Origin of the sequence: Streptomyces sp. NPDC006544, from assembly GCF_040611715.1 — a bacterium.
In the GTDB taxonomy this organism is placed as follows: Bacteria; Actinomycetota; Actinomycetes; order Streptomycetales; family Streptomycetaceae; genus Streptomyces.
Map to the genome: position 1 here is coordinate 1 of NZ_JBEXOV010000061.1, position 46,145 is coordinate 46,145.

Here is a 46,145-nt window from a genome sequence, read left to right on the forward strand (position 1 = left end):
GCGGTCTCGATGGTGCGGATGTCGCGGACCAGCCGGGTCAGGCCGCCGGGCTCGACGGACGCGGCCTGGTCGGAGCCCCACATCGCCCGGTCGAGCGCAGCCGCCGAAAGGGACCCCGCCGGGCCGCCCGCGGGATCCTCGCCGGCCCCGCCCCTCCCCGACGACTCCGCCGCCGGACTGGTCGCCGCGCTCGCGTTCCCGGAGCGGGTGGCGAAGGCCAAGGGCCAGGGCGCCTTCCTCATGGCCTCGGGGACCGCCGCCGAGCTCTCCGACGGGTCGGCGCTGCGCAGCGCTCCCTGGCTGGCCGTCGCCGTCGCCGACAGGCCCCCGCACTCCGCGTCCGCCCGCGTCCGGCTCGCGGCCCTCGTCGACGAGGACACCGCCAGGGCGGCCGCCGGCCACCTGTTCCGCTCGGGCGAGGAGGTCCACTGGGAGGACGGGGACCTCGTCGCCCGGAGCGTCACCCGCCTCGGTGCCGTCGAGCTCGCCGCTCGACCCCTGCGCGACCCCGACCGGGCCCTCGTCCGGGCCGCCCTCCTCGACGGGCTGCGCGCCGAGGGGCTGGGCCTGTTGCGCTGGACCCCGGACTCACGCGCGCTCCGGGCCCGGCTCGGATTCCTGCACCGCACGCTCGGCGGCGCCTGGCCCGACGTGGCCGACGACGCCGTGCTGCTGGCGCGCGCCGACGACTGGCTGGAGCCCGAGCTGTCGCGGGCCCGGCGCCGCGGCGACCTCGCGCGGATCGACGCCGGGCAGGCGCTGAACCGGCTGCTGCCCTGGTCCACCGGCGAAGCCGGCCGGCTCGACGAGCTGGCTCCGGAGCGGATCGAGGTGCCCAGCGGATCGCGGATCCGCGTGGACTACGCCGCCGAGCACGGGCAGCCCGTACTCGCCGTCAAGCTCCAGGAAGTGTTCGGGCTGGCCGAGACCCCCCGGGTCGCGGGGGTTCCCGTACTCGTCCACCTGCTGTCGCCGGCCGGCCGGCCCGCCGCCGTCACCGCCGACCTGGCGTCGTTCTGGCGGGGCGGCTACCGCGCCGTCCGCGCCGAGCTGCGCGGCCGCTACCCCAGGCACCCCTGGCCGGAGGATCCGGCGACCGCCGAGCCCACCCGGCACACCAACGCCCGGCTCAGGCGGTGACGGGGGCCGGCGGACCGTCCTCGGGGCGTCGCCGGCCGCGCGCCTCCAGCCACAGGGCGACCCCGAGGAGCGCGAGCCCGCCGGCCGCGAGGCCGACCGGCGCGTAGGTGTGCAGCGCGAGCACCTTGGTCCGGTTCGACTTGACCAGCTCGACGGTGTGGTCGCTGTAGTCCTCGCGCATCTTCACGTGCCCCGCGAAGACGGTGAGCTTGCCGTCGGGTCCGCCGGACGCGATGCCGCCGCGCATCTCCTGCTGGATCTCCTGCTCGGCGTTGACGGGCGCCCCGGTCACCGGGTCGACCCAGAACATCGCCTTGGTGGAGTACCAGAGGCTGGTGCCGGTGGTCTGCTCGAAGGTCGCGGGGTCGATGCCCTCGATCGGCATCTTCTTCGGCAGCGAGACCTTCGTCCAGGGGATGGTCTGCTCGTAGTAGTAGACGTCCATGCCCTTGAACGTGCGCGGGCCGACGTAGTGGATGGGCGAGGAGCTGCGGGTCTGCGCGTCGAAGTACAGGTAGTCGCGCGGCTCGGTGAAGAACGGCCATTTGAACTCGATGCCCTCGCGCCTGACCGCGTCCCCGTCCACGGATTCGCCGGTGGCGTGGACCGGGTCCTGGGAGTGGGCGTCGAAGATGTAGCGCTCGGGTATCTGGGAGACCATCTTCCCGTCCGGACCCATGATGTAGGTCAGCGTGTCCCAGACGACCACGTCCTTGCCGGCGCCGGCCTCGATCTCCTTCGACGCCTCGACGTTGCCCTTCAGCGTCTGGACGATGGTGACCTTGTCGACCTTCTTCGGCTCCATGCCGGAGGTGTAGTCGAGGAGGGTCGCGTCCTTCGCCTCCAGGACCACCTCCTGGTACTGCTCCGGCGGGATCTTCGCCAGCCGGGGGTACGCGTACCAGCGCAGCAGCGGCGCGAGGGCCGCGCAGAACACGGCGAGGGCTAGCAGGACGAGGCTGGCTCTGCGTCGCATGGCCGGGCCCTCCTCTACTTTCCGGGCGCGGCGGGCGCGGTGGTGAGCAGGGGCTTCGGCGAGGTCTTGCCTTCCGGCGTCCCCATCGCCGTGATGGCGAGGACGAGGAGCACCGCGAGGACGAGACCGCTGGCGGCGGCGACGATTGCGCGCATGCGGGACCTCCGGAATCTGATGGGGCGTCAGGGCGGGGGCACCGTAGCAATGCGGGTGACAGATGAGAACCGTTTGCGCCACCGATCGGGCGGACGAGCGCGACCTCGCCGCCCGTACTCGGGCAGGCGGCTCGGCCGTCACGCCGCCGGTTCGGTCACGCCGCCGGGGTCACGGCGGACGGGGACGGCGTGGGCTTCGGGGACGGGGTGGGCTTCGGGGACGGGGAGGCCGCGGTCGACGAGGTGGGCTTCGGGGTCGGCGTGGGCACCGGCTCGGGCTTCGGCGTGGGGGTGGGGGTCGGAGTCGGAGTCGGCTCCGGCGTGGGGGTCGGCTCCGGCGTGGGGGTCGGCGTGGGGGTCGGCGTGGGGGTCGGCGTGGGGGTCGGCTCCGGCGTAGGAGTCGGCGTGGGCGTCGGCTCCGGCGTAGGTGTCGGCGTGGGATCGGGCGTAGGAGTCGGCGTGGGATCGGGCGTAGGAGTCGGCGTGGGATCGGGCTTCGGCGTGGGGGTGGGCGTGGGCGTGGGGGCGGGCCGCGGGTGCGGGGCCGTCGTCGTGGCCGGGGTGTCGGCGGCGCCGCGGCCGTCCGGGACCACGTGCGTTCCCTTCAGGTAGTACGCGTACCACGACCGCACCGTCCGCAGGTACGCGCCGGACTGGTTGTACGACAGCACGGCCCGGTCCAGATCGGCGTCCGCCCGCAGGTCGCGCGTGCCGGCGCACAGGTAGCGCCCGGCGGCGAGCGCGGCGTCGTACACGTTGTGGGGGTCGCGCTTGCCGTCTCCGTTGCCGTCCTGCCCCCACGAGGCCCACGTGGACGGGATGAACTGCATCGGTCCGACCGCCCGGTCGTACCGCGTGTCCCCGTCGTAGGCACCGCGGTCCGTGTCGGAGATGTTCGCGAAGCCGTTGCCGTCGAGCACCGGGCCGAGGATCGGCCGCAGCGTCGTACCGGCGGCGTTGACCTGGCCGCCGCGCGCCTGGCCCGACTCGACCTTGCCGATCGCGGCGAGGAGCTGCCAGCGCAGCCCGCACCCCGGGTCGCTCGCGCCGACCGTCTGCTCCGCGTGCCGGTACGCGGCGAGCACGCTCGCCGGTATCCCCTGCGCGGCCTGCGCCCCGCCCAGGGCGACGGGCTCGTTGCGCGGCGCCTCCTGCCCGGCGGCCTGCTGCGCGGGCTGCGCCGCCACCCCGTCCTCGCCCAGCAGCACGGCCGGCGGCTCGGGGCTCACGAGCGGGGGGAGCGCGGTGAAGTAGGAGGTGTCCCCGGCGGCGCCGTCGGCCGGCGCCCCGGCCGGCGGGGCGCCCCCGCCCGCCGCGGCCGTCCGCTCGCGGTGGTCCGCGACGGGCCCCTGAGAGGCCGTCAGCGCGGCAGCCGCCAGCGCGGCGACCAGGACGGCCGCCCCGCCCTTGCCCGCCGCCCTGGCGAAGCCGGCCGCCATCCGCGCCCGTATCCGTATCCGTATCCGAACCGCCATGAGCCGGAACCCCCTCCCCCTCGACGTCCGCGTGACCCTACGTCAACTCGCTGCGCAGGGCACGTATCGCGAGCCGGAATTCACGACTTCCCCACGAGTTCCGCAGGCCACCCATACTGGGCGCACTGTCCGCAGAACCCCTTACGAGGTGTCATGCCGTTCACTCTCAGCCACGCGGCCGCCGTCCTTCCGGCCATCCGGCGGACCGGGCGCGCCCGGGGCCCGCTCGTCGGATCGGCGCTGGTCCTCGGCTCGTTCGCGCCGGACACCTTCTACTTCGCGGACACGGTCGTCCCGGGCGTCAAGCCGTACGGCGCGTTCACGCACGCTCCGGTGGGGGTGCTGACCGCGGACGCCGTGCTGACCTTGGCCCTCGCGGCGTGCTGGCTGCTGTTGCGCGAACCGCTGATCGCCCTCCTGCCGCGCGCCCGGCGGGGCCCGGTCCACGCGTTCGTGCGGGGCGAGCACTGGCGGGAGCGCCGACTGCCCTCGCTCGCCCTGTGGTTCTACCTCTCGTCGGTGGCCGGCTCCCTCACGCACATCGTGTGGGACAGCTTCACGCACGTGGACCGCTGGGGCATGCGCGCCCTGCCGCGGCTCGGCGACCCCCTCGCCTTCGGCCTGCCGCTCTACTCCTACCTGCAGTACGGGTCCTCGGCCGTCGCCGCCTGCGCGCTGCTCTGGTTCACGGCGACGGCCCTGCGCCGGCTGCCGCCGTCCCCCGCGCCCGCGTCCGTACCCGTACTGCGCCGGGCGGAGGTCTGGGGCGCGGCGCTGCTCGTCGTGGTGTGCGTGGGGGTCTGCGTGACGGTGCGCGTGCTCCGCTTCTACACCTTCTTCGACCGGATCCGTACGCCGCTCGACATCATCCCGACCGTCTGCTTCGGCGCGGGCGGCGGCCTGTGCGTGGCCCTCCTGCTCTACGGGGTCCTCGTACGGCTGCTCCACCGCGGCGGACGCGGTGACGGCGGGCGCCGTGTGGCCGAGGACGGGGAAACGCGGACGCCCGTCCCCACCGCCTAGCGGGAACGGGCGTCCGCGGCTGGCCGGAAGGATCAAGGATCCGCAGGCCGGTACGGACATCAGTGCGCGGCGGACTCCCAGTCGGGGCCGACGCCCACGGACACGTCGAGCGGGGCGCGGAGGTCGACGGCGTCGGCCATCTCGCGGCGCACCAGTTCCTCCACCGCCTTCCGCTCGCCCGGGGCGATCTCCAGCACGATTTCGTCGTGGACCTGGAGCAGCAGCCGCGACTTCAGCCCGGCTCCGGTGATCGCCTTGTCGACGCGCAGCATCGCGACCTTGACGATGTCGGCGGCGGTGCCCTGGATCGGGGCGTTCAGCGCCATCCGCTCGGCGGCCTCCCGGCGCTGGCGGTTGTCGCTGTTGAGGTCGGGCAGGTACCGGCGGCGGCCGAGGATGGTCGCCGTGTACCCGGTGGCGCGGGCCTCCTCGACCACGCGGCCCAGGTAGTCCCGGACGCCTCCGAACCGCTCGAAGAAGGTCTCCATCAGGCCGCGGGCCTCGCCGGGCTCGATGTTCAGCTGCTGGGCCAGGCCGAACGCGGAGAGCCCGTAGGCCAGGCCGTAGGACATGGCCTTGATCTTGCGCCGCATCTCGGCGTCGACCGCGGACCGTTCGACGCCGAACACCTGGGAGGCGACGGTGGTGTGCAGGTCCTCGCCCGTCAGGAACGCCTCGATCAGGCCCTCGTCCTCGGAGAGGTGGGCCATGACGCGCAGCTCGATCTGGCTGTAGTCGGCGGTCATGAGGGACTCGAAGCCCTCGCCGACGACGAAGCCGCGGCGGATCGCGCGGCCCTCGTCGGTGCGCACCGGCACGTTCTGCAGGTTGGGGTCGGTGGAGGACAGGCGCCCGGTCGCGGCGACGGTCTGGCTGAAGCTGGTGTGCACGCGGCCGTCGGCGGCGACCGTCTTGACCAGGCCCTCGACGGTGACGCGCAGCTTGGCCTGCTCCCGGTGACGGAGCATGATCACCGGGAGTTCGTGGTCGGTCTGCGCGGCCAGCCAGGCCAGCGCGTCCGCGTCCGTGGTGTAGCCGGTCTTGGTCTTCTTCGTCTTCGGCAGGTCCAGCTCGCCGAAGAAGACCTCCTGGAGCTGCTTGGGCGAGCCGAGGTTGAACTCGTGGCCGACCGCCGCGTGCGCCTCCTTCACCGCCTGCTGCACGGCCGCGCCGAACTGCTGCTCCATGGCCTCGAGGTGGCTGCGGTCGGCGGCGATCCCGGACCGCTCCATCCGGGCCAGCAGCTCGGAGGTGGGCAGCTCCATGTCGTGGAGCAGTCCGGCCGCGCCCACCTCGAGCAGCTTGACCGCGAAGGCGTCGCCGAGGTCCAGGACGGCGCGGGCCTGCGCCATCAGGGCCTCCGCCTCGGCGGTGTCGTCGGCGCCGAAGGCGAGCTGGCCGTCGGCGGCGGCCGGCGCCAGCTCCCGGTGCAGGTACTCCTGGGACAGCACGTCGAGCGCGAAGGAGCGGCGGCCCGGCTTGACGAGGTAGGCGGCGAGCGCGGTGTCCATGGCGACGCCGGCCAGGGTCCAGCCGTGCTCGGGGAACACCCGCATCAGGGCCTTGGCGTTGTGCACCGCCTTCGGCTTGCCGGCGTCGGCGGCCCAGGCGGCGAAGGCCTGCTCGTCGGCGGCGTCCAGCGCGGTCGGCTCGAACCATGCGGCCGCGCCGTCGGCCGAGGCCAGCGCGATCTCCGAGACGTTGCCGGTGCCGAGCGCCCAGGTGTCGACGGTGCGGACGCCGAGCGGGGCGCCCCCGTGGATCTCCAGCCACGGCGCCAGCTCGCCGGCGCCCAGGACGGAGCCGTCGAGCTCCACGGCGGGCGCCACCGGGGCGGGGGCCTGCGCCTCGGCCGCGCCCGGGTCGACGGCGAGGAGCCGCTCGCGCAGCGAGGTGTTGCGGATCTCCAGCACGTCCAGCACGCCGGTGACGGCGGTCCGGTCGTAGGGGACCCGGGCCAGGTCGGCGGGGGTCCGGGGCAGCGCGACGTCCTTGACCATCTCGGTCAGGACCCGGTTGAGCTTCACGGCCTCCAGGTGGTCCCGGAAGTTCTGCCCGGCCTTGCCCTTGACCTCCTCGGCGCGCTCGACGAGCTCCTTGAACGACCCGAACTGGGTGATCCACTTGGCGGCGGTCTTCTCGCCGACGCCCGGGATCCCGGGGAGGTTGTCGGACGGGTCACCGCGCAGCGCCGCGAAGTCCGGATACTGCTGGGGGGTGAGCCCATACTTCTCCTCGACCTTCTCCGGAGTGAAGCGGGTCAGCTCGGAGACGCCCTTGGTCGGGTAGAGCACGGTGGTGTGCTCGGAGACCAGTTGGAAGGAGTCCCGGTCACCGGTGACGATCAGGACGTCGAAGCCGAGGGCCTCCGCCTGCGTGGCCAGCGTCGCGATCACGTCGTCGGCCTCGAAGCCGTCGACCGCGAACCGCGGCACGCTCATCGCGTCGAGGAGCTCGCCGATCAGCTCGACCTGCCCCTTGAACTCGTCTGGGGTCTTGGAGCGGTTCGCCTTGTACTCGGGGAACTCCGTCGAGCGCCACGTCTTGCGGGACACGTCGAACGCCACCGCGAAGTGCGTGGGCGCCTCGTCGCGCAGCGTGTTCGCCAGCATCGAGGCGAACCCGTAGATGGCGTTGGTCGGCTGTCCCGTCGCGGTCGTGAAGTTCTCCGCGGGCAGCGCGAAGAACGCCCGGTACGCCAGGGAGTGCCCGTCCATGAGCATCAGGCGGGGGCGGTCCGCTGCGGTCGGCTGGTCGGTCTTCTTCGATGCTGAATCTGCCACGCCCCCGATCCTAGGCGGCCCCACCGACAATTCCGGCGTCGGCGATGTCGGAGGTCCGTGACAGGATCGGATGTGTACGCACGTGCGGGGACATGCGCGGGGACACGCACCTCCGTCCGCTCCCCCCGCAGGCGTACGCGCACACGCGCGGCGACGACGCCGCGCCGCTCGACAGCTCGAAGGGGAGCGACATGGCCGCCAAGCCGCCCGCAGGGGATCCCGTACAGGACGCACCGCAGGTCGCGCCCCCCAAGCACGCGGCCGCCGGCCTGCCCGCCATCGGGCACACCCTGAAGATCGCGCAGCAGCAGATGGGGCTGGCCCGCACCGCCCGCACCCTCCTCAAGGTCAACCAGAAGGACGGCTTCGACTGCCCCGGCTGCGCCTGGCCCGAGGGAGACAAGCGGCACACCGCCGAATTCTGCGAGAACGGCGCCAAGGCCGTCGCCGAGGAGGCCACGCTGCGCCGGGTCACCCCCGAGTTCTTCGCCGCGCACCCGCTGGGCGACCTGGCCGGCCGCTCCGGCTACTGGCTGGGACAGCAGGGCCGCATCACCCAGCCCATGCTGCTCGAAGCGGGCGGCGACCGGTACGAGCCGGTCAGCTGGGAGCGGGCCTTCGCGGTCGTCGCGGAGGAACTGCGCGCCCTGGACTCCCCCGACGAGGCCCTCTTCTACACCTCGGGCCGCACCAGCAACGAAGCCGCGTTCCTCTTCCAGCTCTTCGTCCGCGAGTTCGGCACCAACAACCTCCCGGACTGTTCCAACATGTGCCACGAGTCCTCGGGCTCCGCGCTGAACGAGACGATCGGCGTCGGCAAGGGCAGCGTGTCCCTCGAAGACCTCCACCAGGCCGACCTGATCATCGTCGCCGGACAGAACCCGGGCACCAACCACCCCCGGATGCTGTCCGCGCTGGAGAAGGCCAAGTCCGCCGGCGCGAAGATCATCTCGGTGAATCCGCTCCCCGAGGCCGGCATGGAGCGGTTCAAGAACCCCCAGAGCCCCCTCGGCATGCTCAAGGGCGCCGCCCTCAACGACCTCTTCCTCCAGATCCGCATCGGCGGCGACCAGGCCCTCTTCCGCCTCCTCAACAAGCTCGTCCTGGAAACGGACGGCGCGACCGACGAGGCCTTCATCCGCGAGCACACCCACGGGTACGAGGAGTTCGCGGCCGCCGCCAAGGACACCGACTGGGCCGAGACCCTCACCGCGACCGGCCTGACCCGCCCCGACATCGAGCGCGCCCTCGCCATGGTCCTGGCCTCGAAGCGCACCATCGTCTGCTGGGCCATGGGCCTCACCCAGCACAAGCACTCCGTCGCCACCATCCGCGAGGTCGTCAACCTCCTCCTCCTGCGCGGGAACATCGGCCGCCCCGGCGCCGGCGTCTGCCCCGTCCGCGGCCACTCCAACGTGCAGGGCGACCGCACCATGGGGATCTTCGAACGCCCCGCAGCGGCCTTCCTCGACGCCCTCGACAAGGAATTCGGCATCACCTCGCCCCGCGAGCACGGCTTCGACGTCGTCCGCTCCATCCAGGCCCTGCGCGACGGCGAGGCCAAGGTGCTCTTCGCCATGGGCGGCAACTTCGTCGGCGCCACCCCCGACACCGAGGTCACCGAGGCCGCGATCCGCCGCGCCTCCCTGACCGTGCACGTCTCCACCAAACTCAACCGCTCCCACGCGGTCACCGGCCGACGCGCCCTGATCCTGCCCACCCTCGGCCGCACCGACAAGGACGTCCAGGCCGCCGGCAAGCAGTTCGTGACCGTCGAGGACTCCATGGGCATGGTCCACTCCTCGCGCGGCAACCTCGCCCCCGCCTCCCCGCACCTGCTCTCCGAGCCCGCGATCGTGGCCCGCACGGCCCGCGCCGTCCTCGGCGAGGCCTCCCGGACCCCCTGGGAGGAATTCGAACGGGACTACGCCGCCATCCGCGACCGGATCTCCCGCGTCGTCCCCGGCTTCGAGGACTTCAACGCCCGCGTCTCCCGCCCCGGCGGCTTCCAGCTCCCGCACGCCCCGCGCGACGAGCGCCGCTTCCCCACGAAGACCGGCAAGGCCAACTTCACCGCCGCACCCGTGGAGTACCCGCGCGTCCCGGCCGGCCGGCTGCTCCTGCAGACGCTGCGCAGCCACGACCAGTACAACACCACCATCTACGGCCTCGACGACCGCTACCGCGGCATCACCGGCGGCCGCCGCGTCGTCATGGTCAACCCCGAGGACGCGGCCGAGCTCGGACTCGCCGACGGCTCGTACACCGACCTCGTCAGCGAATGGCGCGACGGCGTCGAGCGGCGCGCCCCCGGCTTCCGCGTCGTCCACTACCCCACCGCCCGCGGCTGCGCCGCCGCCTACTACCCCGAGACCAACGTGCTGGTGCCCCTCGACTCCACCGCGGACACCAGCAACACCCCCGCGAGCAAGTCCGTCGTCGTGCGCTTCGAAGCGGCCTGATAGAACGACCCGAGGACAAGATGGTTAACGAACGTTGACGAACGGAGTCGGCCCATGGGCGAGCAGCACGCGGTGAAGTTCCCGCAAGAGGTCCTCGACGAGTACACGGCCCTGGGCATCGACCTGCCCGCGCTGTTCTCGGCGGGGGACCTCGGGAAGCGGATGGACATCCGGATCCTCGAGGCATCCGCCGAGCGCGTCGTCGCCACCATGCCCGTCGAGGGCAACACCCAGCCCTACGGGCTCCTCCACGGCGGGGCCTCCGCCGTGCTCGCCGAGACCATCGGCTCGGTCGGCGCCATGATGCACGGCGGCATCACCAAGATCGCCGTCGGCGTCGACCTGAACTGCACCCACCACCGCGGCGCCCGCTCCGGCCTGGTCACCGGCGTCGCCACCCCCGTCCACCGGGGCCGCTCCACCGCCACCTACGAGGTCGTCGTCACCGACGAGCAGGACCGCCGGGTCTGCACCGCCCGCCTCACCTGCCTGCTGCGCGACGCGGGACCGCAACAGGACGGCAACAACTAGCCGTTGCCCTCCTCGCGGCGCCGGTCTAGCGTGCCCGCATGGGATCCGCACCGGCGCCGCGGCGCGCCTCGGCCGCGGCCGCCACGACGGCGCTGCTGACCGCCGCACTGCTCGGCTGCGGCTCCGGACCGGCTACCGGCTCCGGAGCCGCGAGCGCGGCCGGACAGCCCACGGCCGCCCGGGCCGGAAGCCCTCCCGGCGATCCCTCCGGCTCCTCCGACCGCGCCGCGCGACCGGGCACCGCCCCGGCCCCGGAGCCCACCCCGCCCCAGCGGCTGTGCTCCGACCTGATCACCCACTGGGCCGGCGTGATCCTCGACGCCGGCGACGGCCCCGACGCCGTCCACCTCGACTACCAGTCGATGGGACTGTCCGGCGGCCAGAACGAGATCCTGCTCACCGTCCTCACCGCGGCCCGCGCCGAGGCGCGCGCCGAGGGTCCGGCCGCCGCCCGCGAGCTCACCGCCCGCGAGGCCGGGCGGCTCTGCGCGGAGCGCTACCGCTCCGGCGTCCCGACCGGCGGGCCCTGGCAGTGAGCGGCGCCATCGGCCCGCTCGAGCCCGGAGAGGGCACCGAGGCCCACGACGGCCCGCGCCCCGGCGCCCGTACGCCCCACCTCACCGACGGCCGCGCCGACCGCTTGTCCCGGCGGGCCCGGGAGGTCTACGCGGGCCACCGGCGGGCCGTGCTCGCCGCGGGGGCGCTGCTCTGCGCGTCGGCCGTGGCCGCCACGGGCGCCGCGCTGTACGCGGCCCGGCCCCGGCCCGTCGCGCACCCGCCCCCCGCGCCCTCCCAGGTCTTCTCCCTGACCTACGTCGGCCCGGTGGACCCGGCACCCTCCGGCAGCGCCTTCGTGTTCACCGTGCGTGTGCGCACGGCCGTCGGTCCGGCCGTCACGCTGGAGCGGTTGTCGCAGCCTTCCCGCGGCTTGAAAGTGATCGTCGAGCCACTGCTTCCGGCCACCGTCGCCGCCGGCGAAACGCGCGACCTGCTCGTGCGGATTCAGGTGACTGACTGCGTGCATGTAGCACGGAATTCTGGACTGCCCTTCCTGGAAGTAACCCTGAGTAATAAATTCCAGAAGGAAGAGCACGGCTACATCCCCGGTGACCGATATGCCGGTGATCTCTCCGTCGCCCTGACCAGGGCCTGTCCCGAAGTCCGAGACACGGGCACCCAGACGCCGTCATGACCAAAAGGCCTAAGAGTCCTGGCGCGACAGGACCCATACCGCCCCACACTCCTCACCGGTCTCAGCATGCGGACAAGACGAACCGGCCGGAATTCCCCCGTTCCACCCGCAGAGATCCGCTATGTATTACGCCGTGGCATAACAAGAGAGTCACATCATTGGCCTGAGCCCTCCATAACGTCCCAAGACCCGCTTAGAGTCACGGCCAGTCACCGCGACCGCCGGATTCACTTCAGTTCGGTTCCCCGCGTGAGACACGGTGCGCCCCACGGGGGGCGCAACGCCAGGAAAGGACTGATCGTGCGTCAGCGTTCTCTCATTGCCGTGACCGCCGCGCTCGCTGCGGGCGCCCTCACCCTCACCGCCTGCGGTTCGCGTGACGACAAGGCCGGCGACAACGCCGGCGGCGGCGGCGACATCACGGTCGTCATCGGCGTCGACTCCCCGCTCACCGGCGACCTCTCGGCCCTCGGCCTCGGCATCAAGAACTCCGCCGACCTCGCCGCCAAGCAGGCCAACGAGAAGAAGTACGTCAAGGGCGTCACCTTCAAGGTCCAGGCCCTCGACGACCAGGCCCAGGCCTCCTCCGGCCAGCAGAACGCCACCAAGCTCGTCGCCGACAAGGACGTCCTCGGCGTCGTCGGCCCGCTGAACTCCTCCGTCTCGGAGTCCATGCAGAAGGTCTTCGACGACGCCAAGCTCGTCCAGATCTCCCCCGCCAACACCAGCCCCTCCCTCACCCAGGGCCCCAAGTGGGCCACGGGCGAGAAGGTCCGCACCTACAAGAGCTACTTCCGCACCGCCACCACGGACGCCATCCAGGGCCCGTTCGCGGCGCAGTACCTCTTCAACAAGGCCGGCAAGAAGAAGGTCTTCGTCATCGACGACAAGAAGACCTACGGCGCGGGCCTCGCCGGCACCTTCAAGGGCGAATTCACCAAGCTCGGCGGCCAGGTCGTCGGCGAGGGCCACATCGACCCGGAGAGCAAGGACTTCTCCGCCGTCGTGACCCAGGTCAAGAGCTCCGGCGCCGAGGTCGTCTACTACGGCGGCGAGTACCCCGCAGCCGGCCCCCTCAGCAAGCAGATCAAGGCCTCCGGCACCAACATCCCGCTCGTCGGCGGCGACGGCATCTACGACAAGAAGTACGTCGAGCTCGCCGGTGACGGCGCCACGGGCGACCTCGCCACCTCGGTCGGCGCCCCCGTCGAGAGCCTGCCCTCCGCCAAGGACTTCGTCGCCAACTACACCAAGGCCGGGTACAAGGAAGCCTTCTCCGCCTACGGCGGCTACTCCTACGACTCCGCCTGGGCCGTCATCGAGGCCGTCAAGTCCGTCGTCGACGCCAACAACGGCAAGCTCCCCGCCGACGCCCGCGCCAAGGTCCTCGCCGCCGTCCAGGGCGTGTCCTTCGAGGGTGTGACCGGCAAGGTCTCCTTCGACGAGTTCGGCGACGCCACCAACAAGCAGCTCACCGTCTACAAGGTCGAGGGCAGCGACTGGAAGTCCGTCGAGTCCGGCACCTTCGGCGGCTGACCTCCCCTCCCACCCACCGGTAGCCGGTAGTCCGCTCGAACGGCCGGCCACCGGAGCACCACCCACACCTTGGCCGCGCGGGGCGCGCACAAAAGCGCCCCGCGCGGTGTCACATCCGTCGAAAGACTCGGAGGACCTGCGGTGCACGAACTGCCGCAACAGCTGGTCAACGGCCTGCTACTGGGATCCATGTACGGGCTCGTCGCCATTGGCTACACGATGGTCTACGGCATCGTCCAGCTCATCAACTTCGCGCATGGCGAGATCTTCATGACCGGCGGATTCGGGGCACTCACCGTCTGGCTGATGCTCCCCGGGGGCACCACCATGTGGATCGCCCTCCCGCTCATGCTCATAGGCGCGATCATCGTCGCCACCCTCATAGCAGTCGGCGCCGAACGCTTCGCGTACCGCCCACTGCGCAGCGCACCCCGCCTCGCCCCGCTCATCACCGCCATCGGCCTCTCCCTCGCCCTCCAGCAGGCGGTATGGGCCTGGTACCCCGACGCGAAGTCCTCCGTAGTCTTCCCCGAGATCCCCGGCGGCCCCTTCAACATCGGCAGCATCACCATCCAGACCGGTGACGTCTTCCTCCTCCTCGCCGCACCCATCTCCATGGCCTTCCTCGGCTTCTTCGTCAAGAAGACCCGCACCGGCCGCGGCATGCAGGCCACCTCGCAGGACCCCGACACCGCCAAGCTCATGGGCATCAACACCGACCGCATCATCACGGTCGCGTTCGCCCTCGGCGCCGCCTTCGCCGCCATCGGAGCCGTCGCCTACGGCCTGAAGTACGGCGAAGTCAACTTCAAGATGGGCTTCCTGCTCGGCCTCAAGGCCTTCACCGCGGCAGTCCTCGGCGGCATCGGCAACATCTACGGCGCCATGATCGGCGGCATCGTCCTCGGCCTCGCCGAGACCCTGACCACCGCCTACGTCGCCGACATCCCGGGCTTCCAGCAGCTCGGCGGACAGTCCTGGGGCAACACCTGGGCGTTCGTCCTCCTCATCCTCGTACTCCTCTTCAGGCCACAGGGCCTGCTGGGCGAACGCGTCGCGGACAGGGCGTGAGAACCATGACGACCACCACCACGGACACCACGACCATGAACGCAGCGCCCAAGCCCAAGGGCTTCATCCCCCTCCCCGAGAAGACGGCCCGCGCGCTCGCCGTCGCCGGAGGCGCCCTCACCGTCGCCTCCTGCTTCCTCTCCTGGACCTGGACCGCCAGGTTCCCCGGCGACCTCACCGTCACCGGATACCCCGGCGGCCTCCAGTGGCTCGTCCTCGTCGGCGGCGCCCTCACCGTCCTCTTCGGCCTCTCCTCCTACGGGGTCAAGGGCCTCCAGTGGCTCACCCCCGCCGGAGCCGACGCGGCGATCAAGCTCTCCGCCCTCGCCGCCTTCGTCACCGCCTGGTACACGATCTTCGCGATCATCAACACCCTCGGGGCCATCGCCGACCTCGAACCCGGCGGATACGTCGTCGCCGCCGTCACCCTGCTCGCCCTCATCGGCGCCCTCGCGCTCCCCTTCGAACGCCCGACCCTCGAAGCGGCCGACCCCGACGACAACGGCTGGGAACAGTTCAAGCACGACGCCCGCAACAAGGTCACCACCGCGAAGGCCGCCTTCGTCTCCGGCCCGGCCAAGCCCGCCCGCGCCCTCCCCGCCTGGGCCGAGATCCTCATGATCACCGGCATCCTCGCGCTCGGCCTCGCCGTCTTCACCTACGGCATCACCACGCCGTACCAGGAACTCTTCATCGGCTTCCTGATCACCGCCGGCTTCGGCTTCTCCGCCGTCAACAAAGCCGGCCTCATGGCACGCGTCACCACACTCACCGCCCGCCACCGCAACGTCGCCCTCATCGGCGCCTTCGCAGCGGCAGCCGCGTTCCCCTTCACCCAGACCGACGACCAGTACGCGACCCTCGGCGTCAACATCCTCATCTTCGCCACCGTCGCACTCGGCCTGAACATCGTCGTCGGCCTCACCGGCCTCCTCGACCTCGGCTACGTCGCCTTCCTCGGCGTCGGCGCCTACACCGCGGCCCTGGTCTCCGGCTCCCCCAACTCGCCCTTCGGCGTGCACCTCCCCTTCTGGGCCGCACTCCTCATCGGCGCAGCGGCCTCCATGGTCTTCGGCGTCCTCATCGGCGCCCCCACCCTGCGCCTGCGCGGCGACTACCTCGCCATCGTCACGCTCGGCTTCGGTGAGATCTTCCGCATCTCCATGAACAACCTCGACGGCGTCTCCGGCCCCGACATCACCAACGGGCCCAACGGCATCGCCAACATCCCCAACGTCGACCTCTTCGGATTCGACTTCGGAGCGACCCACACCATCGCCGGATTCGCCATCGGCCGCTTCGCCAACTACTTCTTCCTGATGCTCCTGATCACCTTCATCGTGGTCATGGTCTTCCGCCGCAGCGCGGAATCCCGCATCGGCCGCGCCTGGGTCGCCATCCGCGAAGACGAGACCGCCGCAGAAGCCATGGGCATCAACGGCTTCCGCGTCAAGCTCATCGCCTTCGCACTCGGTGCCACCCTCGCCGGACTCGCAGGCGCCGTACAGGCCCACGTGAACTACACGGTCACCCCGGACCAGTACGTCTTCGCCAACGCCGTACCCCCGAACTCCGCCTTCCTCCTCGCCGCCGTCGTCCTCGGCGGCATGGGAACCATCTCCGGCCCCCTGGTCGGCGGATCGCTGCTCTTCCTGCTCCCCAACAAGCTCCAGTTCCTGGGCGAGTACCAGCTCCTCACCTTCGGCATCGCCCTCATCATCCTGATGCGCCTGCGCCCCGAAGGCCTCATCCCCAACAAGCGCAACCAGCTCGAACTCCACAAGGACATGGAAGCGCCCACGGTCCTCCCCACGGTCCTCGGCAAGGCAGGGGTCTGACCCATGACGACCACCACCCCCGAAACCCCCGCCACCACGGCGGAGACCGTCCTCGACGCACGCGGCGTCACGATGCGCTTCGGCGGCCTCACCGCCGTCAAGAACGTCGACCTCACCGTGCGCAGCGGCGAGATCGTCGGCCTCATCGGCCCCAACGGCGCCGGCAAGACCACCTTCTTCAACTGCCTCACCGGCCTCTACATCCCCACCGAGGGTGAAGTCCGGTACAAGGGCACGGTCCTGCCCCCCAAGTCCTTCAAGGTCACCGCGGCCGGCATCGCCCGCACCTTCCAGAACATCCGTCTCTTCAACAACATGACGGTCTTGGAAAACGTCCTCGTCGGACGCCACACCCGCACCAAGCAAGGCCTCTGGGCCTCGCTCCTGCGCCTCCCCAGCTTCGGCCGGGAAGAAGCCGCGAGCCGCGAGAAGGCCATGGAACTCCTCGAGTTCATCGGCCTCGCCGACAAGGCCGAACACCTCGCCCGCAACCTCCCCTACGGTGACCAGCGCAAGCTCGAGATCGCCCGCGCCCTCGCCAGCGACCCCGGCCTCATCCTCCTGGACGAGCCCACCGCCGGCATGAACCCGCAGGAGACCCGGACCACCGAAGAACTCATCTTCGCCATCCGGGACCAGGGCATCGCCGTCCTCGTCATCGAGCACGACATGCGCTTCATCTTCAACCTCTGCGACCGCGTCGCCTGCCTCGTCCAGGGCGAAAAGCTCATCGAGGGCACCGCCGCCGAGGTCCAGGGCGACGAACGCGTCATCGCCGCCTACCTCGGCGAACCCTTCGAAGGCGCCCCCGGCGCCGAGGAGGCCGCAGAGGTCGAAGCAGCCGAAGCGCACAGCGAGGCGACGCACGGCGAGGCGACGCACAGCACGACGAGCACGGACGGAGAAGACCGGTGACCGCACTCCTCGAGGTCGAGGACCTCCGCGTCGCCTACGGCAAGATCGAAGCCGTCAAGGGCATCTCGTTCAGCGTCGACGCCGGCCAGATCGTCACGCTCATCGGCACCAACGGCGCCGGCAAGACGACCACCCTGCGCACCCTGTCCGGCCTGATCAAGCCGCGCGGCGGACAGATCAAGTTCCAGGGCAAGTCGCTCAAGAAGATCCCCGCGCACGACATCGTCGCGCTCGGACTCGCCCACTCCCCCGAGGGGCGGCACATCTTCCCGCGCATGACGATCGAGGACAACCTCCTCCTCGGCGCCTTCCTGCGCAAGGACAAGGACGGCATCCACAAGGACGTCCAGCGCGCCTACGACCTCTTCCCGATCCTGGGCGAGCGTCGCAAGCAGGCCGCGGGCACCCTCTCGGGCGGCGAGCAGCAGATGCTGGCCATGGGCCGCGCGCTCATGTCCCGGCCGAAGCTGCTCATGCTGGACGAGCCCTCGATGGGCCTCTCGCCGATCATGATGCAGAAGATCATGGCGACCATCGCGGAGCTGAAGTCCCAGGGCACGACCATCCTCCTGGTCGAGCAGAACGCCCAGGCCGCGCTGTCCCTGGCCGACCGTGGACACGTGATGGAGATCGGCAAGGTCGTCCTGTCGGGCCCGGGCCGCGAGCTCCTGGTCAACGAGGACGTCCGCAAGGCGTACCTCGGCGAGGACTGAGTCCTTTCCTTCGTACGAGTGAGGCCCGCCTCTGGATCCAGGATCCGGAGGCGGGCCTCACTCGTACGTTCCGAGCAGGTCCTACTCGCCCTTGGCGGCGGCCTTCTTCTCCTCGGCGTCCTCGATGACCGCCTCGGCGACCTGCTGCATGGACATCCGGCGGTCCATCGAGGTCTTCTGGATCCAGCGGAAGGCGGCCGGCTCGGAGAGCCCGTACTGCGTCTGCAGAATGCTCTTCGCCCGGTCCACGAGCTTGCGGGTCTCCAGGCGCAGCGAGAGGTCCGCGACCTCCTTCTCCAGCGCGCGGAGCTCGGCGAAGCGGGACACGGCCATCTCGATGGCCGGCACGACGTCGCTCTTGCTGAAGGGCTTGACCAGGTACGCCATGGCCCCGGCGTCGCGAGCCCGCTCGACGAGGTCGCGCTGCGAGAACGCGGTGAGCATCAGCACGGGGGCGATGGACTCCTCCGCGATCTTCTCGGCGGCGGAGATCCCGTCCAGGACGGGCATCTTCACGTCGAGGATCACCAGGTCGGGGCGGTGCTCACGGGCCAGCTCGATGGCCGTCTGCCCGTCTCCGGCCTCACCGACGACTGCGTAGCCCTCCTCCTCGAGCATCTCCTTGAGGTCGAGACGGATGAGCGCCTCGTCCTCGGCGATGACGACGCGCGTCGTCAGCGGCGGAACGTGCGACTGGTCGGCGTCGGGCGTGGGCGTCGACTCGTGCTCGGCGGTCACGGGGGGCTCCTCGTTGCAAGGCGGTTCAGCTCCCACGAGCCTACCTAGCTCCTGTATGTTTGTGACACGGAGGGTCTTCGGTATCCTTCGTTTCAAAGGGGCCCCGGTAGCCCAGCGGTAGAGGCGATGGATTCAAAACCCATTCAGCGTCGGTTCGAATCCGACTCGGGGCACTTCTCCTTTGTTTTCAAGGTCGCAAACCTGTTGAGCGATCTTCACTCGTCACGGTGAACGAAGCTTCACATAGCGGCCAAACGGGCGAATGGCGACGAAGCTCCCGAGCATGGAGCACAATCCCGCGATACGCGAACAAGCAGTCGTACTGCTGCGCCGAGGCATGCCGAACCGGGCCGTCGCGGAGCATCTCAACGTCCCCCGCGGCACCATCGGCTGGTGGCGGCACGAGGACCGGAAGCGCCGGGGCGAGACCTATGTCCAACCGTCCGACTGCCCCCTCTGCACAGGCCGGGAATTCGACCAGCCTGCCTACGCGTACCTTCTGGGCCTATATCTCGGCGATGGCCACATCATCTCGAAGCCTAAGCAGCACCACCTGTCCATCTTCTGCGACGCCGCCTGGGCGGGCCTTGTCGACGCAGCTGAGGAAGCCATGCACCTCGTCATGCGCTTGCCCAGCGTTCGTCGCCGTCACAGGAACGGGTACGTAGAGGTGAAGTCGTACACGCACCACTGGACCTGCCTGTTCCCCCAGCACGGACCCGGCAAGAAGCACGAGCGGCGGATCGCCCTCGAGGACTGGCAGCAGGAGATCGTCGACGCGCACCCCTGGGAGTTCATCCGGGGGCTGATCCACTCCGACGGGTGCCGGATCACCAACTGGACCGTGCGCAACGGCAAGCGCTACGAGTACCCCCGGTACTTCTTCACCAACAAGTCCGACGACATCCGGAAGCTCTGCACCGACACCCTCGCCAAGGTCGGCGTCCAGTGGACGATCCTCGCTCGGGGCAGCGACCCCTTCAACGTCTCCATCGCCCGAAAGGCGTCCGTCGCGCTCATGGACGCGCACATCGGGCCGAAGTACTAGCGCGGCCCGGGGGTCAGCAGGCCTTGCCCGGGGCGGCCGCTGCCGTGGCGCGCAGCAGGTCTCCGAGGAGCTCGAAGTCGATCTTCTCGGGTCGGCGGAAGCGCAGGCAGCCCTTGCCCATGTCGTGGACGGCCAGTCGGTCGGCGAAGGCGTCGCGGACGTCGGTGCGCAGGAGGTAGAAGGAGATGTACTGCTTCTGGCTCGCGAAGGCGATCTCGCCGGTGCCGTCGCGTTCGTAGGCGGGCATCCCGTAGGCCATCACTTCGGTGTATCCGGGGAGTTCGGTGCGGCAGAGGTCGCGGAGGCGGGTCAGGGGTTGTCTGCGTTCTTCGGGGAGTTCGGCGAGGTAGTCGTCCACGTTCCCGGCCTGGCTTTGGACCATGGTTCCGAGGCTACCTGGGGGCGGGGGTTTCCGGGCGGGTGGTGAGGCCGTTGAGGGCCGTGGCCACGTGGGCTTCGGCGTCGGCGGGGTCCAGGGGGGCGTGGGCGCTGAGGAGGCGGTACCAGAAGGGGCCGAGGACGAGGTCGGCGGCGTGGTCGAGGTCGGTGTCGGCGGGGAGTTCCTCGCGGGTGGCGGCGCGGGCGAGGAGGGTCTTGACGATGTCGCGGCGGGTGGCGGCCCAGGTGCGGAAGGGTTCGGCGGAGGCGGGGTCGAGCTGGGCTTCGGCCATGAGGCCGGTGAGGGCTTTGGCGCGGACGGGGTCGCGGCCGATGCGGTAGAGGTCGGTGACGGCGGCGGTGAGGTCGCCGGCGAGGGTGCCGGTGTCGGGTTCGGGGTCCTGGGTGGCGGTTTCGTGGGCGTAGGCGTCCATGACGAGGGCGGGTTTGGATTTCCACCAGCGGTAGACGGTGCTCTTGGCGACGTGGGCGCGCTTGGCGACGCCTTCGATGGTGAGGGCGCCGTAGCCGTGTTCCAGGAGGAGTGCGGTGGTGGCTTCGAGGACGGAGTGGTGGGCGTCTTCGTTGCGGAGGCGGCCGCCGGTGCGGGGTGGGTTGCCCGAAGGAGTGATTGACACGGCTTCAAGATAAGCCCTACCGTTTTATCGAAACGCTGCGTGGCGTTTCGATTTTGGACCGGACGGGTCGGGGGGCTGAGTCATGAGCGAGATCGCGTTTGCGCACGAGGGCGGGTGCGGGTGCGGGTACGGGAACGGAGTGAGCGGCGGGGAGCACTGGTACTCGTCCACCGGTGAGGAGTTCGCGGCCGAGGGGCATGAGGTGCGGATTCCGAATTTCCCCGAGCCGTTCGCGCCGGAGGCGGATGTGTGGCCTCAGGCGTCGGGGGCGGAGGCGGTGGGGGTGCCGGTGGGCGGGGCCGGGCCGGTGGGCCACGACCGGGGTGGGGCGACGGTGCTCAGAGTGCCGCGGGGGCACGACACCGGGGCCGAGGGGGCGCTCGCGGGGATGGTGCGTGCGGCGTCGGTGCCCGGTGATGTGGGGTGTGGGGCGTTGGCGCCGTTCTTCACCCCGGAGTTCGGGTGGCGGCGGATGCGGGGGACGGCGCGGGGGCTGGGTGCGGGGGCGCGGTGGACCGCGTCGGGCGGGCTCCCGGAGAGGGGTGGGAGCCGGCGGGTGGTGCCCGACGCGGTGCGTCTCATACGTGAGGTGCTGTAGCCGGTGTCGTCACCGGGGGTGCGCTGTCCCTGTCTCAGCGGACGGCGTCGCCGATGTGGTGGACGCGGACCAGGTTGGTGGATCCGGTGACTCCTGGGGGTGAGCCGGCGGTGATGACGACGACGTCGCCGGGTACGCAGCGGCCGATGCGCAGGAGTTGTTCTTCGACTTGGGCGACCATGGCGTCGGTTGAGTCGACGTGGGGGCCGAGGAAGGTTTCGACGCCCCAGGTGAGGTTGAGCTGGGAGCGGGTGGCGGGGTCGGGGGTGAAGGCGAGGAGGGGGATGGGTGAGCGGTAGCGGGAGAGCCGGCGGACGGTGTCTCCGCTCTGGGTGAAGGCGACGAGGAATTTGGCGCCGAGGAAGTCGCCCATTTCGGCGGCTGCGCGGGCGACTGCTCCGCCTTGGGTGCGGGGCTTGTTGCGGTCGGTGAGTGGGGGGAGGCCTTTGGCGAGGATGTCTTCTTCGGCGGCTTCGATGATGCGGGCCATGGTGAGGACGGTTTCGACGGGGTATTTGCCGACGCTGGTTTCGCCGGAGAGCATGACGGCGTCGGTTCCGTCGATGACGGCGTTGGCGACGTCGGAGGCTTCGGCGCGGGTGGGTCGGGAGTTGTCGATCATCGAGTCGAGCATTTGGGTGGCGACGATGACGGGCTTGGCGTTGCGCTTGGCGAGTTTGACGGCTCGCTTCTGGACGATGGGGACTTGTTCGAGGGGCATTTCGACGCCGAGGTCTCCGCGGGCGACCATGATGCCGTCGAAGGCGGCGACGATGTCGTCGATGTTTTCGACCGCTTGGGGCTTTTCGACCTTGGCGATGACGGGGAGGCGCCGGTCTTCTTCGTCCATGATGCGGTGGACGTCTTCGATGTCGTGTCCGCTGCGGACGAAGGAGAGGGCGATGACGTCGGCGCCGATGCGCAGGGCCCAGCGGAGGCCTTCGATGTCTTTTTCGGAGAGGGCGGGTACGGAGACTGCGACGCCGGGGAGGTTGAGTCCCTTGTGGTCGGAGATCATGCCGCCTTCGATGACGCGGGTGCGGACGTGGGGTCCGTCGACTGCGGTGACTTCGAGGGTGACGCGGCCGTCGTCCACGAGGATGCGTTCGCCGGTGGTGACGTCTTCGGCGAGGCCTTTGTAGGTGGTGCCGCAGGTGTGGCGGTCGCCTTCGTGGTCTTCGACGGTGATGGTGAATTCGTCGCCGCGTTCAAGGAGTACGGGGCCTTCGCGGAAGCGGCCCAGGCGGATCTTCGGGCCTTGAAGGTCTGCGAGGACGCCGACGCTGCGGCCGGTTTCGTCGGAGGCTTTGCGGACGTGCCGGTAGCGCTCTTCGTGTTCGGCGTAGGTGCCGTGGCTGAGGTTGAAGCGGGCGATGTCCATTCCGGCTTCGACCAGGGCTTTGATCTGGTCGTATGAGTCGGTGGCGGGGCCCAGGGTACATACGATTTTCGCTCGGCGCATGGGGCGAGCGTATGCCCCTACCAGGGAGTAGGAAATTGGTTCCGGGTGTCCACTCAACAACCTTTGAGCAAAAGGTTGTTGACAATTGTTGAATGTGCATGGGGGTGCTCTGATGAGCACCCCCGGGGCGCAGGTTTTCAGTTCGGGGGGTGGGGTTTCACAGCCGGGGAGGGGTCATGGTGAAGCGCGCGTTGACCTGTGCGTAGACGGTCTGGCGCTGGGGTTCGAGGTCGAGTGCGGGTGCCGCTTCCTCGGTTGCGCTGAAGGCCATGGTGCGCATGCCGCCGCCGGCGCCGGAGGGGAAGGGGGCGGGGGTGTTCTCGGCGCCGAGGTCGGCGAGTTCGACGAGGGCGGCGAGGGTGGAGCCGAGGGCGGCGGCGTATTCGCGGGCGCGTTGGACGGCTTCGAGTACGGCTTGCCGGCGGGCTTCGCCGTGGGCGGGTGAGGTGGGGCGCAGGGCCCACCAGGGTCCGTCGACCTGGGTGAGTTCGAGGTCGGCGAGGCGGGTGGTGAGTTCGCCGAGGGTGGTGAAGTCGTTGAGTTCGGCGGTGAGGTGGACGCGTCCGTGGTAGGCGCGGATGCGTTCGGCGCGGCCGTGGCGGGTGAGTTCGGGGGTGATGGAGAAGGCGCCGGTTTCGAGGTTTTCGACGGGGTCGCCGTAGCTTTTGACGAGGTCGAGGACGGCGTTGTTGCGGCGGGTGAGGTCTTCGAGGGCGGTGCGCCGGTCGGTGCCGCGGGCGCTGACGGTGATGCCGATGCGGGCGATCTCGGGGTCGACTTCGAGGCGGGCTTCGCCGCGGACTGCGACGCGGGGGACTTCGGGGGTTCCGTAGGGCTGGTGCGATGCGTCCTGGGTCATGGTTTCAGGGTCGCACTGCGACTGGTCCGGGTGTGGTCATCGGATCGAAACCTGTGAGGGGTGTTGCGGGCTGTTACTGCTGGGTCAGAATCTACGCGCGTTGCCCACCTTTAAGTACTGCCTCACAAGGGGAGATGGCATGGCGTTCGACCGTAGGACTTTTCTGGGCACTTCGGCTGCTACCGGTGCGGCCGTGGTGTTGACGGGGGCCACGAGCTCTCCGGCCGCGGCGGCTGACGGGGCGGCCGGTGCCGTTTCGGCCGCGGGGCCCAAGACGTACGCGTTCACGGTGATGGGGACGACCGATCTGCACGGGAACGTCTTCAACTGGGACTACTTCACGGACAAGGAGTTCGACGACAAGGCGCACAACGATGTGGGTCTGGCGAAGATCTCCACGCTGGTGGAGCAGGTGCGGGCGGAGAAGGGGCGTTGCAACACGCTGCTGATCGATGCGGGTGACACGATTCAGGGCACGCAGTTGTCGTACTACTACGCGAAGGTGGATCCGATCACCGCGCGGCGTGGTCCGGTGCATCCGATGGCGCAGGCGATGAACGCGATCGGCTATGACGCGGCGGCGCTGGGGAACCACGAGTTCAATTACGGCATTCCGGTGCTGCGGAAGTTCGAGGAGCAGTGTGACTTCCCGCTGCTCGGGGCGAATGCGCTGGACGCGAAGACGTTGCGGCCGGCGTTCCCTCCGTACAGCATGCACCGGTTGCGTACGCCGCACGGGCGGGACGTGAAGGTGGCGGTTCTGGGTCTGACGAATCCGGGGATCGCGATCTGGGACAAGGCGAACGTGCAGGGGAAGATGACGTTCCCGGGTCTGGAGGAGCAGGCGGCGAAGTACGTGCCGCGGCTGCGGTCGCTGGGTGCGGACGTGGTGATCGTGTCGGCGCATTCGGGGTCGAGCGGTACGTCGTCCTACGGTGACCAGTTGCCGTACGTCGAGAACGCGGCGGGTCTGGTGGCGGAGCAGGTGCCGGGGATCGACGCGATCCTGGTGGGCCACGCGCACACGGAGATCCCGGAGTACCGGGTGAAGAACAAGGCGACCGGCAAGGACGTGGTGCTGTCGGAGCCGTTGAAGTGGGGGCAGCGGCTGACGTTGTTCGACTTCGAGCTGACGTGGGCGAAGGGCTGCTGGTCGGTGGCGAAGGTGTCGGCCCGGGTGCTGAACTCGAATGCGGCGGTGGAGGACCCGAAGATCGTGCGGCTGCTGTCGGACGAGCACCGCAAGGTCGTGGCGTACGTCAACCAGGTGATCGGTACGTCCACGCAGGCGATGTCTTCGGCGGAGGGTCCGTTCAAGGACGTGGCGATCATCGATCTGATCAGCCATGTGCAGGCGGAGACGGTGAAGGCGGCGCTGGCGGGTACGGAGTGGGCGGCGCTGCCGGTGCTGTCGCAGGCGTCGTGCTTCTCGCGGACGGCGTCGATTCCGGCCGGGCAGGTGACGATCAAGGATGCGGCGGGTCTGTATCCGTTCGAGAACACGCTGGAGGCGCGGCTGATGACGGGTGCGCAGATGAAGGCGTATCTGGAGTACTCGGCGAGGTACTACGCGCTGACGGCGCCGGACGCGGTGGTGGATCCGGCGAAGCTGACGAACGCGGAGGCGACGCCGGACTACAACTACGACGCCGTGTACGGGCTGGCGTACGACATCGATGTGTCGCAGCCGGTGGGTTCGCGGATCACGGGGCTGTCGTTCCAGGGCAAGCCGGTGGATCCGGCGGCGCAGTTCGTGCTGGCGGTCAACAACTACCGGGCGTCCGGTGGCGGGAACTTCCCGCACGTGCCTCAGGCCAGGCAGTTGTGGGCGAATTCGGAGGAGATCCGCAACACGATCATCCAGTGGGTGAAGGCGAAGGGGACGGTGGACCCGGCGCAGTTCGCGTCGGTGGACTGGCGGCTGACCCGGGCCGGGGTGCCCGTCTTCTAAACGTTTCTTCTTATGGGTGCTCGACCAGTGGGAGCAGTTCGCCCGCGGGCTGCGGGCGGGTGTGCTCCCGCTGTTCGAGGCCGAAGGTGGTGAAGGCGGTGCGGGCGGGCTGGGGGTAGGGCTCCTTGCCCGTCAGGGTGTTCAGGATGGCGGCGCTGCGCCAGGCGGCGAGGCCGAGGTCGGGGGCTCCGACGCCGTGGGTGTGGCGTTCGCCGTTCTGGACGAAGATGCTGCCGGTGACGGTGGGGTCGAGGTGCATCCGGTGGCGGTCGTCGATGCGGGGGCGGCCGGAGGAGTCTTTGCGCAGGTAGGGGTCGAGGCCTGCGAGGAGGCGGGTGAGGGGTCGTTCCTTGTAGCCGGTGGCGAGGACGACGGCGTCGGTGGTGAGGCGCGAGCGGGTGTCCTGGTCGGTGTGTTCGAGGTGGAGTTCGACCTTGGTGGTGGCGACGCGGCCGGCGGTGCGGACGCTGACTCCGGGGGTGAGGACGGCGTCGGGCCAGCCTCCGTCGAGGGTGCGGCGGTACAGCTCGTCGTGGATGGCGGCGATGGTGTCGGCGTCGATGCCCTTGTGGAGTTGCCATTGGGCGGGGACGAGGCGGTCGCGGACCGGTTCGGGCAGGGCGTGGAAGTAGCGGGTGTAGTCGGGGGTGAAGTGCTCCAGGCCGAGCTTGGAGTACTCCATGGGGGCGAAGGAGGGGGTGCGGGCGAGCCAGGTGAGGCGTTCGCGGCCGGCGGGGCGGGAGCGGAGCAGGTCGAGGAAGACCTCGGCTCCGGACTGGCCCGATCCGATGACGGTGACGTGGTCGGCGCCGAGGATGCGCTGCCGGTTGTCGAGGTAGGCGGAGGAGTGGATCACCGGGACGGTGGGGGCGTCGGCGAGGGGGCGCAGGGGTTCGGGGACGTAGGGGGCGGTTCCGATGCCGAGGGCGAGGTTGCGGGTGTAGGTGCGGCCGAGGGCTTCGGCTTCTCCGCCGGCGTCGAGTTGGGTGAAGTCGACTTCGAAGAGGTCGCGTTCGGGGTTCCAGCGGACGGCGTCGACCTGGTGGCCGAAGTGGAGTCCGGGGAGGCGGCCGGCGACCCAGCGGCAGTAGGCGTCGTATTCGGCGCGCTGGATGTGGAAGCGCTCGGCGAAGTAGAAGGGGAAGAGCCGTTCCTTGTGCTTGAGGTAGTTGAGGAAGGACCAGGGGCTGGCGGGGTCGGCGAGGGTGACGAGGTCGGCTAGGAAGGGGACTTGGAGGGTGGCTCCGTCGATGAGGAGTCCGGGGTGCCAGCGGAAGTCGCGGCGCTGGTCGTAGAAGGCGGTGGCGAGCTCTCCGGCGCCTTGGTGGGGCAGGCCGTGGGCGAGGGCCGCGAGGGAGAGGTTGCAGGGTCCGATGCCGATTCCGACGAGGTCGTGGGGTGCATCGAGCTGGGCGGTCATCGGTGGGTGCTGCCTTCCAGGAGGTGGACGAGGGTGTCCAGGTCACCGGCGGTGGTGTGGGGGTTGAGCAGGGTGGCTTTGAGCCACAGGCGGCCGTCGGCGGTGGCGCGGCCGAGTACGGCGGTGCCGTCGAGGAGGAGGGTGCGGCGCAGCGCGGCGAGGGTGGTGTCGTCGGCGTGGGTGGGCCGGAACAGGACGGTGCTGATGGTGGGCGCCGCGTGGAGTTCGAAGGCGGGGTGGGCTTCGAGGAGTCGGGCGAGGCGGTCGGCGAGGGCGCAGGTGCGGTCGATGAGGTGGGTGAGTCCGTCTCGGCCGAGGGAGCGCAGGGTCGCCGCGATCTTGAAGGCGTCGGCGCGGCGGGTGGTGCGCAGGGAGCGGCCGAGGAGGTCGGGGAGGCCGGCCTGGGTGTCGTCTTCGGCGTTGAGGTAGTCGGCCTGGTGGGCGAGGGGTGCCAGGAGGGTGGTGTCGGGGACGGTGAGGAGTCCGGCGGCGACGGGTTGCCAGCCGAGTTTGTGCAGGTCGAGGGTGATCGACCGGGCACGGTTGAGGCCGGCGAGTTTGTGGCGGTGGCGGGGGCTGAGGGCGAGGAGGCCGCCGTACGCGGCGTCGATGTGGAGGTCGGCGCGGTGTTGGTCGCAGAGGTCGGCGAGGGCGTCGAGGGGGTCGATGAGTCCGGCGTCGGTGGTGCCGGCGGTGGCGGTGACGAGGACGGGGCCGGTGGTGTCGGCGAGGGCTTGGGCGAGGGTGGCGGGGGTGAGGGTGCCGTGGGGGGTGGGGAGGGCGCGGGCGGGGGGCAGGCCGAGGAGCCAGGCGGCGCGGGGTACGGAGTGGTGGGCGTTGGCGCCGTGCAGGACGGTGAGGTGGGGGCCGTGTCGTTCGCGGGCGAGGAGGAGGGCGAGTTGGTTGGCTTCGGTGCCGCCGGTGGTGAGGACGGCGTCGGGGTGGGGGGTGGCGTAGAACTCGGCGGCGAGGGTGCGGGTGAGGAGCGTTTCGACGGCGGAGGCGGCGGGGGCCTGGTCCCAGGAGTCGAGGGAGGGGTTGAGGGCGCTGGCGGCGAGGTCGGCTGCGGCCGCGACGGCGAGGGGCGGGCAGTGCAGGTGGGCGGCGCAGAGGGGGTGGGCGGGGTCGGCGGCGCCTTCGGCGAGGGTGTGGACGAGGGTCCGTAGTGCTTCGTGGTCGCCGTGTCCGTGGTCGGGGAGGAGGTCGCCGAGTGCGGTTTCGACGCGGGCGGTGACGGTGTGGGGTCCGCCGGCGGGGAGGGGGCCGCCGCGGGCCCGGGTTCCGGTGCGCAGGGCGTCGAGGACGGTGTCGAGGAGGGGGCGCAGGGCGTCGGGGCCGTGGGCGCCGCCGGCGAGCGGGGCTGTGCCTCTGCCTGTGCCGGGGGGCGCTGTCATGCGGTGGGGTCCTCACGGGAACGGGTCGGCGGCGGGTGTTTCCCTGGCTGACGGGGTGGGGCACCCGGGCGGTACAACGATCAGACCGGTATGGGGTAACCGCCGGGGTTTGTCGTGGGGTGGTTTCAAGCCGGTCCGCTTGTTGCTGTTCGGGCGGGCGGTGGACCCGGCTGCGGCGGTCGGGCCGGCGGCCGGTACGCGGCGGGGGGACGCGGCGGGTAAGGGGCCGGGGGGCGCGGCGGGGTGACGCGGCGGGCAGAGGACGGGGTGACGCGGCCGGGTAAAGGGCAGGACCCCGCGCTCCCGGGTCGGGAGGGCGGGGTCCTGTGGGGGCTCGGGGGGTGCCGGGGGCCGGGGGCCGGGGGCCGGGGGCCGGGGGTCAGTGGTGGGTGCGCAGGGCGCGGGCCAGGTCGTCGAGGTGGTCGATGAGCTTGCGGCGCAGGAGGGGGGTGAGGGCGGGGTCGCTCAGACAGGCGTGGCCGGCTTGGAGGTTGGCTTCGGTGATCTCGTGGCCCGGCAGGACCCAGCGGCCCGCGGCGTCGGCGATGGCGGCGCCCCGGCGGGCGGCCAGGGTGACGGCTTCGGCGTAGACCCGCGGTACGTACTCGCGTACGAGGTCGGCTTGTTCGGGCTGCCAGAAGCCTTGGGCGGTGGCGGTGAAGAGGTAGTTGGAGAGGGTGTCGTCGTGGAAGAGGCTCTGCCATGCGGCGGCTTTCGCCTCGGCGGTGGGGAGTGCGGCGCGGCAGCGGGCGGCGCCTTCGCGGCCGGTGGCGCTGGGGTCGGCGGTGAGGGCTTCGGCGATGGCGTTCTCGTCGGTCGCGCCGAGTACGGACAGGCGGGTCAGGATGCGCCAGCGCAGTGCGGGGTCGAGTGCGGGGCCGCCGGGGACGGTGCCTTCGGCGAGCCACGCGGCCAGGGTGTCGGGTGCGGTGGCGCTGTCGATGAGGGCGCGGACGGCGACGAGGCGCAGGCCGGGTTCGGATCCGTCCTCGGTGCGCCGCAGCAGGGCGTGGGCGAGGGAGGTGAGGGTGGCGAGGGCTTCGCCGCGGTGTGCGGGGGCGAGGTGGCGGTCGGCGATCTGGTTGCGGGCGAAGCCGAGGACGTTCTGGGCGATGTCGAGGTCGGTCTCTTCGGGGAGGTGGGCTTCGGCGGCGGCCAGGTAGTCGGCGGCGTCCAGTTCGCCGTCGCGGACCATGTCGCGCAGGGAGTTCCAGACGACGGCGCGGGTGAGCGGGTCGGGGATGCGGGAGATGCCGCGCAGGGCGGCTTCCAGGGAGGTCCCGTCGGGGCGGACCTTGGCGTAGGTGAGGTCGCCGTCGTTGAGGACGAGGAGGTCGGGGCGGGGGCCGCCGACGGAGAGGATCTCGTCGGAGGGAACGTCGAGGGCGAGGATCTCGCGGAGTTCGAGGGCGCCGTCGGGGGCGCGGTCGTAGAGGCCGGCCGCGATGTGGTGGGGGCGGCTTCCGGTGCGGTCGACGGTGAGGGTCCAGCCTCGGGGGCTGTCCTCGATGCGCGGGGCGAGGGTGTCGACGCCGGTGGTGCGCAGCCAGATCTCGGCCCAGGCGTGGACGTCGCGGTCGGTGTGGGCGGCGAGGGAGTCGACGAAGTCGGCGAGGGAGGCGTTGGCGAACTTGTGGCGGGCGAAGTGGGTGTTGATGCCGGCGAGGAAGTCCTTCTCGCCGAGCCAGGCGACGAGTTGGCGGAGCGCGGAGGCGCCCTTGGCGTAGGAGATTCCGTCGAAGTTGAGGAGGGCCGAGGCGGTGTCGGGGACGGCGGTGGCGTCCGGGGCCACGGCGTGGGTGGAGGGCCGCTGGTCGGCGTCGTAGCCCCAGGGTTTGCGTTCCATGCCGAAGCCGGTCCAGGCCTCGGTGAAGCGGGTGGCTTCGATGAGGGTCTGGTAGCCCATGTACTCGGCGAAGGACTCGTTGAGCCAGATGTCGTCCCACCAGCTGAGGGTGACGAGGTCGCCGAACCACATGTGGGCCATCTCGTGCGCGATGGTCAGGGCGCGTCGCTGGCGTTCGGCGTCGGTGACGGCCGAGCGGAAGACGTACTCCTCGCGGAAGGTGACGAGGCCGGGGTTCTCCATGGCGCCCGCGTTGAACTCGGGGACGAAGGCCTGGTCGTAGGAGTCGAAGGGGTAGGGCTCGGTGAACTTCTCGTGGAAGCGGTCGTAGCAGGCGGTGGTGATGCCGAGGATCTCGGTCGCGTCGGCGTCGAGGTACGGGGCGAGGGAGCGGCGGCAGTGGATGCCGAAGGGGAGCCCGGCGTGTTCGGTGCGGATGCTGTGCCAGGGGCCGGCGGCGACGGCGGCGAGGTAGGTGGAGATGACGGGGGTGGGGGTGGATTTCCAGATGCCGGCCGCGGAGGGGTTGCCGGTGCGGGTGCCGGTGTCGCCGTTGTCGGCGACGGTGCCGTCGGCGGAGGCCGTGCCGTCGGCGGAGCGCTCGCCGATGCGGGTGGTGGTGCCGTTGGCGAGGACGGTCCAGTGCGCGGGGGCGGTGACGGTGAACTCGAAGACGGCCTTGAGGTCGGGCTGGTCGAAGGCCGGGAAGACCCGTTGGACGTCGTCCAGGAACATCTGGGTGTAGACGTACGTCTCCCCGTCCGCGGGGTCGGTGAAGCGGTGGAGGCCCTCGCCGGTGCGGGAGTAGCGCATCCGGGCGTCGACGTGGAGCTCGTGCGGGCCTTCGGTGAGGCCGGTGAGCGGGAGGCGGCCGTCGTCGAGGGCGGCGGGGTCCAGGGGGTGTCCGTCGAGTCGTACGGAGCGCAGTTCGTCCGGTTTCAGCTCGAGGAAGGTGTCTCCGGCGGTGCGGGCGGCGAACCGGATGACGGTGGTGGACTCGAAGGTCTCGTCGCCGGTGGTGAGGTCGAGGGTGACCTCGTAGTGCCGGACGTCGAGGAGCTGGGCTCGGAGCTGCGCTTCGTTGCGCGTCAGTGCGGACATGGGCCCATGCTGCCGGATGGCGGCGCCGGACCCCAGCGGCGGATCGGGCGGCGGATCCAGCGGCGGAATTCAGCGAGGGGATCCAGGGGGTCCAGCGGCGGATCTCAGCAACGCCCGGGGTTCTACTCCTCGCCCGCGGCGATCGTCTCGTGGTGGCGGATGACCTCGGCGATGATGAAGTTGAGGAGCTTCTCGGCGAAGGCGGGGTCGAGTTTGGCGTTCTCGGCGAGCTGGCGCAACCGGGTGATCTGGCGGGCCTCGCGGCCCGGGTCGGCCGGGGGCAGCTGGTGGCGTGCCTTGAGGTGGCCCACCTGCTGGGTGCACTTGAAGCGCTCGGCGAGCATGTGCACCACGGCCGCGTCGATGTTGTCGATGCTGTCCCTCAGGCGGGCCAGTTCGGCGGTGACGGCCTCGTCGATGTCGCTGGTGTTCATGGTTCCCGAGAATACGTGGCGTGCGCGGGTCGTTTCGAGGCCGGCCGGTCCGTGAGACGGGGCGGTGTCCGGATCCGGACCACTTCCCGAGATCCGAGGGCGAGATCCGAGAGGGACGGCCTACTGAAGGGGCAGGATCGCCGTGACGAGCCAGCCGCCCTCAGGGGCGGGGCCGGCGGTGAGGGAGCCGCCGAGGGCCTCGGCTCGTTCGGCCATGCCGACGAGGCCGTAGCCGCCGCCCCGGGCGTTCTCGGAGAGTCTGGCGGGGCGGCCGCCGTCATCGGCGATGCGGACCTCCAGGCCGGCCGGAAGGGTGCGCAGGCCGATCCGGACGGCGGTGGCGGTCGCGGCGTGCTTGCCGATGTTGGTGAGGGCCTCGAGGACGATGCGGTGGGCGGTCGCGGCGACGTCGGCGGGGAGGCGGGCCTCCAGGCCCTCCTCGACGTAGAGGACGACGGGCGGGCCGGTGGCGGTGAACCGTTCCGCCAGGCCGCGGATCTCCCGGAGGCCGGCGACGGGCGCGGTGCCGGCGACGGGCGTACCGGAGCCGGGGTCCGTGCCGGAGCCGGAGTCCGTCCCCGTCCCCGGCCCCGTCCCCGCGCCCGCACCCGCACCCGTGCCGCTGTCCTCGGCGCCTTCGCGGAGGATCTTGACGAGGCGCCGCATGGAGCCGAGGGCCTCGTCTCCGGCGGTCTCGATGCGGCCGAAGATCTCCCCGGCGCGTTCGGCGGAGACCTTCGTGAAGCGGGCGGCCCGTGCCTCGACGACGATGCCGGTCACGTGGTGGGCGACCAGGTCGTGGAGCTCGCGCGCCAGTTCCAGGCGCTCCGCGCTGCGTACGGCGTGCAGTTCGCGCACGCGTTGGGCGGACTGCAGGCGCAGGAGCAGGGAGTAGGCGGCGACGACGACGGCGAGCACGGAGAAGAGCAGCGTGAAGCGGCCGGGGTCGGTGTCGCGGACGGGCACGGCCATGCATCCGAGGCCGAGGAGCGGGCCGAGGACGGCGGCGGTGCGGGTGGGGGCGCGGACCAGGATCTGGCTGAGGAGAACGAGCAGGCCGATGGCCTCGCCGCCGCCCCAGACGACGAGGGGGTGGTTGCCGAACATCAGGAGGAGCGTGACGGTCCAGGTGACGGCGCCGGCGAACCAGGCGCGCGGGATGAGCGGGATGCCGGGCCAGGGCACGGCGCTGAGGCAGACGAGGACGCCGGACACCCAGACGGCGGCGTGCGGCACGCTGGGCTGGCGGGCGAGGACGACGCCTTCGAAGCTGACGAGGGCGAGGAGGGTGACGGAGAGGGTGATCCGGAGCCAGTCGGCGGCGTAGGGATGGCGCCGGGCCCAGGACCGCAGCGGGCTCACCGGTACGACCGATGCGTACGCCCGCCCCCGCGGGCGGCTCCGCCGGCCGGGCGGGGACTCCGGTCCGGCCGGGGGCTACCGGCCCGGCGGGGCCTGGTGGCCGCGCGGAGGGTACCGACCGGCTGGACGCTGCCGACCGGACCGAGGACACGGACCGGACAGGCGCCGCCGACCGGACGGGACGTGCCGGCCGAGCGGGGACTGCCGACCGGACGGGGAGTGTCGGCCCGGCGGTCGTGCGCGGCGGATCCGGCTGCGCCGGTGGGGGACGGTGGTGGCGCTGCGCGTCGGGTGCCCGGGGCGTTGCACCGGAGGCCGTGCCGCGAACACCATCGGGGCGCCAAGAGGCCCGGGGCATGGCTGCCGAGCCCGCGCCGCAGGCACCGCCGCCGGGGCCGGAAGAGACCCAGGCCCTCACCCCGGGAGCGACACCGCGAACACCGCCGAGGCGCCAAAGGGCTCGGGGCATCGCAGCCGGGGCCGTGCCGCGAGCGCCGCCGAGGCCGGAAGAGGCCCGGGGCATGGCAACCGAGCCCGCGCCGCCCGCACCCCCGGGCCCGGACGGGGACGGACCGCACGGCGTCGCCCCGCAAGCCTCGTCGCGAGCGCCGGTGGCGCGGGAGGGGGGCCGGAGGGCACGGGCGGGTGGGCCGTGCCCGGGTGCGCCCCGGGGGGCGGGCGCGGCGTGGGGCGGCGGGGGTCCGGGGGGTCACGACGGGGTGCCCGCCAGGCCGCTCTCCCAGGCCCAGGCGGCGATTTCGACGCGGTTGCGGGCGTCCAGTTTGGCCTGGACGTTGGCCAGGTGGGTCTTGACCGTGGAGAGGGACACGAAGAGCTCGCCCGCGATCTCGGCGTTGGTCAGGCCGCGCGCGAGGCAGCGTACGACGTCGCGTTCCCGGCTGGTCAGGGGTTCGGCGGGGCGGCGGGCGGCCACCGAGGCGGGGGTGCGGGGGGCCATTTCGCGCAGCAGTCGCACCGTGATGGCGGGTGAGACGAGCGAGTCCCCGACGGCTGCCGCCCGGACGGCTTCAACCAGCATGGCCGGGCTCGCGTCCTTGAGGAGGAAGCCGGAGGCTCCGCCATGGAGCGCCGCGTGGACGTACTCGTCGAGGTCGAAGGTGGTGACGATGACGATGTGCGGCTTGTCCTGGCCGGAGAGGCGCCGGGTGACTTCGAGGCCGTCGAGTCTCGGCATGCGGATGTCGAGGAGCAGGACGTCGGGGCGGTGCGCGGCGACGGCGGCGAGGGCGGCTTCGCCGTCGACCACGTCGGCGACCACCTCGATGTCCGGCTGGCTCTCGAGGATCATCCTGAAGCCGGCCCTGACCATGTCCTGGTCGTCCGCGATGACCACTCTGATCGCCATGCGCCGCCTGCCCCACTGTCGCCCGCTGCTCGTGCCGTCCCGTCCGGAGGGTTCTCCCCATGGGACCCGCGTGCGCGGGGGCCCGCAACCGCGCGGCGGACCGTCGGGGGCGTGTCGCGGGGCCGGAACGGCGTCGTTCGGGCCTCGCGGTGCTCCTGCCGGCCCTCCGTACGTGCGGGCTGTCGCACCTCGCCCTTCCGGCCCGTTGCGGCCGGGCCGGAAGGACGGGGGGACGGCCCCGGAGGGGGGAAGGGGCCGTAGCGGTGGGAGCGGGGTCTCAGAGGGTCGCGGCCGCGTTCTTGATGGCCGTGGCGAAGGTGGAGACCTCGGTGTAGACGCCGGGGTAGTCGGGCCGGGCGCAGCCTTCGCCCCAGCTGACGATGCCGACCTGGATCCAGGCGTTCGCGCTGTCGCGGCGGAACATGGGGCCGCCGGAGTCGCCCTGGCAGGTGTCGACGCCGCCCTGGGCGAAGCCCGCGCAGATCTCTTCGGCGGGCACCAGGGAGCCGCCGTAGGAGGCCTGGCAGGAGGCGTCCGAGACGAAGGGGACGGTGGCCTTCATGAGGTAGCGCTGCTGGCCGCCGCCTTCGCGGGTGGCGCCCCAGCCGGCGACGGTGAAGGTGCCGTTGTCGTAGGCCTTGGTGTCGGCGATCTTGAGGGTGGGCAGGTTGATGGGCTTGGCGAGCTTGATCAGGGCCCAGTCCTTGCCGGTGCCGTTGTAGCCGGGGGCCTGCAGCACCTTGGTGGACTTGACCTTGACGGCACTGGAGCTGTTGAGGTCGACGACTCCGGCGGTGGCGGTGATGGAGGTGTTGTTGCCGGAGCCGCTCACGCAGTGGGCCGCGGTGAGGACGATCTGCTGCGAGTAGAGGGCGCCGCCGCAGCCCATGGAGAGGCGCACCATGAAGGGGAACTCGCCTTGGGCGGCGCGGGTTCCGCCGACGACGGGAGCGGTGGAGGCGGTGGCGGAACCGGGCTGGAGGCTGACGGCCGCGAGGGCGACGGCTCCGGCGGCGAGGGTGCGCTTGAGGTAACGGACCGAGGTGCGGGAAAGGTTCGACACGGTCGACACGCTGCCTTTCGTGGGGGGTTGGGCCGTGCGCGTCATCGGGTACATGACGAGGAAATGACGGGTCCATGACACATCGCACATACGGTCGGCATCAAGAACGTGTTTTCGGACAACGTGCGGTGAGGGAGGCCTGATGGTGGAGAAGAGCAGGCACAGCAGCCCGATCCAGCACGGATTTCCCCATCTGGAGATGGTCCGCCAGTCCGTCACCGCGCTGTTCCGGCGCCTCTCGGCCGACGGAGTCCGCTCCTACGACACGTCCTTCGCCCCCGCCGACGCGGCCTTCCGCCCGTCCGACGACCTCTACCTCGGCGCGCACCGGGTGGCCTCCTCGATGGTCCGGGCGCTGCGGCTGCCCGACGCGCGCATCGTGGTGGGCTTCCGCGCGATGGAGGAGGCGGCCACCGTCGAACTGACGGCTGGGCCGGAGTACTTCGTCGAGGTCAACGACCGCTTCCGCGTCCATCGCCGCGATTTGGCGGCCGCCCTCGCCCACGAGGTGACGCACGTGCTGCTGCACCGCCTGGACCTGCGCTTCCCCACCACCGAGGCCAACGAGATCCTCACGGACACCGCCGCGGCCTACCTCGGCGCCGGCTGGCTCCTGCTGGACGCCTACCGCGAGGACGAACTCACCCACCAGAAGCTCGGCTACCTCACCCCGGAGGAGTTCGGCTACGTCCTCGCCAAGCGCGGACGACTGCTGGGCGAGGACCTCTCCGCCTGGTTCACCAGTCCGCAGGCCTACGAGGCGTACGTGCGCGGTCGCGCCCTGGCCGATCAGGATCTGCGCCGGGCCCCCCTCGCCGCCGCGGACCGCCCGGCACGGCGCCGTTACCTCCGGGACCGCAGGGCGGGCGGGGCGGCTCCGGGGCAGGGGGCGGCGTACCGCTTCGAGGAGCACGGGCGGGGCGGCGGCAGCGCCGGAAGCACGGAGTGCGGCGGGGGCGGCGGGCTCCGCGTGAGCTTCCCCTGCCCGGTGTGCGAGCAGCGGCTGCGGCTGCCCGCGTACGGCGGAGCGGTCAGGGCCCGCTGCGGGCTGTGCCACACGGTGCTGGAGTGCGACACCTGACGACAGGCGGCGGACAGGACCTCCGGAGGCGGTGCAGGGTGCCCCACCCCTCAGTCGCCGCCACAGCCGCTGCCACAGCCACCTCCCCCGCCTCAGCCTCCGTCACCGCTCATGCCGGCGGTGTGCCCGGCCCCGCACGGCCGGAACACACCCGTCCGGTGGCGGGACCCGGAATCCGCCGCCTTCCGGCAGACGGGGGACAACCTGATGGGGTTGCTGCGGTTCAACGAGTGGAAGCAGTGGGTAGTGGTATCTCATTGCATCAACAAAGAACCGGGCCCGACCCCTCGCCAGGGGGCCGGGCCCGGTTCTTTTGTCGGCTCACGGCGCGTGGCCGCCGCGGATGCGGTCGCGGAGCGGCGGCGCCCGGCAGGTGCCGGCCCGCCGGGGCCCACCGTCTAAAGGGCTTCGACGAAGGCGGCGAATGCGGTGCGGCCGACGGTGAAGGCGGGGCCGCCGGGGTTCTTGGAGTCCCGCACGGCGACGGCGCAGGGCTGGTCGGCGACCTCGACGCAGTCGCCGCCGGTGTTGCCGCTGCGGCTGGACTTGACCCAGGTGGCGTCACCGAGGGGGGCGCACTCGACGCATTCGCCGCCGCTGCTGCCGCTGTAGCTGGACTTACGCCACAGCGCGCCCGTCAGGTTCTGGATGGTTCCCATAGCGTTCCTCCATCACGTGAGCGATCAGCGCCGCGGATTCCCCCGGCGACAGCGCCTCGGCCTGGAGGCGAGCGTATCCGACCGAACGCTCCCTGATCACTTGCGGATTGGCGGTCATATGGCCTGAGTCGTAGCTCTCGCTGTAATGCAGGTCCGGGTCGCCATCGAACCGCAGAACGGTGAACGAACCCATCATTCCCGCGTGCTGGCCGACCGCGAACGGCAACACCTGCACATTGACCCAGAACCGGTCGCGGAGTTCCAAGAGGTGGGCAAGCTGATTCCGCATGACCTCGCGGCCGCCGATCTCACGGTGGAGGACCGCCTCGTCCAGCACCACCCAGAGGACGGGCGGGGTGTCACGAGCGAGTATCCGCTGTCGGTCCATCCGTGCCGCCACCACCGCGTCCAGCGTGTCCGGATCCTCCTCTACGCCGAGCACCGCCCTCGCGTAGTCCGGGGTCTGCAACAGCCCGTACACCAGCTGACACTGGTACGTGGAGAGGAACGTCGCCCTTGCCTCCATCTCCGCGTACGCCTGGAACCACGTCGGCAGCTGACTGCGCAGGACCAGCCCCACCAGACGGCCGAACACCCCGCCCGTCCCGAGGGCCGCGTCGATCCGTTCGGAGAACTCCCTGGTGGGGACCTTCCTCGCGGTCTCGATCTGCCCGATCAGGGACGCGGCGCAGTAGACGATGTCGCCCAGCTGCCCCTGTTTCAGCTGGGCGTCCTCCCGCAGGCGGCGCAGTTCCGAGCCGTAGTAGTCCAGCGGCGAGGCGCCGGGATCGAGGTCGCGGATGTTGACCATGAGGCGGTACCCCCAAGTGCGCGCGGCGCGGCGTTCGTTCAGGTCCGTCGCTGAGCGTAGCCACTCGGCCCCGCTCCGGCTCGGGGAATGGCCGATCCGTCACCCCACGGGGAAGGGGGCGGGGCCCGTCGCACGTCGGTCCCGCCCCCTCCGTGTCCGCCGCTAGGCCTTACGCGCCGGGCAGGTCTGCCAGGCGAGGTGGTAGAGGGTGTTCACGCTCGCGTCCGTGGAGTCCATGGCCATGAAGTTGAGGGCCTGCGGGCCGGAGGTGCCGGCGTTCACCCGCAGCTCGGTGTTGATGTTGAAGTTGCGCTTCTCGCCGCAGGGGGCCCAGACGAGGTCGGCGTACTCGGTCGTGTCCGTGGACTGCCAGTTGTCGTCGACGGGGCCGTTGAACTGGTGGGTGCGCTGGGCCGTCTGCGACATCCCCTGGAAGTAGTAGTTCGCGCGCTCCTGTCCCCAGGCGCCGCGCTGGAGGCTCGCGAAGCCCCGGTAGTCCGCCTGGACGATCGCGTAGGTGAAGCCGGAGGGTACGTGGACGCGCAGGTTGAGCTGGCAGTTCTTGCGGAAGGCGGTGGGCGGGGCGCCGGCGCCGACCTGGGCGAGGTACTCGCTGTAGGTGACCGTGAAGGCCGTGTTGTCGGGGGAGACGGCGACCGCGGCGGTGCCCTCGCGGCAGCCGGAGCCGTTGACCGTGGCGAGCTCGATCACGATCTTGTCGGGCGGGACGGTGATGGTGGCCGCCTGGGCGGGGGCCCCGGTGGCCATCAGGGCGGCGGCCGCGCCGCCGACGAACAGGGTGCGGGTCAGGGAATGCGACATCGTTGTCACTCCTTCTGCGTACGCGCTGTCGGCGGGTCAGGCGGTGGCCGGACACTCCTTCCACTCGAAGTGGTAGACGGTGCTGACGCTGCCGTCCGTCGAGTCCATGCTCATGAAGCTGAGCGCCTGCGGGCTCGACGAGCCCGGGTAGACGCGCAGTTCGGTGTTGACGTTGAGGTTGCGCACCTCTCCGCAGGGGGCCCAGACGAGGTCCGCGTAGCCGGTCTGGTCGCTCGCCTGCCAGTTGTCCGCGTAGGCGCCGTTGAACTGGTGGACCGTACGCGCGGTCGGCGCGGCGCCCTGGAAGTAGTAGCCGGCCCGCTGCTGACCGAAGGCGCCGCGCTGGAGGCTGGCGAAGCCGCGGTAGTCGGCGCGGGCGATGGCGTACGTGAATCCCTGGGGCACGTGGACGCGCAGGGCGAGTTGGCAGTTCTTGCGGAACTCGGTGCCGGCGGAGCCCGCGCCCGTCTGGGCGAGGTAGTCGCTGTAGGTCACGGTGAAGGCGGTGTTGTCGGGGGCCGCCGCCACCTGCGTGGTCCCGGCGGGGCAGCCGGAGCCGTTGGCCCCGGCCACCTCCACGGTGATCCGGCCGGGCGGGGCGAAGGGGGTGTCGGCCTGGGCGGTGGCGGTGGGGGCGGCCAGGGCCGCCAGGGTGAGGGAGGCGGCCCCGAGGGCCAGTCTGCGCAGGGGCATGATGGATCGCTCCGTCCGTAGCGGGCATGCCGGATTCGGCGTGGACATGCCACCACGGCCCAACGGGCCGGGTAAGGACGCGATACGGACAACGCCCCCGCCCCCGTGCCTCCTGGCCGGAACCCGCGAGTCCGCACCGGTGGCCGACCCTCCCCCAGCAGCCCGCCCGCGCCACCCCGGCCCGCCGGCCGGCCCCCACGGGCCCCGAGGATGTCCGGAACCCCGGGCGGGTCCGGTCCTACCGCGCCCCGTACACCGGCCGGGGCGGCTCCGCCGCCGACAGCAGCTTCGCCGTGGCCTCCCCCGCCTCGGCGGGGGTCCACCGCGCACCCCGGTCCGCCGTGGGTCCCGGCCGCCAGCCCTCCATCACCGTGATCCGGCCGCCTTCCGCTTCGAAGACCCGGCCCGTGACCCCGGCCGATGCGTCGGAGCCGAGCCACACCACCAGCGGGGACACGTTCTCGGGGGCCATCGCGTCGAAGGCGCCGGCCTCCGGGGGGGCCATGGTGTCCGCGAAGGCCTGTTCCGTCATCCGGGTCCGCGCGGCCGGCGCGATCGCGTTGACCTGGACCCCGTAGCGGCCCATCTCCGCCGCCGAGACCAGGGTCAGCCCGAGGATGCCCGCCTTGGCCGCGCTGTAGTTGCCCTGGCCGACCGACCCCAGCAGTCCGGCCCCCGATGAGGTGTTGACCACCCGCGCGGCCACCTGTCGGCCTTCCTTCGCCTCCGCCCGCCAGTACGCCGCCGCGTGTTTCAGCGGCAGGAAGTGCCCCTTCAGATGGACCCGCATCACCGCGTCCCAGTCGTCCTCGTCCAGGTTCACGAGCATCCGGTCGCGCAGGAACCCCGCGTTGTTGACCAGGGTGTCCAGCCGCCCGAAGGTGGAGACGGCCGTCTCGACCAGGGACGCCGCGCCCCGCGTCGTCGCGATGTCCCCGCCGTGCGCGACCGCCTCGCCGCCCAGCTCCCGGATCTCGGCGGCCACGAGCGCCGCCGGGCTCTCCGGTCCGGGCAGGCCGTCGAGGCCCACCCCGAGGTCGTTCACCACCACACGCGCGCCCTCCGCGGCGAAGGCCAGCGCGTGGGCCCGGCCCAGCCCCCGTCCGGCGCCCGTCACGATGACCACACGGCCTTCGGCCAGACCGCTCGCACGTTCCATGTCAGTTCTCCTTGTTCGCCGTTGCCGCATCCAGAAACGCCGGGCGTTCGCCGCCGCCGTGGACGAGGAGGCTCGCCCCGCTCACGTACGCCGCCCGGTCGGAGGCCAGGAAGACCGCCGCGTCGCCCACGTCCGAGGGTTCGGCCAGGCGTCCCAGCGGGACGGTCGCGCCGACCGCCGCGACGCCCGCCGCGTCGCCGTAGTGCAGGTGCGAGAGCTCGGTGCGCACCATGCCCAGGACCAGCGAGTTGACCCGTACGTCGGGGGCCCACTCGACGGCCATGGACCGGGCCAGGTTCTCCAGGCCCGCCTTCGCGGCCCCGTAGGCGGCGGTCCCCGGTGAGGGGCGGGTGCCGCTGACGCTGCCGATCATCACCACCGAGCCGTGCGCCTCCCGCAGCCACGGGTACGCGGCCAGCGAGGCGGTCATCGGGGCGGTGAGGTTCAGCTCCAGCACCCTCGCGTGGCGCTGCGCCTCGCCCTCGCCGAGCAGCCGGTACGGGGTGCCGCCGGCGTTGTTGACCAGGCAGTCGAGGTGTCCGTGGCGCCCGGCGAGCGTCGCGAAGAAGTCCTGGACGGCGGCGGGGTCGCGCAGGTCGAGGGCGACGTAGGACGCCGCGCGGCCCTCCACCGCCACCGGACGCTCCGGCGGGCGGCGCGCGCAGACGACGACGTGCGCCCCCGCCGCGAGGAACGACCGCGCGATCCCGGCGCCGACGCCCCGGGTTCCGCCGGTGACGACGACGACCCTCCCGTTGAGCTCCATCGGCTGCTACCTTCCTCACCTAACAAATGTTTGGTGGAAAGGTAGCTGATCCGCTCATGGGTGTCTCCACCTCAAGCCCCGGCAAGGGCATCGCACGCGTCACAGTCGACTTCCCGCCCGTCAACGCACTGCCCGTGCAGGGCTGGTACGACCTCGCCGACGCCCTGCGCGCGGCCGGCCGGGATCCCGAGGTCCGGTGCGTCGTCCTCGCCGCCGAGGGCCGCGGCTTCAATGCCGGCGTCGACATCAAGGAGATGCAGCGCGACACCGGTCACGCCTCGCTCATCGGCGCCAACCGGGGCTGCTACGAGGCCTTCGCCGCCGTGTACGAGTGCGAGGTGCCGGTCGTGGCGGCCGTGAACGGCTTCTGCCTGGGCGGCGGGATCGGACTGGTCGGCAACGCGGACGCCGTCGTCGCCTCCGAGGACGCGACCTTCGGGCTGCCGGAGCTGGACCGGGGCGCCCTCGGGGCCGCCACCCACCTGGCCCGGCTCGTCCCCCAGCACCTGATGCGCACCCTCTACTACACCTCGCGCACGGCGACCGCGGCCGAGCTGCACGCGCACGGCTCGGTGTGGAAGGTGGTCCCGCGCGCGGAGCTGCGGGCGGCCTCCCTGGAGCTGGCCGCGGAGATCGCGGAGAAGGACGGCTACCTGATCCGGCTGGCCAAGGCGGCCATCAACGGCATCGACCCGGTGGACGTGCGGCGCAGCTACCGCTTCGAGCAGGGCTTCACCTTCGAGGCCAACCTCAGCGGCGTCGCCGACCGGGTCCGCGACACCTTCGGCACGGGCGCGAAGACGGGCGCGAAGACGGGCACGACGACGGACGCGACGACGGACGCAAAGGCGGAGGCATGACCGACAAGACCATGAGCCCCGACGAGGTGGTCGGGCGGCTGCACGACGGGATGACCATCGGCATCGGCGGCTGGGGCTCCCGGCGCAAGCCCATGGCCCTGGTCCGGGCCCTGCTGCGGTCCGGGATCACCGGTCTCACCGTGATCTCCTACGGCGGCCCCGACGTCGGCCTGCTCGCCGCCGCCGGCCGGATCCGCAAGCTCGTCACCCCCTTCGTCACCCTCGACTCCATCCCTCTGGAACCCCACTACCGGGCCGCCCGCGAGAGCGGCTCCCTCGCCCTCACCGAGCTCGACGAGGCCATGTTCATGTGGGGGCTGCACGCCGCCGCCAACCGGCTGCCCTTCCTCCCGGTCCGCGCCGGCCTGGGCTCCGACGTCATGCGCGTCAACCCCGAGCTGCGCACCGTCACCTCGCCGTACGCCGACGGCGAGGAGTTCGTCGCCGTACCCGCGCTGCGGATGGACGCCGCCCTGGTCCACCTGAACCGCGCCGACCGGCTCGGCAACGCCCAGTACCTGGGACCGGACCCGTACTTCGACGACCTCTTCTGCGAAGCCGCCGACGCCGCCTACGTCTCCTGCGAGCAGATCGTCGAGACCGCCGAGTTCTCCAAGGCCGGGCCCCCGCAGTCCCTCCTCGTCAGCCGCCACTCGGTGACCGGGGTCGTCGAGACCCCGAACGGCGCGCACTTCACCTCGTGCGCCCCCGACTACGACCGCGACGAGGCGTTCCAGAAGCTGTACGCGACCACCCCCTGGCCCGAGTTCGCCGGGCGCTTCCTCTCCGGCGCCACCGAGCACGCCTACCAGTCCGCCGTCCAGGCCTGGCACGAGGAGCAGAAGTGAGCACCACGCCGACGAACGCCGCCGCCCCGGGACCGGGCGCGGCCGCAACGCCCCCGGCGGCCGCCGCCACGCGCGCCGAGTACTGCGTGATCGCCTGCGCGGAGGCCTGGCGCGACAGCGGCGAGGTCCTGGCCAGCCCGATGGGCCTGGTGCCCTCCTTCGGGGCCCGCCTGGCGAAGCGGACCTTCTCCCCCGACCTCCTGCTCACCGACGGCGAAGCCATGCTGGTGGGCCTCGACGGCACGGCCGAGGGCTGGCTCCCGTACCGCCGCCACCTCGCCATGGTCACGGGCGGCCGCCGTCACGTGATGATGGGCGCCAGCCAGATCGACCGCTTCGGCAACCAGAACATCTCGTGCATCGGTGACTGGGAGCGCCCGGCGCGCCAGCTCCTCGGGGTGCGCGGCGCTCCCGTCAACACCCTCAACAACCCGGTGAGCTACTGGATCCCCAAGCATTCCACCCGGGTCTTCGTCGAGCGCGTCGACATGGTGAGCGGGGTGGGCCACGACCGCGCCGAGGCGGCCGGGGTGACCCGCTACCACCGGCTCCCCCGCGTGGTCAGCGATCTCGGCGTCTTCGACTTCGACGGCCCCGGCCACCGCATGCGGCTGGCGTCCGTACACCCGGGCGTCACCGTGGAGCGGGTCCGTGCGGCCACCGGCTTCGAGCTGGCCCTCCCGGACGAGGTCCCGTACACGCGGGAGCCGACCGCCGAGGAGCTGCGGCTGATCCGCGAGGTCATCGACCCCGAGGGCCTGCGCGACCGCGAAGTGCGGGGCTGATCCGGTGGAGACGGCCTTCACCAAGCTGGTCGGGGTCGAGCACCCGATCGTGCAGACGGGCATGGGCTGGGTGGCGGGCCCGCGTCTGGTGTCGGGGGCGGCCCGTGCGGGCGCGCTCGGCATCCTGGCCTCGGCGACGATGACGATGGACCAGCTGCGGGCCGCGGTCCACGAGGTCAAGTCCCGTACGGACGCCCCGTTCGGGGTCAATCTGCGGGCGGACGCCGGGGACGCGGCCGAGCGCGCCCAGCTGATCATCGACGAGGGCGTGCGGGTGGCCTCGTTCGCGCTCGCGCCGTCCAAGGAGCTGATCGCCCGGCTCAAGGACGCGGGCGTGGTGGTGATCCCCTCGATCGGGGCCCGCCGGCACGCCGAGAAGGTCGCGGCCTGGGGCGCGGACGCGGTGATCGTGCAGGGCGGGGAGGGCGGCGGGCACACCGGCGACGTGGCCACGACCGTGCTGCTGCCGCAGGTCGTGGACGCCGTGGACATCCCGGTGATCGCCGCGGGCGGCTTCGGCGACGGCCGCGGGCTGGTCGCCGCGCTGTCCTACGGGGCGGCCGGCATCGCCATGGGCACCCGGTTCCTGCTGACCTCCGACTCCACCGTCCCGGACGCGGTCAAGGCCGAGTACCTGAAGGCGGGCGTCAAGGACGTCACCGTCACGACGGCCGTCGACGGGCTCCCCCACCGGATGCTCCGCAGCGAGCTGGTCATGTCCCTGGAGCGGGCGGGCCGTACGAAGGCGCTGGCCAGGGCGGTGCGGCACGCGGCGGGCTTCAGGAAGATCTCGGGACTGTCCTGGTCCCAGATGGTCCGGGACGGCCTGGCGATGAAGCACGGCAAGGACCTGTCTTGGAGCCAGGTGCTGCTCGCCGCGAACACCCCCATGCTCCTCAAGGCGTCCATGGTCGAGGGCCGAACGGACCTCGGCGTCATGGCATCGGGCCAGGTCGCGGGTGTGATCGAGGACCTTCCGTCCTGCGCGGAGCTCGTCGCGCGCGTCATGGCCGAAGCCCAGGCGGTGCTGGAACGCCTGCACGGCCTCACTGCCCCCCACGACATTCCCCACGACGCCCCCCACGTCCCCCCGCATCAGCCCGCCACCCTGCCACCACCAGGGTGATCCCCCCTCTCCGTTACAGGAGTTGCCCCTCATGAGCCGTGCCGGAATCCGTCTGGCGACGGCGGTGTTCGCCTCCGCCCTCGCCCTCGCCCTCGGGACCCCGCCCGTCGCCGCGTACGCGTCGCCGGCGCACAGCGCCGCCGCCTCCACCGCCGCCCGTGCACACCAGGTGCCCGCGGAAACCATTCGCCAGATCCCCCTCCAGGGCGCGGTCAACGTCCGCGACCTCGGGGGCTACCGCACCTGGACCGGCGGCCGGGTCCGCCAGGGCCTGGTCTACCGCTCCGACGCGCTCGGCAAGCTGACCGCCGCCGACGCCGCTCCCCTCGCGGGTCTCGGCCTGACGAAGGTCGTCGACTTCCGCATCCCGATGGAGGTCCAGTACGACGGCGCCGACAAGCTGCCCGCCGGCCTGTCCTCCACCGCCCGCCCCGTCAGCGACCTCGGCCTGTACGGGACCCTGGTCGGCGCGATAGCCAGCGGCGACCCCGTGAAGCAGGAGCAGATGCTCGGCGGCGGCCGCGCCGAGGCGTACATGCGCGACATCTACCGCACGTTCGTGACGAGCCCCGAGAACCGGGCCCAGTTCGCGGCCACCGTGCGCGAGATCGCCGACGGCCGGCAGGGTCCGCTGCTGTTCCACTGCACGTCGGGCAAGGACCGGACGGGCTGGATGAGTTACGTCCTGCTGCGCGCCCTGGCCGTCCCCGAGGACACCGCCGCGCGCGACTACCTGGCCTCGAACACCTTCCGCGGCCCGTACGACGCGCAGGTGCGGGCGGGCCTCAAGCAGTCCGGCCGGATGCAGAACCCCGATCTGCTGATCCCGCTCCAGGAGGTACGCCCGGACTACCTGGCCGCGGCGACCGCGCAGTTGGAGGCCGACTTCGGCGGCTTCTACGGCTATCTCACCGAGGGCTTCGGCCTGGACGTGAAGACCCTGGCGAAGCTCCAGGCCAAGATGGTCCGCTAAGGGCTGTCCCGCAATCCCCGGCGGGCGCACGACGCCAGCTACGGCACCTCGCCGCGTTGTCGGAACGCCCGAATACGCCCAGTATGGGGGCGCT

Annotated in this window: 41 protein-coding genes, 1 tRNA gene and 2 pseudogenes; 20 read left to right on the top strand and 24 right to left on the bottom strand. The window is 71.4% G+C overall.

All coding sequences use genetic code 11. The features are described 5' to 3' along the window. Positions 1–95: pseudogene (locus tag ABZY44_RS25280) on the bottom strand (N-acetylneuraminate synthase family protein); the annotation flags it as partial. A gap of 64 nt (positions 96–159) precedes the next feature. Between ABZY44_RS25280 and ABZY44_RS25285 the strand changes: the two are divergent. Beyond that, positions 160–1,140: pseudogene (locus tag ABZY44_RS25285) on the top strand (ATP-dependent helicase C-terminal domain-containing protein); the annotation flags it as partial. Here the strand turns inward: ABZY44_RS25285 and ABZY44_RS25290 are convergent. The 3 genes from ABZY44_RS25290 to ABZY44_RS25300 form a co-directional block, all read right to left on the bottom strand. After that, positions 1,130–2,116, bottom strand: a complete 987-nt coding sequence (locus ABZY44_RS25290) for a DUF3068 domain-containing protein (protein WP_356657545.1) — start codon at positions 2,114–2,116, stop codon at positions 1,130–1,132. The pseudogene ABZY44_RS25285 and the gene ABZY44_RS25290 overlap by 11 nt on opposite strands. A 14-nt stretch (positions 2,117–2,130) precedes the next feature. Next, positions 2,131–2,271 (bottom strand): SPW_0924 family protein, encoded by a 141-nt coding sequence (locus tag ABZY44_RS25295; protein ID WP_356657547.1) that lies wholly within the window; start codon positions 2,269–2,271, stop codon positions 2,131–2,133. Between the two features lie 155 nt (positions 2,272–2,426). Next, on the bottom strand, positions 2,427–3,710 hold the full coding sequence (locus ABZY44_RS25300) for a lytic transglycosylase domain-containing protein (protein ID WP_356657619.1): 1,284 nt from the start codon (positions 3,708–3,710) through the stop codon (positions 2,427–2,429). Positions 3,711–3,899: 189 nt separating this feature from the next. Between ABZY44_RS25300 and ABZY44_RS25305 the strand changes: the two genes are divergently transcribed. After that, complete coding sequence (locus ABZY44_RS25305) at positions 3,900–4,769, top strand: DUF4184 family protein (protein WP_356657549.1); 870 nt, start codon at positions 3,900–3,902, stop codon at positions 4,767–4,769. Positions 4,770–4,828: 59 nt separating this feature from the next. Here ABZY44_RS25305 and polA read toward each other — a convergent pair whose 3' ends face one another. Continuing rightward, positions 4,829–7,552 (bottom strand): DNA polymerase I, encoded by a 2,724-nt coding sequence (gene polA, locus ABZY44_RS25310; protein ID WP_356657551.1) that lies wholly within the window; start codon positions 7,550–7,552, stop codon positions 4,829–4,831. Positions 7,553–7,743: 191 nt separating this feature from the next. Here polA and ABZY44_RS25315 point away from each other — a divergent pair, with 191 nt between their 5' ends. The 9 genes from ABZY44_RS25315 (at position 7,744) to ABZY44_RS25355 (ending at position 17,810) form a co-directional block, all read left to right on the top strand. Next, positions 7,744–10,014 carry an FdhF/YdeP family oxidoreductase gene (locus ABZY44_RS25315; RefSeq protein ID WP_356657621.1) on the top strand — a complete coding sequence of 757 codons (2,271 nt, stop codon included), beginning with the start codon at positions 7,744–7,746 and terminating at the stop codon, positions 10,012–10,014. A 54-nt stretch (positions 10,015–10,068) separates the two neighbouring features. Continuing rightward, the gene (locus ABZY44_RS25320) at positions 10,069–10,545 is read left to right on the top strand and encodes a hotdog fold thioesterase (RefSeq protein ID WP_356657553.1); all 477 of its coding nucleotides are present in this window, start codon (positions 10,069–10,071) and stop codon (positions 10,543–10,545) included. A gap of 38 nt (positions 10,546–10,583) precedes the next feature. After that, on the top strand, positions 10,584–11,081 hold the full coding sequence (locus tag ABZY44_RS25325) for a hypothetical protein (protein WP_356657555.1): 498 nt from the start codon (positions 10,584–10,586) through the stop codon (positions 11,079–11,081). Beyond that, a complete protein-coding gene (locus ABZY44_RS25330; RefSeq protein WP_356657557.1) occupies positions 11,078–11,737 on the top strand; it encodes a Tat pathway signal sequence domain protein in 660 nt (219 codons plus the stop codon). Before ABZY44_RS25325 ends, ABZY44_RS25330 begins: the two co-directional genes overlap by 4 nt. Positions 11,738–12,037: 300 nt before the next feature. Next, complete coding sequence (locus tag ABZY44_RS25335; protein ID WP_356657559.1) at positions 12,038–13,273, top strand: branched-chain amino acid ABC transporter substrate-binding protein; 1,236 nt, start codon at positions 12,038–12,040, stop codon at positions 13,271–13,273. A gap of 141 nt (positions 13,274–13,414) precedes the next feature. Further along, positions 13,415–14,344, top strand: coding sequence for a branched-chain amino acid ABC transporter permease (locus ABZY44_RS25340; RefSeq protein WP_356657561.1), 930 nt, complete (start codon positions 13,415–13,417; stop codon positions 14,342–14,344). Positions 14,345–14,379: 35 nt separating this feature from the next. Beyond that, positions 14,380–16,182 (top strand): branched-chain amino acid ABC transporter permease, encoded by a 1,803-nt coding sequence (locus tag ABZY44_RS25345; protein WP_356657623.1) that lies wholly within the window; start codon positions 14,380–14,382, stop codon positions 16,180–16,182. Positions 16,183–16,185: 3 nt separating this feature from the next. After that, the gene (locus tag ABZY44_RS25350; protein WP_356657563.1) at positions 16,186–17,097 is read left to right on the top strand and encodes an ABC transporter ATP-binding protein; all 912 of its coding nucleotides are present in this window, start codon (positions 16,186–16,188) and stop codon (positions 17,095–17,097) included. Then, entirely contained in the window at positions 17,094–17,810 is a 717-nt protein-coding gene (locus tag ABZY44_RS25355; RefSeq protein ID WP_356657565.1) for an ABC transporter ATP-binding protein, read from the top strand. The genes ABZY44_RS25350 and ABZY44_RS25355 overlap by 4 nt, the downstream gene beginning before the upstream one ends. An 81-nt stretch (positions 17,811–17,891) precedes the next feature. Here the strand turns inward: ABZY44_RS25355 and ABZY44_RS25360 are convergent, their stop codons facing one another. After that, positions 17,892–18,548 (bottom strand): response regulator, encoded by a 657-nt coding sequence (locus ABZY44_RS25360; protein ID WP_112449761.1) that lies wholly within the window; start codon positions 18,546–18,548, stop codon positions 17,892–17,894. A gap of 100 nt (positions 18,549–18,648) precedes the next feature. Here ABZY44_RS25360 and ABZY44_RS25365 point away from each other — a divergent pair. Then, a tRNA-Leu gene (locus tag ABZY44_RS25365) sits at positions 18,649–18,721 on the top strand. A 110-nt stretch (positions 18,722–18,831) separates the two neighbouring features. Further along, positions 18,832–19,596, top strand: a complete 765-nt coding sequence (locus ABZY44_RS25370; RefSeq protein ID WP_356657567.1) for a helix-turn-helix domain-containing protein — start codon at positions 18,832–18,834, stop codon at positions 19,594–19,596. A 13-nt stretch (positions 19,597–19,609) separates the two neighbouring features. On the opposite strand, the gene ABZY44_RS25375 is transcribed toward ABZY44_RS25370, so the two are convergent. From ABZY44_RS25375 to ABZY44_RS25395, 5 genes are all read right to left on the bottom strand, one after another. Then, positions 19,610–19,978, bottom strand: a complete 369-nt coding sequence (locus ABZY44_RS25375) for a DUF1801 domain-containing protein (protein ID WP_356657569.1) — start codon at positions 19,976–19,978, stop codon at positions 19,610–19,612. Between the two features lie 10 nt (positions 19,979–19,988). Next, the gene (locus tag ABZY44_RS25380) at positions 19,989–20,612 is read right to left on the bottom strand and encodes a TetR/AcrR family transcriptional regulator (protein ID WP_356657571.1); all 624 of its coding nucleotides are present in this window, start codon (positions 20,610–20,612) and stop codon (positions 19,989–19,991) included. Between the two features lie 255 nt (positions 20,613–20,867). Then, positions 20,868–21,194, bottom strand: a complete 327-nt coding sequence (locus ABZY44_RS25385) for a hypothetical protein (protein WP_356657573.1) — start codon at positions 21,192–21,194, stop codon at positions 20,868–20,870. 50 nt (positions 21,195–21,244) lie between these two features. Next, positions 21,245–22,672 carry a pyruvate kinase gene (gene pyk / locus ABZY44_RS25390; protein WP_356657575.1) on the bottom strand — a complete coding sequence of 476 codons (1,428 nt, stop codon included), beginning with the start codon at positions 22,670–22,672 and terminating at the stop codon, positions 21,245–21,247. Between the two features lie 157 nt (positions 22,673–22,829). Then, positions 22,830–23,531: an SIMPL domain-containing protein gene (locus tag ABZY44_RS25395; RefSeq protein WP_356657577.1), complete on the bottom strand. Its 702-nt coding sequence runs from the start codon at positions 23,529–23,531 to the stop codon at positions 22,830–22,832. A gap of 139 nt (positions 23,532–23,670) precedes the next feature. Here ABZY44_RS25395 and ABZY44_RS25400 point away from each other — a divergent pair, with 139 nt between their 5' ends. Next, positions 23,671–25,482 carry a 5'-nucleotidase C-terminal domain-containing protein gene (locus ABZY44_RS25400; RefSeq protein ID WP_356657579.1) on the top strand — a complete coding sequence of 604 codons (1,812 nt, stop codon included), beginning with the start codon at positions 23,671–23,673 and terminating at the stop codon, positions 25,480–25,482. Positions 25,483–25,492: 10 nt separating this feature from the next. On the opposite strand, the gene ABZY44_RS25405 is transcribed toward ABZY44_RS25400, so the two are convergent. The 7 genes from ABZY44_RS25405 to ABZY44_RS25435 all read right to left on the bottom strand — a co-directional run bounded on the left by ABZY44_RS25405 (position 25,493) and on the right by ABZY44_RS25435 (position 35,477). Then, a complete protein-coding gene (locus ABZY44_RS25405; RefSeq protein ID WP_356657581.1) occupies positions 25,493–26,902 on the bottom strand; it encodes a SidA/IucD/PvdA family monooxygenase in 1,410 nt (469 codons plus the stop codon). Beyond that, positions 26,899–28,296 carry an aminotransferase class V-fold PLP-dependent enzyme gene (locus tag ABZY44_RS25410; RefSeq protein ID WP_356657583.1) on the bottom strand — a complete coding sequence of 466 codons (1,398 nt, stop codon included), beginning with the start codon at positions 28,294–28,296 and terminating at the stop codon, positions 26,899–26,901. Before ABZY44_RS25410 ends, ABZY44_RS25405 begins: the two co-directional genes overlap by 4 nt. Before the next feature lie 379 nt (positions 28,297–28,675). Continuing rightward, positions 28,676–31,243 (bottom strand): aminopeptidase N, encoded by a 2,568-nt coding sequence (gene pepN, locus ABZY44_RS25415; protein ID WP_356657585.1) that lies wholly within the window; start codon positions 31,241–31,243, stop codon positions 28,676–28,678. Between the two features lie 122 nt (positions 31,244–31,365). Continuing rightward, entirely contained in the window at positions 31,366–31,677 is a 312-nt protein-coding gene (locus ABZY44_RS25420) for a chorismate mutase (RefSeq protein ID WP_356657587.1), read from the bottom strand. 120 nt (positions 31,678–31,797) lie between these two features. After that, positions 31,798–33,039, bottom strand: coding sequence for a histidine kinase (locus ABZY44_RS25425; RefSeq protein WP_356657589.1), 1,242 nt, complete (start codon positions 33,037–33,039; stop codon positions 31,798–31,800). A gap of 709 nt (positions 33,040–33,748) precedes the next feature. Further along, the gene (locus tag ABZY44_RS25430; RefSeq protein WP_356657591.1) at positions 33,749–34,405 is read right to left on the bottom strand and encodes a response regulator transcription factor; all 657 of its coding nucleotides are present in this window, start codon (positions 34,403–34,405) and stop codon (positions 33,749–33,751) included. A gap of 277 nt (positions 34,406–34,682) precedes the next feature. Then, a complete protein-coding gene (locus tag ABZY44_RS25435) occupies positions 34,683–35,477 on the bottom strand; it encodes a serine protease (RefSeq protein WP_356657593.1) in 795 nt (264 codons plus the stop codon). A 133-nt stretch (positions 35,478–35,610) separates the two neighbouring features. Between ABZY44_RS25435 and ABZY44_RS25440 the strand changes: the two genes are divergently transcribed. Then, on the top strand, positions 35,611–36,549 hold the full coding sequence (locus ABZY44_RS25440; protein WP_356657595.1) for a hypothetical protein: 939 nt from the start codon (positions 35,611–35,613) through the stop codon (positions 36,547–36,549). A 398-nt stretch (positions 36,550–36,947) separates the two neighbouring features. Here ABZY44_RS25440 and ABZY44_RS25445 read toward each other — a convergent pair whose 3' ends face one another. The 6 genes from ABZY44_RS25445 to ABZY44_RS25470 form a co-directional block, all read right to left on the bottom strand. Next, entirely contained in the window at positions 36,948–37,208 is a 261-nt protein-coding gene (locus tag ABZY44_RS25445; protein WP_356657597.1) for a DUF397 domain-containing protein, read from the bottom strand. Further along, positions 37,168–38,019, bottom strand: a complete 852-nt coding sequence (locus ABZY44_RS25450; RefSeq protein WP_356657599.1) for a helix-turn-helix transcriptional regulator — start codon at positions 38,017–38,019, stop codon at positions 37,168–37,170. Before ABZY44_RS25450 ends, ABZY44_RS25445 begins: the two co-directional genes overlap by 41 nt. A gap of 162 nt (positions 38,020–38,181) precedes the next feature. Then, positions 38,182–38,841, bottom strand: coding sequence for a DUF4360 domain-containing protein (locus ABZY44_RS25455; RefSeq protein WP_356657601.1), 660 nt, complete (start codon positions 38,839–38,841; stop codon positions 38,182–38,184). 36 nt (positions 38,842–38,877) lie between these two features. After that, positions 38,878–39,534, bottom strand: coding sequence for a DUF4360 domain-containing protein (locus ABZY44_RS25460; protein ID WP_356657603.1), 657 nt, complete (start codon positions 39,532–39,534; stop codon positions 38,878–38,880). Between the two features lie 238 nt (positions 39,535–39,772). After that, positions 39,773–40,693: an SDR family oxidoreductase gene (locus ABZY44_RS25465; RefSeq protein ID WP_356657605.1), complete on the bottom strand. Its 921-nt coding sequence runs from the start codon at positions 40,691–40,693 to the stop codon at positions 39,773–39,775. A 1-nt stretch (position 40,694) separates the two neighbouring features. Further along, entirely contained in the window at positions 40,695–41,459 is a 765-nt protein-coding gene (locus ABZY44_RS25470) for an SDR family oxidoreductase (RefSeq protein ID WP_356657609.1), read from the bottom strand. Positions 41,460–41,515: 56 nt separating this feature from the next. Between ABZY44_RS25470 and ABZY44_RS25475 the strand changes: the two genes are divergently transcribed. The 5 genes from ABZY44_RS25475 to ABZY44_RS25495 all read left to right on the top strand — a co-directional run bounded on the left by ABZY44_RS25475 (position 41,516) and on the right by ABZY44_RS25495 (position 46,051). Further along, positions 41,516–42,319: an enoyl-CoA hydratase family protein gene (locus ABZY44_RS25475; protein ID WP_356657611.1), complete on the top strand. Its 804-nt coding sequence runs from the start codon at positions 41,516–41,518 to the stop codon at positions 42,317–42,319. Then, positions 42,316–43,167: a CoA-transferase gene (locus ABZY44_RS25480; RefSeq protein ID WP_356657613.1), complete on the top strand. Its 852-nt coding sequence runs from the start codon at positions 42,316–42,318 to the stop codon at positions 43,165–43,167. The genes ABZY44_RS25475 and ABZY44_RS25480 overlap by 4 nt, the downstream gene beginning before the upstream one ends. An 86-nt stretch (positions 43,168–43,253) precedes the next feature. Continuing rightward, positions 43,254–43,952, top strand: a complete 699-nt coding sequence (locus ABZY44_RS25485; RefSeq protein ID WP_356657625.1) for a CoA-transferase — start codon at positions 43,254–43,256, stop codon at positions 43,950–43,952. 4 nt (positions 43,953–43,956) lie between these two features. Then, positions 43,957–45,078 carry a nitronate monooxygenase gene (locus ABZY44_RS25490; RefSeq protein WP_356657615.1) on the top strand — a complete coding sequence of 374 codons (1,122 nt, stop codon included), beginning with the start codon at positions 43,957–43,959 and terminating at the stop codon, positions 45,076–45,078. 31 nt (positions 45,079–45,109) lie between these two features. Next, positions 45,110–46,051, top strand: coding sequence for a tyrosine-protein phosphatase (locus ABZY44_RS25495; RefSeq protein ID WP_356657617.1), 942 nt, complete (start codon positions 45,110–45,112; stop codon positions 46,049–46,051). Positions 46,052–46,145: the final 94 nt, after the last annotated feature.

Excerpts from the sequence above, each read along its gene's own strand:
- ABZY44_RS25290 (WP_356657545.1), bottom strand. The coding sequence starts at position 2,116 with ATGCGACGCAGAGCCAGCCTCGTCCTGCTAGCCCTCGCCGTGTTCTGC.
- ABZY44_RS25295 (WP_356657547.1), bottom strand. The coding sequence starts at position 2,271 with ATGCGCGCAATCGTCGCCGCCGCCAGCGGTCTCGTCCTCGCGGTGCTC.
- ABZY44_RS25300 (WP_356657619.1), bottom strand. The coding sequence starts at position 3,710 with ATGGCGGCCGGCTTCGCCAGGGCGGCGGGCAAGGGCGGGGCGGCCGTC.
- ABZY44_RS25305 (WP_356657549.1), top strand. The coding sequence starts at position 3,900 with ATGCCGTTCACTCTCAGCCACGCGGCCGCCGTCCTTCCGGCCATCCGG.
- ABZY44_RS25315 (WP_356657621.1), top strand. The coding sequence starts at position 7,744 with ATGGCCGCCAAGCCGCCCGCAGGGGATCCCGTACAGGACGCACCGCAG.
- ABZY44_RS25320 (WP_356657553.1), top strand. The coding sequence starts at position 10,069 with ATGGGCGAGCAGCACGCGGTGAAGTTCCCGCAAGAGGTCCTCGACGAG.
- ABZY44_RS25325 (WP_356657555.1), top strand. The coding sequence starts at position 10,584 with ATGGGATCCGCACCGGCGCCGCGGCGCGCCTCGGCCGCGGCCGCCACG.
- ABZY44_RS25345 (WP_356657623.1), top strand. The coding sequence starts at position 14,380 with ATGAACGCAGCGCCCAAGCCCAAGGGCTTCATCCCCCTCCCCGAGAAG.
- ABZY44_RS25350 (WP_356657563.1), top strand. The coding sequence starts at position 16,186 with ATGACGACCACCACCCCCGAAACCCCCGCCACCACGGCGGAGACCGTC.
- ABZY44_RS25370 (WP_356657567.1), top strand. The coding sequence starts at position 18,832 with ATGGAGCACAATCCCGCGATACGCGAACAAGCAGTCGTACTGCTGCGC.
- ABZY44_RS25375 (WP_356657569.1), bottom strand. The coding sequence starts at position 19,978 with ATGGTCCAAAGCCAGGCCGGGAACGTGGACGACTACCTCGCCGAACTC.
- ABZY44_RS25385 (WP_356657573.1), bottom strand. The coding sequence starts at position 21,194 with ATGAGACGCACCGCGTCGGGCACCACCCGCCGGCTCCCACCCCTCTCC.
- pyk (WP_356657575.1), bottom strand. The coding sequence starts at position 22,672 with ATGCGCCGAGCGAAAATCGTATGTACCCTGGGCCCCGCCACCGACTCA.
- ABZY44_RS25395 (WP_356657577.1), bottom strand. The coding sequence starts at position 23,531 with ATGACCCAGGACGCATCGCACCAGCCCTACGGAACCCCCGAAGTCCCC.
- ABZY44_RS25400 (WP_356657579.1), top strand. The coding sequence starts at position 23,671 with ATGGCGTTCGACCGTAGGACTTTTCTGGGCACTTCGGCTGCTACCGGT.
- ABZY44_RS25405 (WP_356657581.1), bottom strand. The coding sequence starts at position 26,902 with ATGACCGCCCAGCTCGATGCACCCCACGACCTCGTCGGAATCGGCATC.
- ABZY44_RS25410 (WP_356657583.1), bottom strand. The coding sequence starts at position 28,296 with ATGACAGCGCCCCCCGGCACAGGCAGAGGCACAGCCCCGCTCGCCGGC.
- pepN (WP_356657585.1), bottom strand. The coding sequence starts at position 31,243 with ATGTCCGCACTGACGCGCAACGAAGCGCAGCTCCGAGCCCAGCTCCTC.
- ABZY44_RS25420 (WP_356657587.1), bottom strand. The coding sequence starts at position 31,677 with ATGAACACCAGCGACATCGACGAGGCCGTCACCGCCGAACTGGCCCGC.
- ABZY44_RS25430 (WP_356657591.1), bottom strand. The coding sequence starts at position 34,405 with ATGGCGATCAGAGTGGTCATCGCGGACGACCAGGACATGGTCAGGGCC.
- ABZY44_RS25440 (WP_356657595.1), top strand. The coding sequence starts at position 35,611 with ATGGTGGAGAAGAGCAGGCACAGCAGCCCGATCCAGCACGGATTTCCC.
- ABZY44_RS25445 (WP_356657597.1), bottom strand. The coding sequence starts at position 37,208 with ATGGGAACCATCCAGAACCTGACGGGCGCGCTGTGGCGTAAGTCCAGC.
- ABZY44_RS25450 (WP_356657599.1), bottom strand. The coding sequence starts at position 38,019 with ATGGTCAACATCCGCGACCTCGATCCCGGCGCCTCGCCGCTGGACTAC.
- ABZY44_RS25455 (WP_356657601.1), bottom strand. The coding sequence starts at position 38,841 with ATGTCGCATTCCCTGACCCGCACCCTGTTCGTCGGCGGCGCGGCCGCC.
- ABZY44_RS25460 (WP_356657603.1), bottom strand. The coding sequence starts at position 39,534 with ATGCCCCTGCGCAGACTGGCCCTCGGGGCCGCCTCCCTCACCCTGGCG.
- ABZY44_RS25465 (WP_356657605.1), bottom strand. The coding sequence starts at position 40,693 with ATGGAACGTGCGAGCGGTCTGGCCGAAGGCCGTGTGGTCATCGTGACG.
- ABZY44_RS25470 (WP_356657609.1), bottom strand. The coding sequence starts at position 41,459 with ATGGAGCTCAACGGGAGGGTCGTCGTCGTCACCGGCGGAACCCGGGGC.
- ABZY44_RS25475 (WP_356657611.1), top strand. The coding sequence starts at position 41,516 with ATGGGTGTCTCCACCTCAAGCCCCGGCAAGGGCATCGCACGCGTCACA.
- ABZY44_RS25480 (WP_356657613.1), top strand. The coding sequence starts at position 42,316 with ATGACCGACAAGACCATGAGCCCCGACGAGGTGGTCGGGCGGCTGCAC.
- ABZY44_RS25495 (WP_356657617.1), top strand. The coding sequence starts at position 45,110 with ATGAGCCGTGCCGGAATCCGTCTGGCGACGGCGGTGTTCGCCTCCGCC.